Annotated in this window: 50 protein-coding genes and 1 riboswitch (2 of these 51 running past the window's edge); of the genes, 27 read left to right on the top strand and 23 right to left on the bottom strand. The window is 69.0% G+C overall.

The window, feature by feature from the left end; translation table 11 throughout:
• The 5 genes from fba to QZ709_RS04115 all read left to right on the top strand — a co-directional run.
• Window positions 1-529, top strand: partial view of a class II fructose-bisphosphate aldolase gene (gene fba, locus QZ709_RS04135; RefSeq protein WP_294636071.1) — the final stretch only. The gene continues 536 nt to the left of window position 1, outside the view; 529 of the gene's 1,065 nt are visible here — the last part of the coding sequence; its start codon lies off the left edge, out of view; the stop codon is at window positions 527-529.
• A gap of 179 nt (window positions 530-708) precedes the next feature.
• Window positions 709-1,530 (top strand): alpha/beta hydrolase, encoded by an 822-nt coding sequence (locus QZ709_RS04130; protein ID WP_294636070.1) that lies wholly within the window; start codon window positions 709-711, stop codon window positions 1,528-1,530.
• Window positions 1,527-3,503, top strand: a complete 1,977-nt coding sequence (locus tag QZ709_RS04125; RefSeq protein ID WP_294636069.1) for a hybrid sensor histidine kinase/response regulator — start codon at window positions 1,527-1,529, stop codon at window positions 3,501-3,503. Before QZ709_RS04130 ends, QZ709_RS04125 begins: the two co-directional genes overlap by 4 nt.
• Window positions 3,504-3,628: 125 nt before the next feature.
• Window positions 3,629-4,528, top strand: a complete 900-nt coding sequence (locus QZ709_RS04120; RefSeq protein ID WP_294636068.1) for a phosphoribosylaminoimidazolesuccinocarboxamide synthase — start codon at window positions 3,629-3,631, stop codon at window positions 4,526-4,528.
• Window positions 4,529-4,656: 128 nt separating this feature from the next.
• Window positions 4,657-5,436, top strand: coding sequence for a hypothetical protein (locus QZ709_RS04115; protein ID WP_294636067.1), 780 nt, complete (start codon window positions 4,657-4,659; stop codon window positions 5,434-5,436).
• On the opposite strand, the gene yihA is transcribed toward QZ709_RS04115, so the two are convergent.
• Entirely contained in the window at window positions 5,340-6,110 is a 771-nt protein-coding gene (gene yihA, locus QZ709_RS04110; RefSeq protein ID WP_294636089.1) for a ribosome biogenesis GTP-binding protein YihA/YsxC, read from the bottom strand. The genes QZ709_RS04115 and yihA overlap by 97 nt on opposite strands.
• Window positions 6,111-6,367: 257 nt before the next feature.
• Between yihA and QZ709_RS04105 the strand changes: the two genes are divergently transcribed.
• The 4 genes from QZ709_RS04105 to QZ709_RS04090 all read left to right on the top strand — a co-directional run bounded on the left by QZ709_RS04105 (window position 6,368) and on the right by QZ709_RS04090 (window position 11,423).
• Window positions 6,368-6,994 (top strand): c-type cytochrome, encoded by a 627-nt coding sequence (locus QZ709_RS04105; protein WP_294636066.1) that lies wholly within the window; start codon window positions 6,368-6,370, stop codon window positions 6,992-6,994.
• Window positions 6,995-7,127: 133 nt separating this feature from the next.
• Complete coding sequence (locus QZ709_RS04100) at window positions 7,128-9,446, top strand: cytochrome c biogenesis protein ResB (RefSeq protein WP_294636065.1); 2,319 nt, start codon at window positions 7,128-7,130, stop codon at window positions 9,444-9,446.
• Between the two features lie 17 nt (window positions 9,447-9,463).
• Window positions 9,464-10,822: a c-type cytochrome biogenesis protein CcsB gene (gene ccsB, locus QZ709_RS04095; RefSeq protein ID WP_294636064.1), complete on the top strand. Its 1,359-nt coding sequence runs from the start codon at window positions 9,464-9,466 to the stop codon at window positions 10,820-10,822.
• A gap of 181 nt (window positions 10,823-11,003) precedes the next feature.
• On the top strand, window positions 11,004-11,423 hold the full coding sequence (locus QZ709_RS04090) for a hypothetical protein (RefSeq protein ID WP_294636063.1): 420 nt from the start codon (window positions 11,004-11,006) through the stop codon (window positions 11,421-11,423).
• Window positions 11,424-11,448: 25 nt separating this feature from the next.
• On the opposite strand, the gene QZ709_RS04085 is transcribed toward QZ709_RS04090, so the two are convergent.
• From QZ709_RS04085 to QZ709_RS04015, 15 genes are all read right to left on the bottom strand, one after another.
• The gene (locus QZ709_RS04085) at window positions 11,449-12,297 is read right to left on the bottom strand and encodes a carbon-nitrogen hydrolase family protein (protein ID WP_294636062.1); all 849 of its coding nucleotides are present in this window, start codon (window positions 12,295-12,297) and stop codon (window positions 11,449-11,451) included.
• A 106-nt stretch (window positions 12,298-12,403) separates the two neighbouring features.
• A complete protein-coding gene (locus tag QZ709_RS04080) occupies window positions 12,404-13,186 on the bottom strand; it encodes a hypothetical protein (RefSeq protein ID WP_294636061.1) in 783 nt (260 codons plus the stop codon).
• 2 nt (window positions 13,187-13,188) lie between these two features.
• Window positions 13,189-17,427: a PilC/PilY family type IV pilus protein gene (locus QZ709_RS04075; RefSeq protein WP_294636060.1), complete on the bottom strand. Its 4,239-nt coding sequence runs from the start codon at window positions 17,425-17,427 to the stop codon at window positions 13,189-13,191.
• A 20-nt stretch (window positions 17,428-17,447) separates the two neighbouring features.
• A complete protein-coding gene (locus QZ709_RS04070) occupies window positions 17,448-18,098 on the bottom strand; it encodes a pilus assembly protein PilX (protein WP_294636059.1) in 651 nt (216 codons plus the stop codon).
• A 14-nt stretch (window positions 18,099-18,112) separates the two neighbouring features.
• Window positions 18,113-19,297, bottom strand: a complete 1,185-nt coding sequence (locus QZ709_RS04065) for a PilW family protein (RefSeq protein WP_294636058.1) — start codon at window positions 19,295-19,297, stop codon at window positions 18,113-18,115.
• 2 nt (window positions 19,298-19,299) lie between these two features.
• A complete protein-coding gene (locus tag QZ709_RS04060) occupies window positions 19,300-19,725 on the bottom strand; it encodes a prepilin-type N-terminal cleavage/methylation domain-containing protein (RefSeq protein ID WP_294636057.1) in 426 nt (141 codons plus the stop codon).
• Window positions 19,722-20,381, bottom strand: a complete 660-nt coding sequence (locus tag QZ709_RS04055; RefSeq protein ID WP_294636056.1) for a GspH/FimT family pseudopilin — start codon at window positions 20,379-20,381, stop codon at window positions 19,722-19,724. Before QZ709_RS04055 ends, QZ709_RS04060 begins: the two co-directional genes overlap by 4 nt.
• Window positions 20,382-20,393: 12 nt before the next feature.
• Window positions 20,394-20,876: a type IV pilin protein gene (locus QZ709_RS04050; RefSeq protein ID WP_294636055.1), complete on the bottom strand. Its 483-nt coding sequence runs from the start codon at window positions 20,874-20,876 to the stop codon at window positions 20,394-20,396.
• Between the two features lie 224 nt (window positions 20,877-21,100).
• A complete protein-coding gene (locus QZ709_RS04045; RefSeq protein ID WP_294636054.1) occupies window positions 21,101-21,970 on the bottom strand; it encodes a sulfurtransferase in 870 nt (289 codons plus the stop codon).
• 51 nt (window positions 21,971-22,021) lie between these two features.
• A complete protein-coding gene (locus QZ709_RS04040) occupies window positions 22,022-25,711 on the bottom strand; it encodes a PilC/PilY family type IV pilus protein (RefSeq protein ID WP_294636053.1) in 3,690 nt (1,229 codons plus the stop codon).
• An 11-nt stretch (window positions 25,712-25,722) separates the two neighbouring features.
• Window positions 25,723-26,373: a pilus assembly protein PilX gene (locus tag QZ709_RS04035; protein ID WP_294636052.1), complete on the bottom strand. Its 651-nt coding sequence runs from the start codon at window positions 26,371-26,373 to the stop codon at window positions 25,723-25,725.
• Window positions 26,361-27,482, bottom strand: coding sequence for a PilW family protein (locus QZ709_RS04030; protein WP_294636051.1), 1,122 nt, complete (start codon window positions 27,480-27,482; stop codon window positions 26,361-26,363). Before QZ709_RS04030 ends, QZ709_RS04035 begins: the two co-directional genes overlap by 13 nt.
• On the bottom strand, window positions 27,479-27,895 hold the full coding sequence (locus QZ709_RS04025; RefSeq protein ID WP_294636050.1) for a prepilin-type N-terminal cleavage/methylation domain-containing protein: 417 nt from the start codon (window positions 27,893-27,895) through the stop codon (window positions 27,479-27,481). Before QZ709_RS04025 ends, QZ709_RS04030 begins: the two co-directional genes overlap by 4 nt.
• The gene (locus QZ709_RS04020) at window positions 27,892-28,557 is read right to left on the bottom strand and encodes a GspH/FimT family pseudopilin (protein WP_294636049.1); all 666 of its coding nucleotides are present in this window, start codon (window positions 28,555-28,557) and stop codon (window positions 27,892-27,894) included. Before QZ709_RS04020 ends, QZ709_RS04025 begins: the two co-directional genes overlap by 4 nt.
• 192 nt (window positions 28,558-28,749) lie before the next feature.
• Window positions 28,750-29,730, bottom strand: a complete 981-nt coding sequence (locus QZ709_RS04015; RefSeq protein ID WP_294636048.1) for a tetratricopeptide repeat protein — start codon at window positions 29,728-29,730, stop codon at window positions 28,750-28,752.
• An 83-nt stretch (window positions 29,731-29,813) separates the two neighbouring features.
• Between QZ709_RS04015 and purE the strand changes: the two genes are divergently transcribed.
• The 4 genes from purE (at window position 29,814) to QZ709_RS03995 (ending at window position 33,825) form a co-directional block, all read left to right on the top strand.
• A complete protein-coding gene (gene purE / locus QZ709_RS04010) occupies window positions 29,814-30,338 on the top strand; it encodes a 5-(carboxyamino)imidazole ribonucleotide mutase (protein ID WP_294636047.1) in 525 nt (174 codons plus the stop codon).
• Window positions 30,335-31,510 carry a 5-(carboxyamino)imidazole ribonucleotide synthase gene (locus QZ709_RS04005; RefSeq protein WP_294636046.1) on the top strand — a complete coding sequence of 392 codons (1,176 nt, stop codon included), beginning with the start codon at window positions 30,335-30,337 and terminating at the stop codon, window positions 31,508-31,510. Before purE ends, QZ709_RS04005 begins: the two co-directional genes overlap by 4 nt.
• Before the next feature lie 21 nt (window positions 31,511-31,531).
• Window positions 31,532-32,587: an L-threonylcarbamoyladenylate synthase gene (locus QZ709_RS04000; RefSeq protein ID WP_294636045.1), complete on the top strand. Its 1,056-nt coding sequence runs from the start codon at window positions 31,532-31,534 to the stop codon at window positions 32,585-32,587.
• A 98-nt stretch (window positions 32,588-32,685) separates the two neighbouring features.
• Window positions 32,686-33,825: a hypothetical protein gene (locus tag QZ709_RS03995; RefSeq protein ID WP_294636044.1), complete on the top strand. Its 1,140-nt coding sequence runs from the start codon at window positions 32,686-32,688 to the stop codon at window positions 33,823-33,825.
• Window positions 33,826-33,865: 40 nt separating this feature from the next.
• On the opposite strand, the gene QZ709_RS03990 is transcribed toward QZ709_RS03995, so the two are convergent.
• Together QZ709_RS03990 and QZ709_RS03985 are read right to left on the bottom strand one after the other, a co-directional pair.
• The gene (locus QZ709_RS03990; RefSeq protein WP_366937139.1) at window positions 33,866-34,192 is read right to left on the bottom strand and encodes a SemiSWEET transporter; all 327 of its coding nucleotides are present in this window, start codon (window positions 34,190-34,192) and stop codon (window positions 33,866-33,868) included.
• A gap of 78 nt (window positions 34,193-34,270) precedes the next feature.
• Complete coding sequence (locus QZ709_RS03985; protein WP_294636043.1) at window positions 34,271-35,836, bottom strand: D-alanyl-D-alanine carboxypeptidase; 1,566 nt, start codon at window positions 35,834-35,836, stop codon at window positions 34,271-34,273.
• A 40-nt stretch (window positions 35,837-35,876) separates the two neighbouring features.
• On the opposite strand from QZ709_RS03985, the gene tsaB reads away from it, so the two are divergent.
• Genes tsaB through QZ709_RS03970 form a run of 3 tightly spaced genes read left to right on the top strand, consistent with a single transcriptional unit; the run spans window position 35,877 to window position 38,036 of the window.
• Entirely contained in the window at window positions 35,877-36,641 is a 765-nt protein-coding gene (gene tsaB / locus QZ709_RS03980) for a tRNA (adenosine(37)-N6)-threonylcarbamoyltransferase complex dimerization subunit type 1 TsaB (protein ID WP_294636042.1), read from the top strand.
• Between the two features lie 2 nt (window positions 36,642-36,643).
• The gene (rimI, locus tag QZ709_RS03975; protein ID WP_294636041.1) at window positions 36,644-37,180 is read left to right on the top strand and encodes a ribosomal protein S18-alanine N-acetyltransferase; all 537 of its coding nucleotides are present in this window, start codon (window positions 36,644-36,646) and stop codon (window positions 37,178-37,180) included.
• Window positions 37,167-38,036, top strand: coding sequence for a uracil-DNA glycosylase (locus tag QZ709_RS03970; RefSeq protein ID WP_294636040.1), 870 nt, complete (start codon window positions 37,167-37,169; stop codon window positions 38,034-38,036). The genes rimI and QZ709_RS03970 overlap by 14 nt, the downstream gene beginning before the upstream one ends.
• Before the next feature lie 21 nt (window positions 38,037-38,057).
• Here the strand turns inward: QZ709_RS03970 and QZ709_RS03965 are convergent, their stop codons facing one another.
• A complete protein-coding gene (locus QZ709_RS03965) occupies window positions 38,058-39,308 on the bottom strand; it encodes a magnesium transporter CorA family protein (RefSeq protein WP_294636039.1) in 1,251 nt (416 codons plus the stop codon).
• A gap of 20 nt (window positions 39,309-39,328) precedes the next feature.
• Window positions 39,329-40,330 carry a porphobilinogen synthase gene (gene hemB, locus QZ709_RS03960; RefSeq protein WP_294636038.1) on the bottom strand — a complete coding sequence of 334 codons (1,002 nt, stop codon included), beginning with the start codon at window positions 40,328-40,330 and terminating at the stop codon, window positions 39,329-39,331.
• A 325-nt stretch (window positions 40,331-40,655) separates the two neighbouring features.
• Here hemB and QZ709_RS03955 point away from each other — a divergent pair, with 325 nt between their 5' ends.
• The 11 genes from QZ709_RS03955 to QZ709_RS03905 all read left to right on the top strand — a co-directional run bounded on the left by QZ709_RS03955 (window position 40,656) and on the right by QZ709_RS03905 (window position 51,695).
• Window positions 40,656-41,102 carry a CopD family protein gene (locus QZ709_RS03955; protein WP_294636037.1) on the top strand — a complete coding sequence of 149 codons (447 nt, stop codon included), beginning with the start codon at window positions 40,656-40,658 and terminating at the stop codon, window positions 41,100-41,102.
• 29 nt (window positions 41,103-41,131) lie between these two features.
• Window positions 41,132-42,292 carry a VanZ family protein gene (locus QZ709_RS03950; protein WP_294636036.1) on the top strand — a complete coding sequence of 387 codons (1,161 nt, stop codon included), beginning with the start codon at window positions 41,132-41,134 and terminating at the stop codon, window positions 42,290-42,292.
• 10 nt (window positions 42,293-42,302) lie between these two features.
• Window positions 42,303-42,629 (top strand): (2Fe-2S) ferredoxin domain-containing protein, encoded by a 327-nt coding sequence (locus QZ709_RS03945; RefSeq protein WP_294636035.1) that lies wholly within the window; start codon window positions 42,303-42,305, stop codon window positions 42,627-42,629.
• 12 nt (window positions 42,630-42,641) lie between these two features.
• The gene (locus QZ709_RS03940) at window positions 42,642-43,301 is read left to right on the top strand and encodes an alpha/beta fold hydrolase (protein ID WP_294636034.1); all 660 of its coding nucleotides are present in this window, start codon (window positions 42,642-42,644) and stop codon (window positions 43,299-43,301) included.
• Window positions 43,302-43,350: 49 nt separating this feature from the next.
• Complete coding sequence (locus tag QZ709_RS03935) at window positions 43,351-44,592, top strand: D-alanyl-D-alanine carboxypeptidase family protein (RefSeq protein ID WP_294636033.1); 1,242 nt, start codon at window positions 43,351-43,353, stop codon at window positions 44,590-44,592.
• A 58-nt stretch (window positions 44,593-44,650) separates the two neighbouring features.
• Window positions 44,651-44,962 carry a DUF493 family protein gene (locus QZ709_RS03930; protein WP_294636032.1) on the top strand — a complete coding sequence of 104 codons (312 nt, stop codon included), beginning with the start codon at window positions 44,651-44,653 and terminating at the stop codon, window positions 44,960-44,962.
• Window positions 44,963-45,059: 97 nt separating this feature from the next.
• Entirely contained in the window at window positions 45,060-45,383 is a 324-nt protein-coding gene (gene yajC / locus QZ709_RS03925) for a preprotein translocase subunit YajC (protein ID WP_294636031.1), read from the top strand.
• Between the two features lie 54 nt (window positions 45,384-45,437).
• Entirely contained in the window at window positions 45,438-47,300 is a 1,863-nt protein-coding gene (secD, locus tag QZ709_RS03920; RefSeq protein WP_294636030.1) for a protein translocase subunit SecD, read from the top strand.
• A gap of 27 nt (window positions 47,301-47,327) precedes the next feature.
• Window positions 47,328-48,344 (top strand): protein translocase subunit SecF, encoded by a 1,017-nt coding sequence (gene secF, locus QZ709_RS03915; RefSeq protein WP_294636029.1) that lies wholly within the window; start codon window positions 47,328-47,330, stop codon window positions 48,342-48,344.
• A gap of 66 nt (window positions 48,345-48,410) precedes the next feature.
• Window positions 48,411-50,912: a DUF1631 family protein gene (locus QZ709_RS03910; RefSeq protein WP_294636028.1), complete on the top strand. Its 2,502-nt coding sequence runs from the start codon at window positions 48,411-48,413 to the stop codon at window positions 50,910-50,912.
• Between the two features lie 33 nt (window positions 50,913-50,945).
• Window positions 50,946-51,085, top strand: a riboswitch (yybP-ykoY riboswitch).
• Window positions 51,086-51,128: 43 nt separating this feature from the next.
• Window positions 51,129-51,695 (top strand): TMEM165/GDT1 family protein, encoded by a 567-nt coding sequence (locus tag QZ709_RS03905; protein ID WP_294636027.1) that lies wholly within the window; start codon window positions 51,129-51,131, stop codon window positions 51,693-51,695.
• 15 nt (window positions 51,696-51,710) lie between these two features.
• Here the strand turns inward: QZ709_RS03905 and QZ709_RS03900 are convergent, their stop codons facing one another.
• The 3 genes from QZ709_RS03900 to fmt form a co-directional block, all read right to left on the bottom strand.
• Window positions 51,711-55,019 carry an EAL domain-containing protein gene (locus QZ709_RS03900; protein ID WP_294636026.1) on the bottom strand — a complete coding sequence of 1,103 codons (3,309 nt, stop codon included), beginning with the start codon at window positions 55,017-55,019 and terminating at the stop codon, window positions 51,711-51,713.
• A 120-nt stretch (window positions 55,020-55,139) separates the two neighbouring features.
• A complete protein-coding gene (gene htpX, locus QZ709_RS03895) occupies window positions 55,140-55,991 on the bottom strand; it encodes a zinc metalloprotease HtpX (RefSeq protein ID WP_294636025.1) in 852 nt (283 codons plus the stop codon).
• Between the two features lie 84 nt (window positions 55,992-56,075).
• Window positions 56,076-56,526: the final stretch of a methionyl-tRNA formyltransferase gene (fmt, locus tag QZ709_RS03890; RefSeq protein WP_294636087.1), read on the bottom strand. 506 nt of this gene lie beyond the right edge of the window; only the last 451 of its 957 coding nucleotides appear in the window; its start codon lies off the right edge, out of view; its stop codon occupies window positions 56,076-56,078.

Raw genomic sequence — 56,526 nt, 5'->3', positions numbered from 1 at the left:
CACCTTCGTGAAGGCCACCCAGCTGGATGCCCTGGCCATCGCCATCGGCACCAGCCATGGCGCCTACAAGTTCTCGCGCAAGCCCACGGGCGACATCCTGGCCATCAGCCGCGTGAAGGAAATCCATGCCCGCATCCCCAACACCCACCTGGTGATGCACGGTTCCTCGTCGGTGCCCCAAGAGCTGCTGGCCATCATCAACCAGTACGGCGGCAAGATGAAGGAAACGTACGGCGTCCCGGTCGAGGAGATCCAGGAAGCGATCAAGTTCGGCGTGCGCAAGATCAACATCGACACCGACATCCGCCTGGCGATGACCGGTGCCGTGCGCAAGTTCATGGCCGAGAACCCGGACAAGTTCGACGCCCGCGAATGGCTCAAGCCGGCCCGCGAAGCCGCCAAGGCCGTGTGCAAGCAGCGTTACCTCGAATTCGGATGTGAAGGCCAGGCCGGCAAGATCAAGCCGATCGGTCTGAGTGAGATCGCTTCGATGTACGCCACGGGCAAGCTCGCCCAGATCGTGGCCTGATCGCGACCATCCCCCCTGTGTGAGCCCGGTCATGAACCGGGCCGCATCAGCCGACATGGCCCTGCGCCATGTCGGCTTTTTTGCGTCTGGGGTTTGGAGGCCGCCTGTGCTAAAACGGTGCACAGCGTCGGGCGTGCACATGCGCGGCACCGGCGCCCCATAAAACAAGGAGAGGTGCCATGAACCTCGACGTCCGGTCGCGCAACCATGTGACCCAGCTGGGCCGTGGTGAGCGCGTGCTCGTGCTCGGCCACGGGTTTGGTTGCGACCAGCGCATGTGGCGTTTCGTGGCGGCCGATCTGGCGCGCGAGCACCGCATCGTGCTGTTCGACTACGTGGGCAGCGGCCATTCCGACCTGCGGGCCTGGACGCCTCAGCGCTATGGCACGCTGCATGGCTACAAGCAGGATCTGCTGGACGTGCTCGACGCACTGGGGCACGAGCAGGTGGTCTTCATCGGCCACTCCATCAGCGGTTCGATCGGCGCCCTGGCCAGCATCGAGCGGCCGGAGCTGTTCGAGCGCCTGATCCTGGTGGGACCGAGCCCGCGCTTCATCAACGACGGCGACTACGTCGGGGGCTTCGAGCGCCAGGATGTGATGGACCTGCTCGACCTGATGGACCGCAACATGGTGGGCTGGGCCGAGATGCTGGCGCCGCTGGTGGTCAAGACCGCCACGCGGCCCGAGCGCGTGGCCGAGATGCGCGAAAGCCTGTGCGCGGGCGACCCGGCCATCGTGCGGCGTTTCGCCGAGGTCGTGTTCCTGTCCGACATTCGCGCCGAGTTGCCGCGTGTGCCGGCATCGGTGCTGATCATGCAGTGTGCGGACGACGCCGTGGCCCCCTTGGGTGTCGGGGATTACCTGCTGCGGCACCTCCCCCGTAGCAGGCTGGTGCGCATGGCGGCCACTGGGCATTGCCCGCATCTCAGTCACCCCGAGGAGACCCTTCTGCACATCTGTGCGGAGTTGGAACGGCCCGTGGTGGCCGCCGCGGCATGACCGACCTCGGACAGTCCGATGCGGCCTGGGCCGACGCCTTGCCGGGTGGTCTGCTTCGCGTGGATCCGGATGGCGTGATCCTGAACGCGAACGCCACACTCGCTCGCTGGACGGGGCGCGATGTGCTCTCCTTGCAAGGACAGATGGTCAGCGCCTTGTTTCCGCAGGCTGCGCGCCTGATGTGGCACACCTATGTGCTGCCTTTGCTGGCAACCCGTGGCGAGGTGGAAGAGGTCTCGATGCTGCTGCAGCGTGAGCACGGGGGCACGGTGGACGTGCTGCTGAGCGCCCGGCGGCAGCCGGATGGCAGCACGCTGGCGCTGCTGGCTCGCATCAAGGAACGCCGGCGACTGGAGTACCAGCTGCTGGCGATCAAGCGGGTGGCCGAGGAGGCGCCCGGCATGCTGTTTCAGCTGCGTGAATCGCCCGATGGTCGCTTGGCCTTCACCTACATGACGGAAGGGGTCCGCACCTTGTTTGGCGTGACATCGGCACAGGTTCTGGCCGATGCCGAAACATGGTGGGCGGTGCTGCACCCGGCGGACAGAGGGCTGTTGCGCGAAGCGATCCGACAGTCTGCGGCCACGCTGCGGCCCTTGCGCATGGAGTATCGGGTTCTGCTCGACGGACGCGAGCAATGGCGCGAAACCCATGCGTCACCGCTGGCGGAACTGGACGGCGCCGTGCTGTGGCACGGGTATGCGCAAGACATCACCGGGCGGAGGGAAACCGAGCAGCACCGCCACGAGCGCGAGGCCGCCGAGCGCGCCAGCCAGGCCAAGAGTGCCTTTCTGGCGCGCATGAGCCACGAACTGCGCACCCCGCTCAACGGCATCCTCGGCTTTGCGCGGCTGCTGCGCACCCAGGGTGCGCCGCTGGATCCCGATCAGCGGCGCAAGCTGGGCTACATCGAGGCGGCGGGCGACAGCCTGCTGCACCTGGTCAACGAGGTGCTGGAGCTTTCCCGCATCGAGGCTGGCCACACCAGCATCCATGTCCAGCCCACGCAGATCGATCCGGTGCTGCGACGGGCCATCCGGCTGGTCGAGCCCCTGGCCGAGTCGCGCCACGTGGCCCTGCAGCCGCCGGCTCAGCAGGGCTGGAGGGCGATGGCCGATGCAGGGCGGCTGCTGCAGGTGCTGCTCAACCTGCTGTCGAATGCGATCAAGTACGGGCCCGTCGGGGGCCAGGTGACGTTGTCGGTACAGGCTCAGGGCGAGATGGTCAACGTGAGCGTGCAGGATCAGGGGCCGGGCCTGTCGGACGCACAGCAGCGACAGCTCTTCCAGCCCTTCAACCGGTTGGGCGCCGAGCAGTCCGGCGTGGAGGGTGTGGGGCTGGGACTGGTCATCACCCGGGGGCTGGTTGAGCTGATGGGCGGGACGCTGTCCCTGAAGTCCGCGCCCGGGCAGGGCGCCTGTTTCACGGTGTCCCTGCAGGCGGTGCAGGGTGAGACTCCCGGAGAGGTTGCGCCGCACGAGCCCTGGGCATCGACGGGGGCCGGGGCGTTGGACGAGCTTCCCACGGGCGGGCCACAGCCCGAGCCCTCAGCCGAGCTGACCGCCCAGCCGGTGCACGACATCCTGTACGTCGAGGACAACCGGGTGAACGCCATCCTGATGACCTCTGTTTTCGAGGACCAGCCTGCGTTTCGTCTGACGGTGGCCGAAACCGGGCAGGAGGCCCTGGACCTTGCGGCCCGGATGCAGCCCAGTGTGCTGATGCTGGACATGCACCTGCCGGACATGGATGGGCTGGCGCTGCTCGCCGCGCTGCGTCGGCAGGCCCACCTGCGCCACGTGCCCGCGGTGGTCGTGTCGGCCGATGCCATGCCGGCGGACATCGAGCGCGCGATGGACGCCGGGTTCAGCGCCTACTGGACCAAGCCGCTGGACATTGCGCGGTTGATGTCCGAGTTGAAGGGGTTGGTGGTGGGGGCTCGGGACACGGGCCAGGGCGACCCGCTCGGGTGACGCATGACCGCCGATGCGCGCGTGCCGGTGGGCGTGACGGACAACAGGCGGCACAATGTCGGTTTGATGTCCGGGCCCGTCGCGCATGGCCGTCCGGATGTGCTTTTCTCTGCCGCCCACAGCCCATGACTTCTGCCCTCCATACCTCTGCCATCACCTCGTTGCCGCTGCTGGCCCGCGGCAAGGTTCGCGACAATTACGCCGTTGGTGACGACCGCATCCTGATGGTGGCCTCCGACCGCATCAGCGCGTTCGACGTGATCATGGGCGAGCCGATCCCCGGCAAGGGCGCGCTGCTGACCAAGATGGCGCTGTTCTGGTTCGACCTGCTGAAGGACGTGGCCCCCAACCACTTGACCGGGGAAGACCCGCTGAGCGTCGTGACGCCCGAGGAGCGCCCGCAGGTCGAGGGCCGCGCCATGCTGGTCAAGAAGCTCAAGCCCCTGCCGGTGGAGGCCGTCGTGCGGGGCTACCTGGCCGGCAGCGGCTGGAAGGAATACCAGGACAACGGCGAGGTGTGCGGCGTGAAGCTGCCCGCCGGCCTGAAGAACGCGAGCAAGCTGCCTGAGCCCATCTTCACCCCCGCCACCAAGGCCGAAGTGGGCGAGCACGACGAGAACATCTCGTTCGAGAAGATGAGCGAGATCATCGGCGCCGAGATGGCCGAGAAGGTGCGCGCGCTGGCGCTGAAGCTCTACAAGACCGCGGCCGATTACGCGCTGACCAAGGGCATCATCATTGCCGACACCAAGTTCGAATTCGGCCTGGACGAGCACGGCACGCTGACCGTGATGGACGAGGTGCTGACGCCCGATTCCTCGCGCTTCTGGCCCGCGGAAGGCTACGTCGAAGGCCGCAACCCGCCCAGCTACGACAAGCAGTTCCTGCGCGACTGGCTGGAGCAGGCCACGGTGAACGGCCAGCCCTGGGACAAGACCGCGCCGTCGCCCGCGCTGCCGCAGGAGGTCATCGAGAAGACTGCGGCCAAGTACGAGGAAGCGCTCACGCGGCTGACGGGCGCCTGAGCGGCCCGTGACCAGCCCCCCCTGGTGTCCGCTCAGGGGGTGGCGCACGGCGCGCCGCTGTGCGATAACTTGGGTGCGGCGAGTGGTTGAAGCGTCGAATCGTTCACGCAGTTCAACCGGAGCTCCCCATGCGCACCACGTTGACGTGTTCTGCGGCGCTTGCGCTGTGCCTTGCACTGGCTTGGCCGGTGCCCCACGCACGCGCGGCCGAGAAGCGGATCGACTCGACGATCGACCTCCGTGTCGCCGTCGAGGGCCGCGAGACCGGCCTGTTCATCGTGGCCGACCCGACCCCGACCTTGCTCCTCGACGAGGTGCTCACGGACGGAACGCGGCACGCCCGGTTTCGTCTGGGCATCGGATGTGGGCAGTGGCAGCTTGACGACGATGTCGCCTGGACCTTCGGGGAGATGCTGGCCGGGGTGCCCTGGGCGCTGCCTCGCGTGGACACCTACCTGTCGCCACAGGGGGCGAGCCGACTGACGTTCTACTGGAGCTTTCCCGGCAGTTGCCACGGCGGTTGCGGGATCACGCACGAACTGTCTTTCCGGCTCGACAGCCCGACATCCAGCCTGTTCGCGTGGGCGGGCGACGCGCCCACCGTGCCCGACCTCAACACGGCCCGGTTCAGCTGGGGACAGGGCCACAGCCTGTGGAGCATGAGGTGGCTGTACGGCCCGGAGGCGGACAGGCGGGTCACCCACTTCACGGTGGTACCGGAGCCGGACGCCGGGCTCTTGCTGGCGGGTGCCATGCTGGCCTCGGTGGGGACGTTCCGTCGCGGGCGCGCTTCGGCGCGCCTGACAAGGGCTCAGCGTCCCCGGGGCGGCTTGGCCGGCTCGCCGCTCAGTGCCTGGAGTTCGGCCAGTTCAGCCGCCCTCGCGGCGGCGAGTTCCGCCTCGCGCTGAGCCACATCGGCCGGCGCCGCCCAGCTGCGCAAGGCGAGGGCCGCGTCGTCCAGGCCGATGCGGGCCAGCGACGAGAACAGCGCGATGCCCACGTCCGATTCCTCGGTGGCGACTTCGGCCAGCACGGCCTGGGCGCTGCGCAGCGATTCCGCCTGCTCCTTGCGGTTGAGCTTGTCGGCCTTGGTAAGCAAGACCAGCAGCTTGACCTCGCCGGTGCGCACGCGCGGCGCGACGAAATCCAGCAGTTGCTGGTCCAGCTCGGTGAAGCCGTGCCGGGAGTCGACCATCTGCACGACGGCGGCCAGGTTGCGGCGCTGCGCCAGGTACTGCGCCATCACCTCCTGCCACCGCAGCTTGGCGGTGCGGTCGACGGCGGCATACCCATAGCCCGGCAGGTCGGCCCAGACCTGGTCCGGCGCGGCCTTGGGCCCGACCTGGAACAGGTTGATATGCTGGGTGCGGCCCGGCGTTTTGGACGCGAAGGCCAGCTGGCGCTGCTGTGCCAGGGTGTTGACCGCGGTCGACTTGCCGGCGTTGGACCGGCCGACGAAGGCGACCTCGGGCAGCTCGGAGGCGGGCAGCTGATCCAGCTTCGCTGCTGTGGTGAAGAAACGCGCCGAGTGAGTCCACGCCAGGGCGTCACGGGCCTCCGGAGACCACTCGGCTGCCTCCACCTTGCGGGGCGCGTGACGGGCGCGTCCGGGCGACGGCGTCACCGGGCGCGGGGGCTTCACACTGGACTTTGATCGGTTTGGCTTGGGTTGGCTCATGGGTCATTGTAAAATCCCTGGGTTTATCTGCATCAAAGTGACGCCGATTAGGCGGCCTTGACAGGCCGGTGGCGGTTTCGGCCGTCGTGGAAGCGGGCTCGGGCCCACTACACTTGTCGTCTCCCTGCAGCCCCATCAAAGCAACAAACAGCCCCTACGCCATGAAGCGCTTTTCGAACCTGATCGCCCTTGCCTCGGTGGCCCTGTCCCTGTCTGGTCTGGCCCATGGCGCCGAGACCAAAGCCGCCAAGCCGGACCTGGCTGCAGGTGAGTCCAAGGCCACGACCGTGTGCGCAGCCTGCCACGCCATCGATGGGTCGCGTGGCCTGGCCGCCAACCCGATCCTGCAGGGCCAGCACCCTGAGTACCTGGTCAAGCAGTTGATGGAGTTCAAGGAAGGCAAGCGCAAGAACGCCGTGATGAACGGCATGGCTGCGGCCCTGACGCCGGAAGACATGCGCAACGTCGCTGCGTTCTACGGCAGCAAGAAGATGCCGGTGGGCACGGCCAAGAACCAGGCACTGGTGGCCATGGGCGAAAAGATCTACCGTGGTGGCATCGCCAAGAAGGGCGTTCCGGCCTGTGCAGGCTGCCACAGCCCGAACGGCGCAGGCATCCCGGTGCAGTACCCGCGCCTGGGTGGTCAGCACGCCGACTACGTCAAGGCCCAGCTGACGGCCTTCCGTCAGGGCGAGCGCACCAACAACGCCCAGATGATCAGCATCTCGGCCAACCTGAGCGACAAGGAAATCGAGGCCCTGGCCGACTACGTGGCCGGCCTGCGCTGACCGCCGGTGAGCCGGTTCCGTCGGCACCCCGGGAACGCACCCGGGGGCTGACACAACAAGGCGGGAGACCCCGGATGGGGCGCCCGCCTTTTTTTGTTGCACCTGCGGCCGTCGGTCCGCGCGGTTCCATGACATGAGTGCCCTCCAGACCCCTGTGCCTTCCGCCCCGCCCGTCCGTCCGCCACATGTGTCCCGGCGGCGCGAGGCGCTGGAGCTGCTGGCCTCGATGCGCTTTGCCATCGCCCTGCTGACGGTGATCTGCATTGCCTCGGCCATCGGCACGGTGGTCAAGCAGGGCGAGCCGTTGGTCAACTATGTCGATCAGTTCGGTCCCTTCTGGGCGGACGTCTTCGGCACGCTGGGGCTGTACCGCGTCTACAGCTCGGCCTGGTTTCTGGTGATCCTGGCCTTTCTGGTCATCTCCACCAGCCTGTGCATTGCCCGCAACACGCCCAAGATCCTGGCGGACTGGCGCACCCACAAGGAGCATGTGCGCGCCAGCGCCCTGAAGGCCTTTCATCACCGCGCGGAAGGCCGCTTGGCCCGCCCGCTGGCCGAGGCCCAGCAGCATGTGGCCGGCCTGCTGGCCAGCCAGGGCTGGTCGGTGAAGACGCAGACCCGCAGCGAAGGCGCCGAGCAAGGCGTGATGTTCGGCGCGCGTCTGGGGGCAGCGAACAAGTTCGGCTACATCGCAGCCCATGCGGCCATCGTGCTGGTGTGCCTGGGTGGCCTGTTCGATGGTGACCTGATCATCAAGGTGCAGGCCTGGGCCAACCAGCTGCAGCCCTTCCAGGGGCGCATCGAGTCGGACCGCGGGCGCCTGAGCGTCGACAACCCGGCCTACCGGGCTCAGCTCTTCGTGCCCGAGGGGCAGCGCAGCGGGGCCGCCGTGGTCAACATGGAAGACGGCATGCTGGTGCAGCCGCTGCCGTTCGACATCGAGCTCAAGCGCTTCAAGGTCGAGTACTACGACACCGGCATGCCCAAGCGCTTTGCCAGCGACATCGTCATCCACGACGACCGCACGAAGACGAGCAAGCCTTTCACGGTGGAGGTGAACCATCCGGTCGTGTACGACGGGGTGACGATCTTCCAGTCGAGCTTCGAGGACGGTGGCTCGCGGGTGCGGCTCAAGGCCCGCGGGCTGGGGGCAGGCGCCGAGCCCGAGCGTCAGCTCGAGGCGCGTGTCAATGGCGACACCTTCACGGTGCCGCAGGCATGGTGGGTCAGCCAGGGCGGGGCCACCGGTGCCGGCGATGTGAAGCTCGAGGTGACCGAGCTGCGCGTGATCAACGTAGAAGACCTGAGCAGTGCGCGGCGTGGCGCGAGCGCGGCTGCCGCGTCGGCACCCGAGGCGGGCGCGACGGACGTGCGCGGGGTCAACCTGGGAGAACTGAGCAAGCACCTGGGGTCCGGGGCGCGCTCGCCCAATCCCAAGCAGCTGACCAACATTGGCCCGTCGATCACGTACAAGCTGCGCGATGCCGCGGGGCAGGCGCGCGAGTTCCAGAACTACATGGCCCCGATCACGCTGGACGACCAGCCGGTCTTCCTGCTCGGGGTGCGGGACACACCGGGCGAGCCTTTCCGCTTCCTGCGCGTGCCGGCGGACGACCGCATGGCGATCGACGGCTGGGTCCGGCTGCGTCGGGACCTGAACCGGCCCGCTCAGCGTGAAGAGGCGGCCCGCCGCTTCAGCCGTCTGGCCGCACCGGCCGACCGGAGCGATCTGCAGGCCCAGCTGGCCGAGTCCGCCCGGCGTGCGCTGGAACTGTTCGCCGGGGCCACGACGGCCACCGCCGAGGCCGCGGCCACCACGGGCGCTGCCGCTTCGGGGGCCACCAAGCCGGGCGGCGCTGCCGGGCGCGTCGGGGCAGGCGCGCTGATGGGCACCGACGCGGCGCCCCACGGCGGTCTTCAGGCTCTGGAGGACTTCATCACCGCCGTGGTGCCGGAGGCCGACCGTCAACGCACGGCGGCCACGCTGCTGCGGATCCTCAACGGGGCCTTGTTCGAGCTGGCCAACCTGGGGCGCGAGCAGGCGGGCCTGCCGCCGTTGAAGCCGGAGTCGCCGGCCGCCCAGGCCTTCATGACGCAGGCCGTGCTGTCGCTGACCGATGCGGTGTTCTACCCGGCACCGGTGATTTTCACGCTCGACGGCTTCGATCAGAAGCAGGCCAGCGTGTTCCAGGTCACGCGCACACCGGGTCGCAATGTGGTCTATCTGGGCTGTGTGTTGCTGATCGTCGGGGTCTTTGCCATGCTCTACATCCGCGAGCGCCGCCTGTGGGTGTGGCTGCAGGACGACGGGCAAGGTGGCAGTGCCGTGCGCATGGCGCTGTCCTCGACGCGCCAGACCCTGGACACCGACCGCGAGTTTGACCGTCTGCGCGAGGCCCTGCTGGGGGCATCGCCGGCCCCGCAGCCGGGTGTACCCGAAGCGCGGGCCTGATCCGAGGAGTACGAGAGATGAACACGACAACCTCCACCACCGCCCTGCCCGCGGCCACGGCCGCGCGCCGGCCCCTGGGTGACTGGCTGTTTGCGGCCCTGGTGCTTGCGGTGGCCGGTTGGGCCTGGCAGGCCCATGGCGCAGCGATGGACGGCTACGAGAAAGCGATCCTGGCGGGCGCGGTGCCCAGCCTGATCGCGCTGGCGTGGTTCTGGCGCCCCTTGCGTCTGCTGCTGGCTGGCTGCGGCCTGGCCACCTGGGCTGCCATGGCGCTGTACCTGCGTACGACCGACAACCATGGTGCCGACCTGGCGCAGGCCGACCACGTCTTCCTGCTCAAGTACTTCCTGTCCAGCCAGAGTGCCATCCTGTGGATGAGCGTGCTGTTTTTCCTCAGCACGGTGTTCTACTGGATCGGGGTGGTCAGCAAGGGCGACACGGCCACGCGGCTGGGCTCGCGCTTCGCGTGGGCGGGGGTGTTCATGGCCATCACCGGCACGCTGGTGCGCTGGTTCGAAAGCCACCAGATCGCCCCAGACATCGGCCACATCCCGGTGAGCAACCTCTACGAGGTGTTCGTGCTGTTCGCCTGGCTGACGACGGCGTACTGGCTGTACTACGAGGACCGTTTTGCCAGGATGGGCCAGTCGCTGGGCTCGCTCGGCGCCTTCGTGATGCTGGTGGTCAGTGCCTCGGTGGGCTTTCTGCTGTGGTACGCCGTGGTGCGCGGCGCCCACGAGATCCAGCCGCTGGTACCGGCCCTGCAGAGCTGGTGGATGAAGCTGCACGTGCCCGCGAACTTCGTGGGATACGGCACCTTCGCGCTGGCGGCCATGGTGGCCTTTGCCTACCTGGTGAAGCACCACGCGGGCGAGACCCGCTGGTGGAAGCTGGCCCCGTTGTGGCTGATGGGCGTGGTGCTGTGCTTCGAGCCGGTCGTGTTCCGGGCCAAGCCGGGCAGCGACGGGGGGCTGAGCGCCTACTGGGCGATCTACTTCGGCGTGGCAGCGCTGATCGTGGCGGGCATCGTCGCCTCGCGCCGGTCGATTGCGGCCCGATTGCCCGCCTTCGACGTGCTCGACGACGTCATGTACAAGGCGATCGCGGTGGGCTTTGCCTTCTTCACCATCGCCACCATCCTGGGCGCTTTCTGGGCCGCCGAGGCTTGGGGCGGCTACTGGAGCTGGGACCCGAAGGAAACGTGGGCCCTGATCGTGTGGCTGAACTACGCCGCCTGGCTGCACATGCGGCTGATGAAGGGCCTGCGCGGGTCGTTTGCCGCGTGGTGGGCGCTGGCCGGCCTGCTGGTGACCTCGTTCGCCTTCCTGGGCGTCAACATGTTCCTGTCGGGCCTGCACTCCTACGGGGAGCTCTGACCCGCGCTGGTGCGCGCCCGGGCCGCCCGACCTGGCCCGCCGCTTGCGTGCACCCAGCGCGCGATGGTCCGTTCTCCTTTGGCGTGTTCCACGTCCCTGCCGCCGGCTCGACCGGCGGCTTTTTTTTGGTGCGGGCGGTTCAAGTCGATCGGTGGCCGGTCGATAAAAATGCCATTCCATCATGCCGCTGCGCCCCGTTCCCATGCTCCATGTCCTGCGCGACGCCGAGGGCCGCCTCGTCAGCCTGCACCGTGAACCGGTGTCCGGTGGGGAGGCGCTGCCTCCCGATCACCCGGAGGTGGTGGCCTTTCTGGGGCAGGACCGGGGTCAGCAGCGCTTCGCCGCACTCGACGCCGATCTGGTGCGGGTGTTGGAAGACCTGATCGATGCGCTGATCCGACGCCACGTGATCAACATCACCGACCTGCCGGTGGAGGCGCAGGCCAAGCTGTTCGATCGCAAGCACTTTCGTGAAGGCATGCAGGCGCATGCGCTGTCGCTGTTCGGTGCGCTGGGGGCGGCTGAGGGGGGCGACCCCGCTCAGGCTCCGCCCGCATGGGGTGATCCAGGCTCGCCTTTGCCGGGAGCGCCGCGGACCTGATTCGCCCGCAGGGGGCGGCGCCCGCTCAGCCCTGCATGACGCGGTGCGTCAGTGCGGGCAGTTGGCGGCGCACGTCCTGCGTCCGTTGCCGATCCAGCCGGGCCATCACCACACCGGGCCCTTCGGGCTGTACGGCGAGCACCTCGCCCCACGGACCGATGGCCAGCGAGTGGCCGAAGGTGCGGCGGCCGTTTTCGTGCAGCCCGCCCTGTGCCGGCGCGAGCACGTGGCAGAGGTTTTCGACCGCGCGGGCGCGCAGCAGCAGTTCCCAGTGCGCGCGGCCGGTGGTGTCGGTGAAGGCCGCGGGCAGCACGATGAGGTCAAGGGCGTCCGGCTGGCCGAGGCGCCGGAACAGCTCGGGAAAGCGCAGGTCGTAGCAGACGCCCAGCCCGACGCGCCAGCGTTCGCCGGCCCGGTCGGTAAGCCAGAAGGCCGTGGGCGCCTGGCCCGGCGTCAGCGTGGCGGCTTCGTTGTAGCGGCGTTCGCCATCGTCGAAGCAGAACAGGTGGATCTTGTCGTAGCGGGCGACTCGCTGGCCCTCGGGGTCGTAGACCAGCGTGGTGTTGAAGACGTGACCGGGCTCGGGGCTCAGCAGAGGCAGGGTGCCCGCCACCAGCCACACGCGGTGCTGGCGGGCCGCCTGGGCGAGGGCCGCCTGCAGCGGCGCCGTGGCGGCGTCGGGTGCGGCCGCATCGGCCAGGGGTTCGGCGATGGCGAGCTTGTCGGCATCGCGTTGGCCCATCAGGCAGAAGTACTCCGGCAGGGCGACGAGTTCGGCGCCGGCCTGGGCTGCCTCGGCAATCAGGACCAGGGCCTGGGCAAGGTTGTCGGCCACGCGGGGCGTGGACACCATCTGGAGGGCTGCGACGTGCATGATGCGGGCGGTTGACGTGACCCTGCATCATCGGCGATGGCGGTGCTGCCCGGCAAGGTGGCGCCGTGGGGGCGCCGCTGCATCGGGCGATCCGTCCTGCAGAGGGTCAGTGTGTGCTCGCCACCCGGACGCCGCGGGACTCTGCGCCGTCGGCCGGCAGGGTCTCGAAAATCACCTCGACCACGATGCGGCTGCGCACGGCATGCGGGCCGAGTTGACCCGGGCTGAACCGGGCCTGCAGGAAGGCATCGTTGGCGGCGAGCTCGAACGCGGCTTCCAGCCGGTCGCCCACCGGGGCGGTGCGGCGGACATGGCCGCGCTCGTCGATGTAGAGGGCGAGCTTCATCCGCACCACCGGGCTGTCGGGGTGCACGCCCTCGGGGTAGTCGATCACGACCGGGCGCAGGGCTCGTGGGGCCTGGGTGAGCGCTTCACGCGGCAGCCAGCCGGCCGTCTGCTCGGCGGCTGGCGCACCGGGGGAGGCCTCCCCCGGCGGGAGCGAGGCCATCCGGGGCGCGGCGGAGGCATCTTCTCGGGGGGACGGCCGCGGTGCGTCGACGGGCACGGGCGCGTTGGCGTTCACCGGGGCATCTCTGGGGGCTGCAGCGTCTGCCACATCGGCAACAGGAGCGGTGCTCGACGCATCGGGCGGGCTGGACAGGGCGATGCCGGCAGCAGGCCGTGCGAGCCAGCGGACCTGCATGGCCCGCTGTGGGGCGTCGGCCGCCGCATGCGGCGCGGGAGCCGCCCCGTGTGCCGGCGCCGCCGCCATCCGGCCGTCCGGCTGCCCCGCGCCCGGGCCGCCCGCGCCTGTCAGCAGCAGGGCATGCATCGCCACGGCTGCGGTCAGCGGCCACAGCATGCGGGGCGGGGGCAGGGTGCCGGCCATGCTCAGGGCACCAGTTCGCGCCACGAGGTGCGCCGCGGCGTGTCACCCGGGGTGCCGGCGCGGGTGGCGGGCTTCTCGATGCGCAGCTCGGCGTTGCTCGACGGGATCAGCAGGCGCGAGGTGCCGTCGCTCAGCTGCACCCACGTCAGGCCCATGCCGAGGTTCTTGCCCAGCTTCTGGCCCGCGTTGCTGCTGCTGAGCACGGCCGAGCCGTTGTCGACGTTGAAGTAGTACAGCCAGGATTCGCCGGAGGCCGAGCAGGTGTCGCTCGTCGGGATGGCCGACACTGCAGCCAGCGTGTTGTATTGCAAGGCCATGTCGATGGCGATGCGCTCGTTGGCGTTGGGCAGGTCCACATACCAGCCGGCCTGGGTGCTCCAGTTGACCGAGCGGTCGGTGGCGGTGGCGGTGTTGCCCGACACGGTCAGTGTCTGGGCGACGACGTTGCTGCGACCGCGCAGCACGCCCCAGCCGGTGCTGGTCAGCGGGTCCTTGAAGGCGTAGATGGACTGGCCCAGGCCTTCCGTGGCGTCGTTGAGGTCGCTCTTGCCGAGGTAGCGCCCCGTGCCTGCCAGCACCACGGGGTAGGTCGCGCTGCCATAGCTTACTTCGGCGAGTTCGAGTCGGGCCGTCACGGGCTGGGCGTTGCCGTGCGCGTCCTGCAACTGGGCCAGCAGCGTGGCCTTGGGCGTGAAGGGGACACTGGTGCCGTCGGTGGCGGTCGTGGCCGGGCCGTCCACCTCGAAGCGCCAGACGTTGCCCTGCAGATCCGCCCCATAGAAGCGCAGGGCCGTGTTGTTGGCCACCTCGGGCACCCAGGCATTGATCTTCATCAGGCCACTGGGCGTGGTGGTGTTGCCGGCAGCAGTGGTGCCGGTCAGGTAGGTGGGCACCGCGTGCTGCAGCGCGCCGGTGGCGGCATTGAGCACGAAGAGGTGGCCATTGCCATTGCCCGGGCTGACGTTGTTGAGGCCCGAGGTCAGCACCACGACCCAGGTGCCATCCGCGCGCTTGGTCACCACGGGGGGGCCGTAGCTCAGGCCCAGGTTGTCATGGGTGAACTCCCACATCGCCCGGGGATTGAGCGGGTCGGTGATGTCCAGCGCGTAGTAGCCGCGGCCACCGGCGCCCAGGCCGCCCACCAGGATGGTCTTCCAGCTGGTACCGACCTTGATGTCGGCGACCACGGGGGGCGCGTCGACGTAGAAGCGGTGGCGGGTCGTGTACTCGGTGTCGGCCAGTCGGTAGAGATGGGGGATGACCATCGAGGGCACGAAGGCCCACATCTCGGCGCCGTTGTCGTCGCGGGCGGCCGAGAAGGCGTGCAGCATGCCGTCGTTGGCGGCCACGTAAAGCATGGGCTTGCGGCTGGCCTTCGACTGCTTGAACTCGCCATAGCCGGTGTCGCCGTAGCTGAACACGGGCGGTCCGACGTAGACCGGAGAGCCCCCGACGATGTCCCCGAGCTTGTGCTCACGGGCGCGGAACAGGCCGTAGTCCGGCAAGGCGCCGACTTCGTGCGTCGGGTCGCCGCGGAGGTAGGCCAGCAGGGCGGTGCCGTTGTTGGCCATGTCCAGAGGGCTTTGGGTGAAGCCGGCGGAGTTGGTGGTCTTGAGGCCTGCGCACTGGCCCGGGACGGGGGTCTTGCTGCACAGCCCGGTGAAGGCGGTGGAATGGCCATCTCCGGACAGGCTGCTCCAGGTGAAGTCGCGCAGCGTGTGGGTGGTGACGCCCTCGGTTGTCGAGCGGGCCATGTAATAGATGCTGCGGGTGCGGGCGGCGCTGGCATCGAGCTGGTTCAGCGAATCGAGCACGCTCCACGCCACGGTCTTGGTGATCTCGCCTGTGTCCTTGTCGACGGCAAAGTCATAGGCCTTCACATCGCCCGTCCACGCCACGGTGGCGTACGACGCCAGGTAGATCTGGTCGGCGCCCTGCACCGGCTCGAGCGAGCTGGTGGCGGCCGAGGTGCCGGCGCCGTTGGCCTTCTCGACGTCCTTGAAGACATTGTTGAGCGCGTCGGACAGGGTCTGGGGGTCGTTGGCGCTGAAGTAGCGGCCACGTCCGTTGACGGCCGCGTGCCACAGGTCGTCGACGTTGTTGGCCGAGCCGCCCGAGGTGGTCTCGCTCGGCACCGGCCATACCGCCGGTCCGTTCTTGAGGTTGACGTAGTCGCCGCTGGTCTGGGTGAGGTAGTTCGGGTCGTAAGCCAGCGTGCCCTTGACGCCCAGCCCGATGGTGAACGTCGTCATGTGCTGGTGGGTGGCGTTGTCCCGGTCGGAGACGGTCACGTCGTTGCTGCACACGTCCAGGCCCAGGCTGCCGGTGCAGTTGTTCAGGGCCGAGGTCCGCAGGTCGGTGCGGTAGTAGTACTGCGCCACATCAGACAGGCTGTTGCTCGAGCCACCGGAGGTCGTGGTCACGGCCTCGGGTTCGCTCTCGGTCTGGGTGGGCGTGACCAGATCGGCCTCGGCCGTGCTGTAGAGGTTGGGGCCGTTGGTGCTGAACAGCGATGACGATGAATAGCTCGGCGTGCTGGTGTAGCTGGTGGACGCCACGCAGGAGGTCTTGGTCGAGCCGGACACGGTGCCCCAGCTGCCCATGCTGCTGCTGACGGGCTGGTTCTCCACGCGGCTGCTTTCGGTGCTGCTGGCCACGGACCAGTCTCCGTAGACGTCGCGGGTGACGCGGCCGTTGGTGGTCTCGACCGTGTGCGTGCGGGTCTTGGTGACGTCGGCCACGACGGTGGTGCGGGTGTAGACCGTCTCGGTCTGCTGCTCCGTCCACTGGGTCACCTTCATGGGCTTGCTGGTGCCGCAGGTCCAGGTGTCCCGGACGCCGGTGTAGGCCGTGCGCCGGTAGTTCTTGAGCGTCTGGTAGGTCGACGCAGTCTGCTGCTGCGGCGACTGGCGGGTGATCGTGCTGGTCGAGGTGACGATGATGGCCGCCCCGTCGTACATCGGGCGGACTTCCAGGCCGTCCTGCTGGCCGACCCGTGTGGTGCCGTCCAGTTGCAGCGGGCCGTAGGTCGAGGTTTCGCTGCCGGTGTTCCAGTAGCCGTCGGTGGACAGCACCGCGTAGTTGCGCTGGCAGCTGTACTGGACCGGGTCGTTGCTGCTGGTCTGGCCAGGCGCCTTGCCGGCGTAGTAACGTCCGGCCTTGGCCAGGGCGCCGCGCAGGGGCGTGGTGCCGCCCGTCGGGGCCGTGAACAGCTGGCTGTAGAAACGCACCTTCTGCGCGTCGTCGAAATCGGCAATCGGCAGGAAGCTCGTACCCGTGACGGAGCTGTCACTGATGCGGGTGTAGCCGATGCGCTTCTTGTCGTCGAGGTCGTTGAAGGCCCGGCTGACACCGGTCTTCATTGTCAGCATGCGGGTGCGGTAGTAGCTGTACCAGTTGGCGTAGTTGCCGGCCTCGGCCGAGCTGGCGGGCACCGAAACGCTGGTGAAAACGCCCGATCCGGGGGCGTTGCCGACGCGGCTGCGGCATTCCTTGTAGAAGGTGCTGGAGGTGTCGACGCCGCTGCTGGTGTAGGTCCAGTTCAGTGCGCGCTGGCCCCCGCTGTAGGTGTAGTAGGTGCCACCTGCCGCGTTGACCGTGCTGACCGGGCCGACCGTCCAGCTGCGGTAGGTGCCGGTGGCCGAGGCGAAGTCCAGCGTGAACGTGACATTCGAGCCGCTGACCGCCGTGACGATGCCTGTGACCCAGTGAGCGGGGTTCTCGGTGGCGATGGCCGCGATGCGGTTGCCGACCTTGATGTTGGTGGCGCTGGCGACCGTCAGCAAAGCGGAGGCCGCAGCCACGGTCACGCCGGTGCGGGTGTTGGTGCCCACGGCCGGCATGGTCAGGCTGGTGCTGCTGGTGGTGCCCAGGTCCGTGCCGATCGTCGGCTGAAAGCCGTTCGACCAGGCCGAGCCGATCGCCATGGCGGGAAACACCCGGCCATCGGCCGTTTGCGGGCGCTCGTACGTGATGGCGGGGTTGTAGGCCACGCCGTTGCATTGTGCAGCCTTGTAGCCGTAGGTGTCCGAGGCGCTCATCTCATCGGGCATGAATTCCCACGACATCGAGCCCGAGTCATCGAGGATGAACAGAATGTTGGGCTTGGCGGCCGTCTGCGAGGTGATCAGGGGTTCGCTGGCGATGTCGGTCAGCCCGCCGTGGGCCAGGGGGGCGTGCAGCAGGGCCATCACGGCCGACAGGACGGCGGCGGAGCGCAGGGCGAAGGGGCGGTTCAGCATCGGTCTGCTCCTGAGTCGGGTCAGAAATGCACCAGGGTCTCGGTGTAGCTGACGGTGTTGCGATCGCCCTGGATCCGCACGATCACGCGGTAGTAGGGGCTGGCGGTGCTGCCGAAGCGGGCGTAGTCGGCGTAATCCAGCTTGCCGCGCTTGGTCGAGCCGCCCCCCGTGCCCGTGGTGGGCATGGCGCAGGTCTCCGGGTTGATGGCCCCCTCGCTCTGGCACATGCGGAAGATCACGTACTGAGCCGACCAGTTGGCAGGCAGGCTGGTGGTGGCGGCCTTGGGGGCGTACTTGCAGCCCACGCGGTTCTGGCTGACGTGGGTGCACAGCGGCTCCCAGATGATCAGCTCGCGCGCGGTGTCGTTGGGCAGTTGCTGGCCCGTGATGTCGAGCTTGCCGTTGTCGACCATGGCGTAGTAGCCAGCGGTGCTGGCGCTGACCGTCTTGTCCGAGATGGACACGCGCAGGGCATTGATGGCCTCTTGCGCGACCGTGTCGGCCGTCAGCGTGGCCGATTGCTTGAAGCCGAGGTTGCCCAGCACCAGCGTGCCGGTGCCGACCGAGCGCACCAGCGCCACGCCGGCGAGCGACAGCGCCACCAGGGCCAGCAGCGAGAAGATGAGCGAGACGCCCCGAAGGGCGGGGCGAGGCGTGGGGACGCAGCGCATGGTCGGGGCCTTCCTCAGCTGTTCCACAGCACGTTGCGCAGCGGCACGACCGTGTCGAACACGCGGTAGCGGTAGTGCTGCCACTCGGTGTCCGTGCTGGGCGTGGCGAAGTTCACCTTCAGCGTGTAGCAGCGGTCGCCCGTGACGCCGGCGGTGCAGGTGGCGGTGGGGTTGGCTGCGCTGATCGACAGCGTGTCCGTGCCGCCCAGATTCCATTGCGGCTCGGCCGTGGTCACCGCATCCTTTTCGCGGTTGCTGCTGCGCGCCACCAGGGCCACCCGCACATTGAGCACCCGCGACCATGTCATGAAGTCGGACGGGGTGGTGTCGGTGTACTGGTCGACCACGCCGTTGCCGTCGTTGTCCAGCCCGTACAGGGCCTGCAGGTTGACGATCTGGGCGAACACGACGCGGGGTGGCGAGGTGCCGTTGGCTTCGGCCCCGGCCTCGGCGCCGCTGGTGGCCGACAGCTCGGTGTAGACCAGGTTGTTGCCGATGACGCCATAGACGCGGTTGACCATGCGGCCGAGGTTCACGAGCGTGGCACCCGAGGCATAGCCGCCGCTGGGGAACACGGCGGACTCGGTGTTCCAGCCGGTGCTGCCGGCGGCGTGGGGCACGTTGGTGGCGGTCAGGCTGAAGGTGCTGTCGGGCATCACCTGAAAGAGCGTGCACGGTGCGGAACTGCTCCACGTGGCGGGCACGGCGACGGCCAGATCGCCTTGTGTCAGGCTGAAGGCCGAGCGGACGGTGAACACGCCGGCGGTCTGAGCGTGGGCGGCCGTGAGGACCGAGGGCACGGCCGCACCGGCGCTGTCGCTGCGCAGCACGCGCAGCACGTCCGGTGCCCCCGAGGTGCCTTGGGCGATGACGATGGGGGCCAGGGTGAAGCTGCCGGCTGTGGCGGCAGCGGCGCCCGAGCTGCCCTTGTAGCGGTAGTTCACCGGGCAACCGAGTGCGCCCGGGTTCACGGCCAGGCCATAGCCGGCGTTCTGCAGTTCACGCTGCAGGGTGAACAGGGCCAGCGTGCCGTTGACCTGGGCGTCCGAACCCGAGGTGGCCGAGCGCTTCTGGCCTTCGGCGCGCAACAGCACCTGCGAGACGATGACGGTCGTGAGCATGGCGAGCACCATGCCGACCATGACCTCGACCAGCGTGAAGCCGGCGGTGGCGCGTGGGGATGAGAGTGGGGCGCGCATGCTCACTGGGCCGCGACGATGGTCGTCTGCGTGCTGTAGTTGCGGGTTTCGCCGTTGGCGGTCTTCCAGCGCAGCACGATGGAAACGAGGTTGCCGGACACCGTCACGCTCTGGGTCTGGCCGGCGCTGCCGGGCAGCACTGCGGCCAGCTTGTTGCGCCATTCCTGGCAGGTCGCGTAGGTCGTGGGGCAGCCGTTGTATTCGGCCAGGTTGCGCAAGTCGCCCCACATGCGGGCCTGCAGTTCCGACGCCAGGTAGGCGGCATCGGCGCGGTCGCGCGCTTCGGCCTGGGCCTTGTTCATGCGGCCCTGCAGCCCGATCAGGGCCAGCACGCCGATGGCGAAGATCACGGCGCTGACCAGCACCTCGATCAGCAGGATGCCGCGCTGCATGCGGCGAGTCAGACGGGGAACGGCGGGGCGCGTCATGGCGAGGGCGATCCGGAAGAGCCGCCGGCGGTGGGGACGGTGTAGTCGCAGCGCCGAGCGTCGGTGCCGCTCACGGCAGGGTCACACAGACGGATCTGTCCGCCGGGCGTGACCTCGATGCGCAGGCCACGGTCGTCGGTGCGGCGGCTGCCTGTGGGGTAGGCGATGGCGATCGCGTGCAGGTCTGTCCCGACGCTGGCGGTGGCGATGCGCCCGAAGCCATCGAACGTGACCTGACTGGCACTGGTGCTCAGGTCGGTGCGGGTGCCCGCGACCGTCACCGGGCTGCCGCCGCCCGCGTTGTGCGCCACGACCAGTCGGGGGTCATCGGTGGCCGATGGGGCGCTGCCGCACTTGCCAGCGGGGTCGTCCAGGCTGACCACCCAGGAGGTGCCCGTGGCAGACACGGTGCAGTCGTTGTTCAGGGTCTGCGCGTCGGTCAGGTTGACCAGCCAGAAGGTGACAGGCACGTTGCGGCGCACGGCCTCGGCCCGGGCGCGTTGCAGGCCGCTCTGCATGGACTCGGCCATGTTGCGGATGCGCTGGTTGCGCAGCCAGGCGCTGACGTCCGGCATGACGGCCGCCAACGCGAGACCGAGGATGGTGATGGCCACCACCAACTCGATCAACGTGAAGCCGTGGACAGGGCGCCGCATGGTTTTGTTCACTCAGTCGCAGGACGAGGCCGAGCGGCTCGCCCAGCACGTCAGCGCGACGGTGGTGCCCGCAAAGCGCGTGGTGGCCCTCACGTCGTTGCTGTTGAGCGTGTAGACGAAGGTGGCGCTGCCGCCCGAAGGGGCGACGGCACCGGCCTTGCCCGTGGCCGTGAGGGTGTAGGCCTGGCCTGAGCTCGCCGTGACACACGTCAGGTCGAAGAAGCGCGTGGCGGTGGTCGCGGGCATGGCGACCCCGCACGTGGTGCCGGTGGTTGCGCCGTAGTTCTTGTTGTCCTGGTAGTACTGCTCCATCCGCACGCCAAAGTCGGCGAGCAGGGTGAAGGCCTCCTGCAGCTGACCGCGCCGCACGTAGTCGGTGTAGGCGGGCAGGGCCACGCTGGCCAGGATGGCCACGATGGCCACGGTGATCATGACCTCGATCAGCGTGAAGCCGGAGGTCGTCGATCGACGGATGAAATGAGTGGTGTGCGCCATGCCTGCGTCCCGGGGTTGGGGAAATCATGTCCGGTGGAGGCCGATTGTTGGCGGCCCGGACGGCAGGGCATGGGCGGAAAACCGTGCGAAAGTGCGCGCAATCCCGCGGGCTTACGGTTTGTCACAGGCGGGGTGCGTCGTGGCGCTGGCCGGCGGATGCCGTTCGTCGTGGCAGATCGACCGGCCTTCCGTGTCAGGCCATCGGGCGCATGCGGCGCTGTGGGTCAATCGCCACGGGCCACCGGGCGGGCCGGGTCGGCGCACCACGCGCTCCAGGAGCCGCCGTACAGGCGCATGGCAGGCAGCCCGGCGTGGGCCATGGCCAGTGCGTTGTGGCAGGCGGTCACGCCCGAGCCGCATTGGTGGACGAGGGTGTCCAGCGGCCGTCCGTCCAGCACCGTGTCGAAGGCCGCACGCAGGGCGTCGGGGGGCAGAAAGTGGCCGTCCGGACCCAGGTTGAGCTGGAAGAACCGGTTGAGCGCACCGGGGATGTGGCCGCCGACGGGATCCAGCGTCTCGTTCTCGCCGCGGAAGCGGTCCGGTGCGCGGGCATCGAGCAACTGCAGGCGCGCGGCGTCCCCCAGGGCTGCGGCCACGTCTTCCGTGGTGACCAGCCACGCCGCACGCGGGGCCGCGGTGAAGTCGCCCGGGGGCGGTGGGGGCGGTGCGTCGGCGGTGATGGGCGCGCCGGGCAGCGCCTGCCAGGCGGGCCAGCCCCCGTCGAGCACCTGCACCGCGTCGTGCCCCAGCCAGCGCAGCATCCACCACAGGCGCGCGGCAAACATGCCGCCCTGGGCGTCGTAGGCCACGACCCGGGTGCCCGGCCCCATGCCCCATTGCCGCAGCGTGCGGACCAGGGTGTCGACGGGGGGCAGGGGATGGCGGCCGTTCTGCCCGGTCTTCGTGCCGGACAGGTCGCGGTCCAGGTCGGCGTGCCGGGCGCCGGGAATGTGTCCCTGCGACCAGGCAAGGCGGCCGGCGGCCGGGTCGGCCAGGTTGAAGCGGCAGTCCAGCACGCACAGGGTGGGCGGGCGCTGTCCGACGAGGTCGGCCAGTTCGGCGGCGCTGATCAGCGGGGGCAGGAGGGCGGTCATGGCTGGGCGGTGATCGGTCAACCACCGCATCGTGCCACGGCCGCGCCGGCTTCAGTTCACCAGTTCGCGCCAGGAGACGCGGCGCAGCCCGCCGGTGCTCGCGGGCGGCGAGGTCGGGTGCTGATTCTGGCGCACCGTCTTGCCGTCCGAGGTGCTGGTGATGACGATGGCGCGGCCGCTGGCGTCGTAGACGATGCTGACACCGCTGACCATGGCGTTGCCCTGGAACATGGGGGCGACCTCGGTGTAGCCATCGGCCAGCGTGAAGTAGTAGAGCCAGGACGAGCCTCCTGCCGCGCGGCACGACTCGGCGGCGCTCGGGATGTTGCCGGCCACGACCAGCGTGCTGTAGGCCACCTGCATGCGCGTGTTCACGCGCTCGCCCTCGGGGGTGGCGGTGCTGCTGGGGCGCAGGTCGAACACCCAGCCGGCCTTGGTCGACCAGTCGACCTTGGTGTTGCTGGTGGCCGTGCGCGTGAGGCTCGTGCCGCTGCCGCTGGTCGTCACCGACTTGGCCACCAGGTTGGTGCTGCTGCGCACGTCGCCCCATCCGGTGCTGTCGAGCTTGTCTCGGATGGCGTAGACGCTCTGCAGTGCGGTGTCGCTCACGTCGTTGGCGTGCAGGTAACGGCCGGTGCCCACCATCACCACGGGGTAGGCCGTGCCGTTGTAGGTCACTGAGCCGAGCTCCGGGCGCACCGTGATCGGCTGCGGGGTCGTCGACGAGGTCTGCAGGCGGACCACCGGGGCCACCGTGCCCGCATTGATGTCGAAGCGCCAGACGTTGCCCAGCAGATCGCCCGCGTAGATGCGGCGGGCGGTGTTGTCCCGGTTGGAATCCAGCCAGGCGTTGATCGGCGCGAGCCCTGACGGCGTGGTGGCCGAGCCGGCCGTGGTGGCAATGGGCGAGCCGGTCTTGGCGGCACCGGTGTAGGCGTCGAGCACGTACAGGTAGCCCAGGCCTGTGTTGTTGTAGCCCGAGCCGAAGGCCACGACCCATTCGCCCGCGCTGTTCTTCGTCACCACCGGATTGCCATAGGTGAAGCCCAGGTTGGCGTGCGTGTACTCCCACAGCGGGATGGGGGCGGCGGGGTCGGTCACGTCGAGCGCGTAGTAGGCCTTGCCGCCCTTGTTGAGCCCGCCGATGAGGATGGTCTTCCAGCTGCCGCTGACCTTGATGTCGGCGATCACGGGACTGCCGTCCACGAAGTACTGATGGGTGTAGTTCTTGTCGGCCAGCTTGTAGAGGTTGGCCATCACGGCGTTGGGCACGAAGGCCCACAGCTCCTGCCCAGTGAGCGCATTGAAGGCGTGCAGCATGCCGTCGTTGGCCGGCACGTAGACCACCTTGGTGCGGCTGGCCTGGGCGGTGACGTAGTCGCTGTAGCCGCTGTCGGCGTATTGGAACGGTGGTTTGCCGGCATAGGCCGGCGAGCCGTTGGCGATGTCGCCCAGGGCCGCGTAGCGCAGACGGAACAGCGGGTTGGCGCCGTTGCTGGCTTCGTAGGTGGCATCGCCCCGGATGAAGTTGACCAGATTCTTGCCGTCGTTCGCCAGGGCGCGCTGCGCCGCGCTCAGGCTGGTGCACTGCGACAGCTTGCTGGCGCTGCACGAGGTGCTGAACTTGCCATCGGCGTCCAGGCCGGCGGCCTGCAGCGCGGCATAGGTGAAGGCGGTGCGGGCACGCGTCGTGGGGTGCATGAAGTACACCACCCGCTCGTCGTTGCAGTTCGAGTACAGCGCCCCGCACTGTGGCGAGGTCACCCCCGCAGCCGGCGCCGTGCGCCCGTTGCGGTTGGCCAGCATGTCCAGCTGCGCCTGGGCCGTCCACACCGGCGTGGTGTCGACGATGCCGTCACTGGCGATGCTGAAGGCCTTGAGCTCGCCCGTCCAGCGCCCGCTGATGTAGCTGCCCGCGTAGACGTAGTTGGAGTCGGTGCTGTTGAGCTGGAAGGCGCTGGTGGCGACGGCCGAGCCCGAGCCGGGCGTCTGGATCAGCTCGCCGATCGCGCTTTCCAGTGAGCTGCTGAGTTCGGTGGCGTTCTGCGCGCTGAAGTAGCGGCCCCGGCCGTTCACGGCGGCGTGCCAGAGGTCGTCCACGCGGGTGGCGTTTTCGGCCGGCATGGGGTTGGGCCAGTTCTTGGTGCCGGCGCGGATGGCTGCGAAGTCGCCGGTGGTCAGCGAGGCGTAGTTGGGGTCGTAACGCAGGGTGCCGCCCACGCCCAATCCCAGCGTGTAGGTCACCATGTTCTGCCGGCCCGGCGTGCCGCGGTCGGTGGTGGCCGTGCTGTCGTTGGTGCACAGGCTGGTGCCGCTGCCGCAGTTGCCGAGTTCGGGCGTCCGCAGGTCGGTCAGGTAGAAGTACTGGGCAATGTCGGCCAGCGTGCCAGCCGCGTTCAGGGTGTCCAGCATGGGCCGCCCCTCGGGGCTGCCATCCAGGTTGCCGATGGCCACGCCGCTCAGGTCGGTGGGCACGTCTGCGCCGTTCCAGTAGCCGTCGGTGGCCAGCACCGTGTAGTTGCGCTGGCAGGCCGCGGTCATCGGGTCGGTCTGGCCGCTGACCTTGTTCGCGTAGTACTTGCCCACCTGGGTCAGGCTGGCCCGCAGCGGCGTGCCGCCCGAGTTGTAGTGCTGCTCGTTGTACAGGTGGCGGAACACATTGAACTTCTGCCCCGGCGAGGTCGAGACGATGTCCTCCGTGAACGGGGCGACCTGCAGGAAGAACTGCGGCGTCAGGCTGCCGTACTGGCTGTGACTGATCTTCGTCACCCCCACGCGGTAACTCGACGGGATGTTCAGCAGCGCCCGCCCCGTGGCCGTCTTCATCAGCAGCTTGCGGTTGCGGTAGTACTGGTACCAGTTGGCGTAGTTCTGCTGGGTGGTCGCCGACGACATTGTGTTGATGTCGACCCTCGAGAAGCGGCCATACCAGGGAAAGAGGATGCGGTCCGTGCGGCACTCCTGGGCAAAGTTGGAGCTGGTGTCCAGGGCGCCGGTGGTCGGGTCATACCGCCAGGACAGCTTGGGTTCGGTGCCGTTGTACTGGTAGTAGCTCTGCGTGCCGAGGCTGCCCGCCTGCGGTCTGAAAGCCTGCCAGTTGTTGTGGCTGGCGCCGTCCTTGCCGGTGAAGAAGCTGACGTTGATCGTGTACGTCCACGTGTCCGTGCAGAAGATGAGCAGCACGCACGAGGTCGTCTTGCTGGAGCCGGTGACCGTGCCCAGCATCCAGCGCGTCGTGTCGCTGCTGTCGCGCAGCACGACGGCCTTGGTGCTGTCCAGGGAGAGCGCGTCACCCGGGCTCAACGTCACGGTCTTGGAGCCGGTGGAGAACGTCAGCGAGGTGCTGGGCAGCGTGACCGTGCTGAACGAGGCCGGCTGGGGGGTGTAGCCGTCTTCCCAGGCCGAGGTGTAGATGGCCTGCGGGTAGGGGGTGCCGTTCCATTTGACTGGCGGCGTGTAGGTCTGTGTCGGGTCATAGGCCACGCCGTTGCATTGCGGCGAGGTGTAGCCATACCAGTTTTCGTACCAGATGGCATCCGGCATGTAGAACCAGTCCATGCTGCCTGAATCGTCCAGCACGAACAACAGATTGGGGGCGGCGGAGGCCAGGCCGGCCTGCGTGGCCAGCGGCTCGTCCGCCAGGCTGGTCAAGGCAGCATGGGCGGCCGGCGACACCAGCGCGAGCAGGGTCAGCGCGGCGGTGCACAGCCACCGGCGGGTCAGAGAAAGCAGTGACAACACGGGTGGTCTCCTCAGCGTTGCACGATGGTTTCGACAAAAGACTGTGCCTGGCGCGCGCCCTGTACCCGCACCACGATGCGGTAGTACACGGCGTTGTTCACCTCGGGCCCGCCGGGGCTGCTGTAGTCCAGCGCACCCTTGCTGCCGTCGGTGCTCGAGGCCGCATCCAGCGGGCGGCTGCATTGGGTGCCGGCGGTGTCCGAGCACAGGCGAAGGATCACGTAATGCGCCGTCACGTCGCTCACGGTGGCGACCTTGGGGCGTTGTCCGCAACCGGCGTAGCTGCCGCTGTCGGCATAGCCGCAGTTGTCGCTGTCCCAGTCGATCAGCGTGCGGGTCGTGGCGGACGACTGAAAGCCCGTGGCGTCCAGCGTGGTCGCAGCGCTGGCGTAATAGCCCTGCGCGCTGTTGTCGGCGCTCACGTCGGCAGTGCTCAGCCAGGCGATGGCCTGGCGCGTGGCTTCTTCGGCCGTTGCGGTGGCATCCTGCTTGAAGCCGATGTTGCCGAGGATGACCGTGCCGGTGTCGATCGAGCGCACCAGCGCGAGCGCGGCCAGGCTCATCGACACCAGGGCGATCAACGCGAAGATCAGTGCGCTGCCGCGATCGGCCGACCGCACCGGCGTGCACGGGGAGGTGGTGCGGGCGGTCATCGTGTCCACAGCATGTTCCGCAAGGGGATGACGGTGTCGAACACCTTGTAGCGGTACTGCTGCCAGTCTGTGCCAACCCCGCTCACGTCGATGCGGATGCACTGGCGGCTGGCGTCGGTGCTGCAGGCCACGCTGCCACTGGTGCGCCCATCCACAGGCCATTCGACACCGATGGACGGCGTCACCAGGTCCGACGGGCTGGCCGATCGCTCGAACTGTGCGCTGCGGGCCACCACGGCCACACGCAGGGCCATCACGGTCAGCCAGCCGGCGTTGTCGGTGGGCGTGGCCGCATCGAACTGGTCGATGGTGCCGTTGCCATCGGTGTCCTTGCCGTACAGCGCCTTGAGTTGAACGATCTGAGGGGCCACGGTCTGGGCGGCACTCAGCCCGTTGGCCACTTGCACGTCCGTGGCGACCAGGGCCTTGGTGGCGTCGATGCTGTATGTTCGCGGCAGGCCTGTGCCCAGGTTGATCAGGTGGCTGCCGGCCGGATAGCCCGCGGTGGGGACCAGACCCGACCCGGCGGCGTTCCAGCCATTGGCCGTGGCCAGATGCGGGACCTGGGTGTTGGTCAGCGTGGTGCTGCTGTCGCCGGCGATGGCCATCAGCGTGCACCAGTTGGTGGCCGATGGAGAGGGCGGCACTGCCACCACCAGGTCGCCCGCGGACGAGCCGAACGAGCCGGCCACCACAAAGCGGGCGTCGGCCTGCGCGTGGTTCTCGGTCACCCGCACGGGCACGGCGTGGGTGTTCTTGCTGCTCATCCACAGGGTGAGCTGATCGGGGTTGGCGCCAGAGCCCGGAGTGATGCGCACCGGCACCAGCGGCCAGCTCTGCGCGCCCGGGCTGGCGCCGGTGCCGTACTGCGCCTTCACGGTGCAGCCCATGGCCGCCGGCCGCGCCGTGAGGCCGTAGCCCGCCATTTGCACGTCGCGCTGGAGCGCATACAGAGCCAGTGTGCCGTTGAGTTGGGCATCGCTGCCATCGGCGGTGGTGCGCTTGCGGCCCTCGGTGCTCATCAGCACCTGCGTGATCGCCAGCACCGTCAGCATGCCGATCAGCACCCCGACCATCAGCTCGATCAGGCTGAGCCCGCGCTGCGTCCGCCGCATCATGCCGCCCCCTGGATGACGGTCGCCGTCTCGTACCGGTGGCTGCTGCCGTTGGGCAACTGCCAGGTGATGCTGATGCGAACCCATCCGGGGCGCGTGGTGTCCCGTGTGACCGTGGCCGAGCCGCTGGGCAGGGTCGACTGGAGCTTGGCCAGCCAGTTCGCGCAGGGCGCGTGGGCTGCGCACGCGCTCGTTTCGTACTGCGCCAGGTTGGCGATGTCCACCCACATCAGGCCGCGAAGCTCGCCGGCCAGGTTGACGGCGTCCGCACGGGCCTTGGCCTCGGTCTGCGCCTTCGTCATGCGGGCCTGCAGGCCGACCAGCCCCAGGATGCCGACCGCGAAGATCAGGATGGCGATCAGCACCTCGATCAGCAGAAAGCCGCCCTGGGGTCGGTGTGCGCGGGGCCCGGTCATGAGCAACTCCGCGGATCGCCGGTGGTGGTCACATTCGGTTCACACAGCTTGGCCTGCCCGCCGGAAGACACCACCACGCGCCAGGCCTTGAGCCCACTGGAGCCTGTCACGTCGATCTGGCGGATCGGGGTGGCGTTGACGACCTGGCCGAATCCGTTGAACGTCACCACCGCCGAAGCCGAGCCGGACGGGTCCACCGCCGACACCGTGACGGCGGTGTCGCTGCCGCCGCCCGAAGCCGCCAGGGCGGCCTTGATCTGGTTGGACGAGGCTCCGGGCGCGCACTTCCCCGCTGGCGAGGCGCTGCCGAGGGCGATCACCCAGGTTCGCCCGCTGGCGTTCACCGCGCAGCTGTTGTCCACCGCCCCGGCATTGCTGCCCTGCACCAGCCAGAACGACACCGGCCGGTTGCGCCGCACGGCTTCGGCCCGCGCCTGCTGCAGGCCGGCCACCAGCGAACTGGCGGTGTTGCGCACCCGCTGACTGCCGATCCACGTGCCCAGCGAGGGGGCGACCGAAGCCAGCAACAGGGCAAGGACCGCCACCGTCACCATCAGCTCGATCAACGTGAGGCCGCGCGCCCGCTCGTGGGCCTCTGTCACCGTGTGGACGGTGCAGCGGGCGGGTGCAGCAGAGGTGGCGGGACGGGCAAGCAGGGTCATGGATGAAGCGTCACGGCGTCGCCGCAAAGGGGCGACGGGCCGTTATCCAACTTCAAAGCTGATGAATCATCGGCCGAGAGCTGGATTCTTCATGTGCCATGCAAGGGGCAAAGCCCGGATAACCGTGCAAAACTGCGCGCAGTCTGCGACATCGGGTGCTGCCAGGGACCAGGGTGATCCTGGTGCGGGGACTCAGAACAGGGCCATGCTGAGCTTGCGGCGGTAGGCGTCGATGACCGGATCGGCCGCCTGCACCTCGACCTTGCCCGCGATCTCGAGCTTGGGCTTGCCGTCGGCGCCGGGTGCCCCGGGGGGCGTGGCACGGGCCGGCGTGGGCTTCGGTGCCGGCTTGCTCATCACTTCCAGGATGGCCACATAGGTCTTGCGCGCCAGCTCCTCGTTCCAGGCCTTGTCGCGCATGATGATTTCCAGCAGCTCGTCCATGGCCTGGGTGGGCTGGCCGGCGGCCCAGAAGATCTGGGCGAGCTCGAAGCGCGCGGCAAAGTCGCGCTTGTTGGCCGCAATCGCGGCATCCAGCTCGGACGGCGAGCGCCCGCCACGGGCCGCCTGGGCTGCGGCGATGAAGCGGCTGAACGCCAGCACACGCGGCTCCGGCACCGGTCCGGTGGCCCGTCCACCGATCGGCAGGAAGGCCTCCTTGGCCTCGTCGACCCGGCCTTCGGCCAGCAGCAGCTTGATCAGGTCGAAGCGGGCCTCGTCATTGGACGGGTCCTTGTCCACAGCGTCACGCAGCAGGGCTTCGGCCGAGTCTTCGGCGCCATCGGCCAGCAGGTGCTCGGCCTCGGCGGTCTCTTCCGCCGACTCGACCGCGCCTTCGGACGGCACGTGCTTGTCCAGGAAGCTGCGGATCTGCTCGGGCGGCAGGGCGCCCACGAAGCCATCCACCGGCTGGCCGCCCGCAAACATCACGCAGAACGGGATGGAGCGCACGCCGAACATCTGCGAGAGCTGCCCGGCGATCTCGGGCTGCTCGTCGGCGTTGACCTTGGCCAGCACGAAGCGGCCGGCGTATTCCTGCTCCAGCTTTTCGAGCACCGGGCCCAGCGCCTTGCACGGCCCGCACCATTCGGCCCAGATGTCGAGCAGGACCGGCACCTGCATCGAGGTGGCAATCAGGTCGGATTCGAAGTTTTCGATGGTGATGTCGATCATGGTGTGCAGCAGGCCGCGTGGGGCGCGTCGGATTCAGGTGGGCAGCGCCTAAAATTCGCGCTTTGACGTTTGAGGAGCCAACCGTGTCGGAAACGAAGGGCGCAAGCCAGGTGAAAGTCGGTGTCGTGATGGGGTCCAGCAGCGACTGGGATGTCATGCGCCACGCCGCCGACATTCTGACTGAGTTCGGCATCCCGTTCGAGGCCAAGGTCGTTTCGGCGCATCGCATGCCGGATGACATGTTCCGTTACGCCGAGGCCGCAGCCGACCGCGGCCTGGTCGCCATCATCGCCGGCGCCGGCGGCGCGGCCCACCTCCCGGGCATGCTGGCCGCCAAGACCACCGTGCCGGTGCTGGGCGTGCCCGTGCCGTCGCGCCACCTCCAAGGCGTCGATTCGCTCCATTCCATCGTGCAGATGCCCAAGGGCATCCCCGTGGCCACCTTCGCCATCGGCACCGCCGGCGCGGGCAACGCCGCGCTGTTTGCCGTCGCGATGCTGGCCGGCACCGACCCGGCGCTGCGCGCCAAGCTCGACGCCTTCCGCACCCGCCAGACCGAAGTGGCCCGCGCCATGACGGCCGACCTGACCATGGAACCCAAGGCATGAGCAAGGCCGCTTCCGACGTGATCCTGCCCGGCGCCACCCTGGGCGTGATGGGGGGCGGCCAACTGGGCCGCATGTTCGTGCATGCCGCCCAGGCCATGGGCTACCGCACCGCCGTGCTCGATGCCGATCCGACCAGCCCGGCCGGCCTGGTGTCGCACGCCCACATCCAGACGCCGTATCTGGACGAGAGCGGCCTGGCCGCCCTGGCCCGCGAGGCTGCGGCCATCACCACCGAGTTCGAGAACGTGCCCGCCGCCGCGCTCGACAAGCTGGCCGAGACCCGCCCCGTCGCGCCCGCTGGTGCCGCCGTGGCCGTCTGCCAGGACCGTGCCCGCGAGAAGGCCCACTTCGTCGGCTGCGGGGTCGACTGCGCGCCGCACGCCATCATCGCCACGGCGGAACAGCTCGCCGCCGTGTCGGACGACCTGCTGCCCGGCATCCTGAAAACCGCCCGCCTGGGCTACGACGGCAAGGGCCAGGTGCGCGTCAAGACCCGCGCCGAGCTCGAAGCCGCCTGGGCCGAGCTCCAGCAGGTCGAGTGCGTGCTCGAGAAGATGCTGCCGCTGGCCTACGAGGTCAGCGTCATCGTGGCGCGTGGCCGCGACGGCCAGGTCGTGCACTTCCCGCTGCAGCAGAACCTGCACCGCGATGGCATCCTGGCCGTGACCACGGTGTCCGCGCCGAACGTGACCGAGGCCGTGTCGCAGCAGGCCTACGACGCCGCCCACAAGATCGCCGCCTCGTTGAACTACGTGGGCGTGCTGTGCATCGAATTTTTCGTGCTGCAGGACGGCCGCATCGTCGCCAACGAGATGGCCCCGCGCCCGCACAACTCGGGTCACCACACCATCGACGCGTGCGACGTGTCGCAGTTCGAGCTGCAGGTGCGCGCCATGACCGGCCTGCCGCTGGTGGCGCCGGTGCTGCACAGCCCCTGCCTGATGCTGAACCTGCTGGGCGACCTGTGGTTCCCGGCCGGCGCCACCGCGCAGGTCGAGCCCGACTGGGCGGCCGTCCTGGCGCTGTCCGGCACGCACCTGCACCTGTACGGCAAGACCGAGGCGCGCAAGGGCCGCAAGATGGGCCACCTGACCGTCACCGCCGACACGCCAGACGCCGCCCGTGAGACGGCGCTGAAGGCTGCGGCCATCCTGGGCATCGCGCCCTTCTGATCCCCTCTGACCGACATCACCATGCGCCTGCTGGATCCCGCGACCCAACCCGACGCCATCGAGCAGGCGGCCCGCCGCATCGTGGCCGGTGGCCTGGTGGCCCTGCCCACCGAAACCGTCTATGGCCTGGGGGCCCGCGCCGACGACGCCGAGGCCGTGGCCCGCATCTTCGCTGCCAAGGGCCGGCCCAGCGATCACCCGTTGATCGTCCACGTGCCCAACGGGGCGGCCGCACTTCATTTCGTCTCGGCGTTTCCGCCGGTGGCGCAGCGCCTGTGCGCGGCCTTCTGGCCCGGGCCGCTGACGGTCATCGTGCCGCGCGACCCGGATGTCGCCACCGCTGCGGCCGGCGGGCAAGACACCATCGGCCTGCGCTGCCCGTCGCACCCCGTGGCGCGTCAGCTGCTGGAAGCCTGCGCCAACCTCGATGTGCTGGGGGTGGCCGCACCCAGCGCCAACCGTTTCGGCCGCATCAGCCCGACGCAGGCGGCCCACGTGGTCGACGAGTTCCAGGACGCGGGCGAGGGCCTGGACGAGGTCTGGGTGCTCGACGGCGGGCCGTGCGAGGTGGGCATCGAGTCCACCATCGTCGACTGCTCGCGTGAGCAACCCGTGCTGCTCCGCCCAGGGCGCCTGACCCTGGCCGAAATCGAAGCGGCCGCCGGCCAGCCCGTGCTGTGGTCCCACCCCGAGGCGCCGGACCCGGCCGCGCCCCGGGCGCCGGGCACCCTGGCCTCGCACTATGCGCCACGTGCCCGCCTGCGCCTGATGGACGACACCCAGCTGGATGCCGCCCTCGACGTGCTGGAGCCCGAGTTGCTGGCTGCGGCCCTGCGTGAGCCCGGTCATCCGCCGAAGGTGGCGGTGTACTCCCGCAGCCTGTGGGCGCGCCGCGCGCCGAGCAAGGGCGTGGTGCACCGCTCCATGCCGGGCGACGCGGCCACCGCGGCCCACGACCTTTTTGCCGATCTGCGCGAGCTCGATGCGCTGGGCGTCGACCTCATCTGGGTGGAGGCGCCCCCGGCCGATCCCGCCTGGGATGGCGTGCGCGACCGCCTGACCCGGGCGGCGGCCTGACGGCCGTTGCGGCTCTTTACCTCCTGATGTGCGCCGCCTTTCGGAAGGCGGTTATTCTTGCGCTCTTGTGTCCTGTGCGATCCGAATCTGGAGTCTCCATGTCCCGCCTGCCCGTTTCCCTGACGTCTTTTTCGCTGCGCCGGCCCTTCAAGGCATTGGGCGTGGTGGCTGCTGCATGTGCGGTGGCCGCGGCGGTCTCGGCGTGCGGCGGCGGCTCGCAGGCGTCCAAGTTCCGCCCGACGCGGGTCGTGAGCTTCGGGGATGACAGCAGCTTCCTGACCTCGGCGGGCAAGAAGTACACCGTCAATGCGGTGACCATCGACAGCAACGGCAACGCCCTGGACAGCAGCAACAACGTCACCACCTCCGAGTCGAGCTTCGTCTACGTCTGCGGCAACAACCCGATCTGGGTGCAGAGCGTGGCCGCCGCCTACGGCTTCGACGGCGAACAATGCCCTGTCACGGGTGCAGCCCGTTCGGCCTACTTCCTGGCCAATGACCCGACGACCACGGTGACCGACGCCACCGGCGCCTTCAGTGCGGCCAATGCCGCCATCGCGAAGACGAATGCCGGCATCGCCTCCGTCATCGCCAAGATCAGCCAGAACACCGCCTTGCTCAACAATGGCACGCTGGTGCTGATTCTGGCGGGGCAGGCCGACATCTTCGAAGCCTACGCCCGCTACAAGTTCAACGGCGTCGCGCTCGCCTCGCTAGAAACCGAGCTCAAGAACCTGGGCGCAAGCCTGGCGGACGCCCTGACCACGTACGTCAAACCGAGCGGGGCCCGCATCGCCCTGGTTCGGGTGCCCCGGCTCTCGCTGAGCCCGCTGGTGCAGGGATTCTCGGCCGACGACAAGGCTGCCATTGCCGCCTTGACGGTGGCCCTCAATGATGGCCTGACCAACCGGGCCGAGGTCGACTTCGATGGCCGCCAGCTGACCCTGGTTCGCAGCGATGACCTGACCCAATTGATGTTCGATTCCGGCACCCGGGCCAGTTATGGCATCAGCAACTCCACGGCCCAGGGCTGTGCGGTGCCGGCCGACAGCGTCCGCGCCACGGCAGCCCCGCTGTGCAACACCAGCCATGTGGCGGGCGGCGTCAACACCCGCGGCTCGGTCGACAGCACGGTCTCGTCGGTCTACCTGTGGTCCGACGCGACCCACTTCGCGCCCCAGGCCCACGCCCGGCTGGCGTCGCTGGTGGTCAGCAACGTCAACCGCAACCCGTTCTGATTCGGCGTCGCCGGCCCTGCAGCCCAGCGGCCAGTGAGGTTCAGCGCGAAGGCGGCGTCGGGGCGGCCGGCGCCGGCGCGTGCCGGTAGATCAGCTTCATCCCCAGGATGCTGATGGCGAGACTCAGGGTGATGGCGTTGGCGATGACGATGGGCGTCGAGCCGAGCGCAAGCCCGTACACCAGCCACAAGGCCACGCCGCTCGTGAACGCCGTGTACATGCCCAGCGAAATGCCGCTGACATCCCGGGTCCGGAAGGTCAGCCAGGCCTGAGGCAGGAAGGCGCTGGTGGTCAACACGGCAGCGGCCGAGCCCACCCAGTCGATCAGATGCGGGTCAAGGGCGGCAGAGAAGGCGACGTCTGGCACGGCGGTGGCTTTCGGGATGGCGGGCAGATTCTCCCAGGTTTGCCTTGCTCTGTGCACGATTTTCCCGTGCCCGCCCGCTCAGTTCGCGCTGGCCTGCGCCCAAGTCAGCAGGGCGTCGAAGGCCGGCCGTGCACCGTCGGCCCGAGGGTGGTTCACGATGGCGACCAGAACCAGACGTTCACCGTGCGCGCCGTGCACCAGGCCCGCAATGCCGGCCACGCCGTCGAGCGATCCGGTCTTGAGGTGAGCTGCCCCCTGCGCGCCTTTCAGTCGGCGTGTGGTGCCGTCCACGCCCGCCACGGGCAGCGAGGCCACGAACTCCGGCATCACTGGAGACATCCACACGGACTGCAGCCACCGCCCCAGACAGGCAGCACTGCTGCGCTCCTGGCGCGACAGACCCGAGCCGTTGTCCAGCGTCAGGGCGTCCCCGTCGCACGGGCCGGTGGGCTCGCCGGGGTCGCGCGTGGCCTGGCGCACCCAGTCCCCCACGGCGGCCCGCGCCGTGCTCAGGCGGGCACGCCCGTCGGTGTCGCTGCCCAGAGCCAGGAACAGCTGCCGGGCCATCACGTTGTTGCTGAACTTGTTGATGTCGCGCACCACCTCGCCCAGCGGGGGCGAGGTCCAGGCCTGCCACACAGGCAGGCCCGCGGGCCAGACACCGTCCTTCACGCGCCCCGTGAGAACGCCTCCTGCCTGGCGCCAGCGGCTTGCCAGCAGCCGTGCGCTGTGGTCATCGTTCGCGGGCCACAGCAGCGGCCACTCGCGTTCGCCGCAGGCCGCGGGGTAGGTCCCCTGCAGGCCCACCGACCACGTGGACGGGGCGGTCCCGCCGATGGGGGGCGGCAGGTCGACCGGCCCCCGGGACGGCGCCATGGTCAGGGCCAGCGACTGACGCCAGTCGCCGCAGGGCCCGTCGCGCAGGGGCAGGTTCGCAGCCAGGCTCACGCCCTCCAGCGGCGGGAACAGGTCGGCCTGAGCCCATCCCGGCCGCGCCGCGTCCGGGCGCACGCGTACCGTGACGGCGCGGTGGGCCAGCAACAGGGCATCCGGCCCGGCGTTGTAGGGTTTGAGCACCTGCCCGTCGAACGCGGCTGGGTCGTGGGCGGGCACGTCGAAGGCCTGGCGGTCCATCAGGATGTCGCCCTCGATGGCCGTCAGGCCGGCTGCCCGCCACCGGGTCAGCAGGCCATCCAACCGTTCCACCACCAGCGTCGGGTCACCCTGGCCCCGCAGATACACCGAGCCCCGCAGCCGGCCATCGGGCAGCAAGGTGCCGTCCAGCCCCGTTTCGGTCCGCCATGCCCATGCGGGCCCCAGCTTCTGCAGCGCCGTGCCGGTGGTGAACAGCTTCATCAGCGAGGCGGCCTGGCGCACCGTACGCAACTGGTGGGCCACCCGGGCTGGGCCGCCGCTGGCCGGCCACACCCCGATCGAGACAGCGTCGAGCGGGACGCCCGCCTGAGCCAGCGCCAGCCGAACGGGGTCCGGCAGCGGCGCATCGGGCGAGGCCAGCAGGACGGGCGGCAAGGGCTGCGGCGCGGATTGCGCCCACCCGCAAGCCGGCAGCAGGGCAACAAGGACCACCGCGCCGGTGAGGTGCGGTCGGAATGCTGACAGGAAACGCAGGCGCGAAGCAGGCATGGGGCGATCATAGGCGCGCGCAGTGGCTACACTCCCGGCCATGTCCGTTTCCTCGCCGGTCCTGCTCGCCCTGGACACCGCCACCGATCAGATCCACGCAGCCCTTGTCACCCCTGAGGCCACGAGGGTGCGTCAATTGCCGGGCGGCGCCCAGGCATCGACCGCCTTGCTGCCAGCCCTCCAGGCCCTGCTGGCCGAGGCGCGGCGGCCTTGGCGGGACGTTCAGGCGATCGCCTTCGGGGCTGGTCCCGGCGCCTTCACGGGCCTGCGCACAGCATGCTCGGTGACGCAGGGGCTGGCGCTGGGCCTGGGCTGCCCGGTCATCGTGCTGGACACCCTGAAAGCGGTGGCCGAGGACGCGCGGTTGCGTGATCCGGCGGCTTTTCCGGAGGGGGCGCACCTCTGGGTGCTTCAGGATGCACGCATGGGCGAGTTGTATGTGGCGGCGCTGACGTGGGCTGGCGGCGAGTGGCAGACCGTCACCGCCCCTGCACTGTGGCCCGTCCAGGAGCCGGCACGGCGCTGGGCCGACGGGGGGCCGGAGTCCGGTGTGGCATTGCGCCTGGCCGGCAACGCACTGCGTGCTTGCGCCGAGGCCCTGAGCCCGGTGCTGAACCGCGCTGCAGGCTGTCTGCTGGCCGACGCCGAAGCCTGCCCGTCAGGGGCGGCGCTGGCCGCGCTGGCCACCCGGGCCTGGGTGCGCGGCGATGTCGGCGATGTGGCCCACGCCCTGCCGACCTACGTGCGTGACAAGGTGGCCCAGACCACGGCGGAGCGCACCGCGGTGGCGCGGGGGGAGAGGTGACCGTGACTGCGTCATCGCGTGACGTACCGGCGCCCCGGGCGGGTGGCCGCCATGTCGATCGTCCCCTCACCGATGCCGACATCGGCGCGGTGGTCGCCATGGAGTCTGCCGCCTGTCTTCACCCTCTGCACGCCTGGACGGCGGACAACTACCGGTCCTCGCTGCGTGCGGGCTACTGGGCCCGGGTGCGCTGTGAGGCGGACACGGGACGCGTGATCGCGGTGGTGGTGGCCATGGACGGACACCAGGAGGTCCATCTGCTCAACATCGCGGTGGCGCCCGATCAGCAGGGGCTGGGCATGGCCCGCGAACTGCTGGACACCCTGGCGGCCCGCTGCGTGCAACAGCAGGCCGAGGCCCTCTGGCTGGAAGTGCGACCCAGCAACACCCGCGCTCGGGCCCTGTACGAACGCCTCGGTTTCGAGGCCGTCGGGTTGCGCAAGCACTACTACCCGGCGCCCGAGGGGCGCGAGGACGCCATCGTCATGCGTCTGACCTTGCCCGCCTTGCATGCAGGAGGCGCCGATGCGCTGGAGTGAACGACAGCGCGCCATGCTGCGCGAGATCGGGATCCCGCCGTTCTGGCCCGAAGGGCCAACCACGGAGACGGACCGGCCAGCCCCGCCGGCCACGGAAGGGGCGGCGCCCACGCCCGCGTCGGCTCAGGCCCCGGTGGTGACGCCCGTGCCGGTTCGGCCGGCCGTACCTCCGCCTGCTTCGTCCCCTGCCCAGGGGCGCCCGGCCTCCGCCCGTGCAGCCGGCGGCCTCTCGCGCGCCACCCCGCCGGAAGTGGGGCTGGGCGCGCGCCCAGCCGGCATCGACACCATGGACTGGGCGACGCTGCGCGAAGCCGTGGCGGGCTGTCGGGCCTGCTCATTATGCGAGAGCCGCCGCCAGACCGTATTCGGCGTCGGCAACCCGGCCGCCGACTGGATGATCGTCGGTGAAGCACCGGGCGAACAGGAAGACCGCGAAGGCGAGCCGTTCGTCGGTCGTGCGGGCCAGTTGCTCGACCGCATGCTGCACGCACTCGACCTGACCCGTGCGGAGGCAGCGCCGGCCCGGCAGGTCTTCATTGCCAACGTGCTCAAGTGCCGCCCCCCGGCCAACCGCAATCCACAGCCTCAGGAAGTGAGCCAGTGCGAGCCCTATCTGCTGCGACAGATGGCGCTGGTGCAGCCCAAGGTCATCCTGGCCATGGGCCGCTTTGCCGTGCAGTCGTTGCTCAAGACGAGCGAGCCGATCGGCAAGCTTCGCGGCCGCGTGCACATGGTGCAGGGTGTGCCGGTGGTCGTGACCTACCACCCCGCCTATCTGCTGCGCAACCCGGCCGACAAGGCGCTGGCGTGGGCCGACCTGTGCCTGGCTCGTGAGGTGCGCGCCGCGGCGGGCTGACCCGCTCGGTCTGCCTCTGGCTCAGCTGTCGAGGTAGCGCTGACGGCGGAACAGCCACACCAGAAAGACGGCCACGGCGCCCATCAGGCCCATGGCGATCCAGAAGCCTGCGGCCTCGTGGATCAGGGGCAGCACCTCGAAGTTCATGCCGAAGATGCCCGTGATCAGGTTCAGCGGCAGGAAGATGGCCGTCAGCACGGTGAGCGTGCGCATGATGTCGTTGGTGCGGCTGCCCTGCAGCGAGAAGTGCATCTGCACCGCGCTTTCGGAGGAGCTTTCCAGCCGGCGTACATGGCTGAGCACGCGCTCGATGTGCTCCTGCACGTCTCGCGAGCGCACCCGCAGCACCTCGCGCTCGCGCGCGGCCTGCGGGTCTTGGGGCATCGGCCAGTCCTCCAGTGCGTCCAGCCATTCCTGGATCGCACTGCGCTGGTCCTCGCAAGTGTCTTCCAGCATGTGCAGCGTGTTGCGGGACTCGAGCAGCGCCTGCCAGTTCCGGAACCGGTTGCGGTTGTGCAGCATCTCCTGCTGCAGGTAGCCCAGTTGACGTGTCAGCAGGCGCCGCAGATCCAGGTAGCTGTCGACCATGTGGTTGACGATGCGCAGCATCAGGTCGGCGGGGCTGGGCGGCAGCCGCGACGGTCCCCGGCCTTCGGTGCGGGGCATCCGGACCTCCTGCCCCTCCTCGTTGAGGTCGGGCATGACCGCGTCGGCGCTGAGGTGGGCGTCCTCGTCAGTCAGCGCCAGTCGGGGCTCGGCATGGCCGGCGGCTGGCACCCCCTGGCCGCTGCCCAGGGCCGCTCCACCATCCAGCGGGCCGTTGCTGCCGAGCTGGCTGAGCCGTGTCTCGAAGAAGTCGCGCACCGAGCAGTCGGCCGGATGCACGGTCAGCAACACGCGGTCGAACACCGCAAAGCCCACCGGGCTGGTGTCGATGGCGGCCAGCGCCTTGCGTGCACTCGAGGCCGTGCCGCGCTCGTCGTCCAGGAACAGGTGGGCTGTCCCCTGACCGGCGGCCAGGCGCCGGAACACCAGCAGGTCGTACCACGAGGTGTAGTCGTACTGCGATGGCAGCTGAGGATTCAGCAGGTCCGAGACGTGCAGGTCGACCAGGCTGCCGCCGGCCAGGCGCTGCAACTGCTGCTGGACCTCGGGCAGCTTCACTTCGAACACCCGTCGGGCCGAGGTGACCCACAGGAAGCCGTGGGCCGGCAGCGTGGCTGGCCAGTCAGGCAACTCGGTGAAATGCTCGTTGATCAGGAAAAAGCGCACAGGCCCCCCTTCGGTCCGGATCAACCGCGCAGCTTGGCGGCCGCCTCCAGCGCGAAGTAGGTCAGCACACCGTCTGCACCGGCCCGCTTGAAGGCCAGCAGGCTTTCCATCATCACGGCATCGTGGTCGAGCCAGCCGTTCTGCGCCGCGGCCTTGAGCATGGCGTACTCGCCGCTCACCTGGTAGGCGAAGGTGGGCACCTTGAACGCGTCCTTCACGCGGCGCACGATGTCGAGATACGGCATGCCGGGCTTGACCATGACCATGTCGGCGCCCTCGGCGATGTCCATGGCCACTTCGTGCAGCGCCTCGTCGCTGTTGGCCGGGTCCATCTGGTAGACCTTCTTGTCGGCCTTGCCCAGGTTGGCGGCCGAGCCCACGGCATCGCGGAAGGGGCCATAGAAGGCGCTGGCGTACTTGGCGCTGTAGGCCATGATGCGCGTGTAGATCAGGTTCTGCGCTTCCAGGGCCTGGCGGATCGCGCCGATGCGGCCGTCCATCATGTCGCTGGGCGCGACGATGTCGACGCCGGCTTCGGCCTGGGCCAGGGCCTGCTTGGTCAGCACGGCCACGGTCTCGTCGTTGAGGATGTAGCCCGTCTCGTCCAGCAGGCCGTCCTGACCATGGCTGGTGTACGGGTCCAGCGCCACGTCGGTCATGATGCCCAGTTCGGGGAAGCGCCGCTTCAGTTCGCGCACGGTGCGCGGCACCAGGCCCTCGGGGTTGAAGGCTTCCGCGCCGTCCGAGCTCTTGTGCGACTGGTCGATCACCGGGAACAGGGCCAGCACCGGCACACCCAGCTCGACGCAGCGCTCGGCCGTCGCCCACAGTGCGCTGCGGCCCAGCCGCGCGACACCGGGCATGGACGCCACCGGTTGCGTGCCCTCATCCTGATCCAGCACGAACACGGGATAGATCAGGTCATCGACCGACAACGCGTGTTCGCGCACCAGGCGGCGGCTGAACGCGTCCTTGCGCAGGCGACGAGGGCGGTGCAGGGGGAAGGCGGGGGTGATGGACATCGGTACGTCAGTCAAAAGACCGTGAAAGATTGCAAAGCCGGCAAAAAATCAGCTCGCCTCAGGGGTTTTTCGGACATGCGCAGAAGACATGGCGCTGTGGTCCCCCTATAATGGACCCCGAATGATACGCCGCAAGGTTGTCATTCCCTGCTTTTCCTCCCTGAGCAGGTGCCTTACCGTGATGACAGCGTTAAGGCTTGAAAGCCCCGGCATGCGCCGGGGCTCTTTTTTTTCTGGCGAGCCGTTTCGCTGTGCCTCGCTGACCACACTGCGCCTTCACCCTGATGCTGCACTGTGTGCCTGAGGGCTGTTCATAATCGAAGGCATGAGCAACCCCTACCTCTGGGTCAAGGCCCTGCACATCATCTTCGTGGCCAGCTGGTTTGCCGGCCTGTTCTACCTGCCCAGGCTGTTCGTGAACCTGGCCATGGTGCCGTCCGACAGCCACGCCGAGCGCGAGCGCCTGCTCGTGATGGCCCGCAAGCTCTACCGCTTCGCCACCATCCTGATGATCCCAGCCGTCGTGCTGGGCCTGCTGCTGTGGCTGTACTTCGGTGTGGGCAAGGGGCCGGGTCAGATCTGGTTGCACATCAAGCTCACGCTGGTCGTGCTCACGATCGGCTACCACCACTACTGCAAGCGCCTGCTGCGTGATTTCGAGGCCCTGCACAACCGGCGCAGCCACCGCTGGTTCCGCGTCTTCAACGAGGTGTCGGTGCTGCTGTTTGCCGCCATCGTGATCCTGGTCGTGCTCAAGCCCACGGTGGGCTGACTCCGCACCGGGGCGAATGAGGGGTCGGGATGAGCTCCCACCGCAGCGCGGCCTGGCCTCTGAGCTGGCTCGCCATGGCGTTGATCGTCTATGCCACGCTCTATCCGCTCAGCGGCTGGCAGTGGCCCGAGCGGCAGGCCTTCAGCTGGATGCTGCCCAAGCTGCATCGTGAGTTTTCCGGTGACCTGGCCAGCAACCTGGTGGGCTACCTTCCGCTGGGCGCCATCTTGTGCGTGGCCCATCTGCGCTCGGGCCGCTCGGTGCCCGTGGCGGCGCTGGCGACGGTGCTGACCGGCACCGGGCTGTCCTACACGCTCGAGCTGATCCAGTACACGCTGCCCGGACGTGTACCCTCCGTCACCGACTGGGTGCTCAACACCCTGGGCGTCGCCTGGGGTGCCCTGGCCGCCGTGACGATGCACGCACTCGGCCTCATCGACCTGTGGCACACCGTGCGCGAGCGGTGGTTCATCCCGCAGGCAGGACACGGGCTGGCCCTGCTCTGGGTCTGGCCACTGGGGCTGCTGTTTCCGCCACCGCTGCCTTTGGGCCAGGGCCAGCTGTGGCCGCATCTGCGTGTGCTGCTGGTCGAGTGGACGGCGCACACGCCCCTGCAGCGCTGGCTGCTGCCCGATGACCCGCTCAGCCTGTGGGCGGGAACGGGGGCGCTGCTCGCCGGAAGCTGGCCGGCCCTGCTCGAGTCGCTGACGGTGGCGGCTGGCCTGCTCATGCCGATGTGCGTGGCCTGTGCGATGGCGCGGCCGCGTCGTTTGCGGCTGGTGCTGCTCAGCGGTGCGGTGCTGGTGGGAGTCGGGGTCACGACCCTGGCGTCGGCGCTGAACTTCGCGCCGGTGCACGCGCTGACCTGGCTGACGACGCCGACGGTGGTCGGCCTGATGCTGGGCGCCCTCGGGGCAGTGGCCCTGATGGGGTTGAGCCGGTCGCTGTGCGCCTGGCTGGGCCTGGGGGCCACGCTGGCGCTGGTGGTGATGATCCACCTCGCACCGACCGACCCCTACTACGCCGCCACGCTGGCCGCGTGGGAGCAGGGGCGCTTCATCCGTTTCCACGGCCTGTCGCGGTGGATCGGGCTGCTGTGGCCGTATGCTGCCCTGGTGTGGCTGGTGGCGCGCATCGTGCACCGCGAACCGAGAGCCCACGCGTCGGCCCAGGCCGGCTCCAATGCCTAGAATGCCGGGCATGAGCTATTACCAGCGCCACATCTTTTTCTGCCTGAACCAGCGCATCAACGGGGAGGACTGCTGTGCCGACCACAATGCGAAGGAAGGGTTCGACCACTGCAAGGCCCGCGTCAAGGACGCCGGGCTGGCCGGTCCGGGCCAGGTTCGCGTGAACAAGGCTGGCTGCCTTGATCGTTGCGCCGGCGGTCCCGTGGCCGTGGTCTACCCCGAAGGCACCTGGTACACCTTTGTCGACAAGAGCGACATCGACGAGATCGTCGACCGGCACCTGGCCAAGGGCGAGGTCGTCGAGCGCCTGGTCCTGCCGCCGTCCGTCGGTCGCTGAGGAGGCGCGCCGATGATCGGACGTCCCGCATCGCAGACGATCGAGGGCCCGGCGGGCTTGCTCGAGGTGGTGGTCGAAGAGCCGACCCACGCACCCGTCGGGCTCGTCGTCGTGGCCCACCCGCATCCGCTGATGGGCGGCACCATGGACAACAAGGTTGTGCACACCCTGGTGCGCGCCTTCGTGCTGGAGGGCTGGCGCGCCGTGCGGTTCAACTTCCGTGGCGTCGGACACTCCGAGGGCGCCTGGGATGAAGGACGAGGTGAAAGCGACGACATGCAGGCCGTGATCGCCCACCACCTCGCCGACCCGGCCGTGCAAGGGCGGCCGCTGGCGCTGGCCGGCTTCTCGTTCGGCGGCTTCGTGGCGGCCCGCACCCACGCGCGCCTGGCCGAGGCTGCCGACGCCGATCCCCAGGCCGTGCGACCGGCTGGGCTGGTGCTCGTCAGCCCGGCCACCTCGCGCTTCGATGTGCCAGCCGTGCCGGCCCACACCCTGGTGGTCGAGGGCGAGCAGGACGACGTCGTGCCGCTGACCAGCATCCTGGACTGGGCCCGCCCGCAGGGCCTGCCGGTCACCGTGGTACCGGGTACCGGCCACTTCTTCCACGGGCAGTTGCCGCGTCTGCGCGAGCTGGTGCGCCGGCACCTGCGTGCCGGGGTCACGGGCTGACGTGATGCCTTCCCCGTTCTGTTCTCGCCCGATGCCGCACGCGTCCGTGATGCCGGCCCCTGACGCCAGGAGGTCCACGCACCCGACCCGGCGACAGGTGCTGACGGCCGCAGCCTGCCTGACGCTGCTGGGGTGCGTCGTTCCCGCGCACGCCGCGCCGGCGGGCAACGAGGCCGGGCCGTTCTTCATCGAGCCGCTGGCCGCCATGCCGCAGCCGCCCGAGGTGGCCGCCCGCGCCTTCATCCTGCAGGACCTCGCCAGCCGCCAGACCCTGGCCGCCCGGCAGGCCGACCTCTCGGTGGAGCCAGCCTCGCTGACCAAGCTGATGAGCGCCTGGCTGGTGTTCGAGGCGCTGCGCGACGGCAAGCTCCGGCCGGAACAGACGCTGCCCGTGTCCGAGCTGGCCTGGAAGGCGGGCATGGCCGGGTCCGCGCGCTCGTTCCTGAAAGCCGGCAGCAGCGTGCGGGTCGATGAACTGCTGCGCGGCATGGTGGTGCACAACGCCAACGACGCCACGGTGGCCCTGGCCGAGGGACTGGCCGGATCGGTCGAGGCCTTCGTCGAGCGCATGAACCGGCAGGCCGAGGTCTTCGGGCTGCAGGCCACCCGCTTCCGCAACCCGGAGGGGCTGTCGGCCAGCGGCCACCGCAGCACGGCGCGCGACCTGTCGCTGATCGCCGCCCGCCTGGTGACCGACTTCCCCGACGCCCTCAAGCTGTATGCGCTGCAGCAGGCCACTGTGGCCGGCGTGGCGCAACCCAGCCGCAACCTGCTGCTGTTCCGGGATCCCACGGTGGACGGCCTGCAGACCGGCTACACCGAGGCCGCCGGCTATGGCATGGTGGCCACGGCCCGCCGCACCAGCGGGGGCGTCGAGCGGCGGCTGATTGCCGTGACGCTGGGGGCAGCCTCGCCCGAGGCCCGCGCCAACGAGACCCAGAAGCTTCTCAACTGGGGGTACAGTGCCTTCGATCTGGTGCGGCTGTTCGAGGCCAACCAGGCCGTGGCCACGGCCCAGGTCTGGAAGGGCCGTGACCGCACCGTGCGCCTGGGCCGTCCGGTGCCCATCGCGGTCGTGGTGCCGCGCGGGCAGGGGGCACGGCTGCAGACCAGCGTCGTGCGCCAGGAGCCGCTGATGGCGCCGCTGCGGCGCGGTCAGACGGTCGCCCGCCTGCGCGTCAGCCTCGGGGCGCAGCACTGGCAGGATCTGCCCTTGCTGGCGCTGGACGAGGTGCCGTCCGCCGGCTGGCTCGGTCGGCTCTGGGACGCCATCCGCCTCGGCATCCAGTGAGCCTGACGCCGTCCGGCGCCGCTCGTTTTCTCCGTTTTCCTGCTGAAAGGACGCTGACATGGCCTCCGCCACCCCACCCGATCACACCCCCGTGAACCCGCGCATTCCGCCGGAAGACTCGCTGATCCAGTACCCGTGCCCCTTCCCCATCAAGGTGATGGGTGTGTACGAGGAGGCCTTTGTCGAGGCGATCGTCGCCATCGCCACCGAGCACGACCCCTCCTTCCAGGCGCACACGCTGGAGCGCCGGCCCAGCAGCTCCGGCAAGTACCTCGGCCTGACCGTGATCGTCACGGCCACCAGCCGCACCCAGCTGGACAACCTGTACCGCGCACTGACCGGCCATCCCCTGGTCAAGTACGTGCTCTGAAAGCGGTCGCAAGCCGCCGCATACAATGCCCCGTTCAACGGCCGGTGCGTCAGCCCTCGGGGTGGCGCCTCGGCCCTTTGTCTGAAGGAACCTGACCGTGTTGATTTCCGAAGCCTACGCCCAAGCCGCGGCCCCTGTCGCTGGCGCCACCGGTGGCCTGATGAGCATGCTGCCGCTCGTCCTCATGTTCGTCGTCCTGTACTTCGTCATGATCCGCCCGCAGATGAAGCGCCAGAAGGAGATGAAGGCCATGCTGGAAGCGCTCTCCAAGGGCGACGAGGTCGTCACGCAAGGCGGCGTGATCGGCAAGATCAGCAAGCTGGGCGACACCTTCGTGCACCTGGACGTGGCCAACGGCGTCGAGCTGCAGGTGCAGCGCGTGGCCATCGTGCAAGTGCTGCCCAAGGGCACGATCAAGTAAACGCATCCGCTGCGGCCGGCCGGCCGCAGCTGCTGTCCTGCCGTCGAGGACCTCATGAACCGCTATCCCCTGTGGAAGTACCTGATCATCGCCGCAGCGCTGCTGATCGGCCTGATCTACACCTTGCCGAACTTCTTCGGTGAAGCACCCGCCGTGCAGCTGTCCAGCGGCAAGGCCACCCTCAAGCTCGACAGCAGCGCCGTGGCGCGCGTCGAAGCCGCGCTGCAGCAAGCGGGCCTCAAGGCCGATTTCGTGGAGTTCGACGGCAACTCCGTGCGCGCCCGCTTCGACAGCACCGACACCCAGATCAAGGCGCGCGACGTCATCGCGCGGGCCGTCAACCCCGATCCCGCCGACCCGAGCTACATCGTGGCGCTCAACCTGGTGTCGCGCTCGCCCCAGTGGCTGCGCAGCCTGCACGCCAACCCGATGTTCCTGGGGCTGGACCTGCGCGGCGGTGTCCACTTCCTGATGCAGGTCGACATGAAGGCCGCCATCACGCAGAAGCTCGATGGGCTGACGGTCGACATCCGCACGCTGCTGCGTGACAAGGACGTGCGCCACAGCGGCATCCGGCGCGAGGGCGACAGCCTGATCGTGCGCTTCCGAGACGAGGCCGCCCGCAATGCCGCCCGCCCGGTGCTGACCGACCGCCTGGCCGACCTGGTGTGGCGCGACGCCACCGACACCGGCGGCTCCGGTGACCTCACGCTGGTCGGCACCCTGAACCCGGCGAGCGCCCGCGCCATCCAGGACCAGGCGCTCAAGCAGAACATCACCACGCTGCACAACCGGATCAACGAACTCGGCGTGGCCGAGCCCGTCATCCAGCAGCAGGGCATCGACCGCGTGGTCGTGCAGCTGCCGGGCGTGCAGGACACCGCCAAGGCCAAGGACATCATCGGCCGCACCGCCACGCTGGAAGTGCGCATGGTCGACGACAGCACCGAGGCTCAGGCGGCGCTGGCCGGCGGCCCCGTGCCCTTCGGCACCGAGCGCTATCTGGAGCGCGGCGGCGTGCCGCTGATCGTCAAGCGCCAGGTGGTGCTGACGGGTGACAACCTGACCGACGCCCAGCCCGGCTTCGACGAGAACCACGAGGCCGCCGTGCACCTGACGCTGGACGCCCGTGGCGCGCGCATCTTCAAGGATGTGACCCGTGAGAACGTCGGCAAGCGCATGGCCATCCTGCTGTTCGAAAAGGGCAAGGGCGAGGTCGTGACCGCACCGGTGATCCGCGGCGAGATCGGCGGTGGCCGCGTGCAGATTTCGGGGCGCATGACCTCGGAAGAAGCCGCCGACACCGCGCTGCTGCTGCGCGCCGGCTCGCTGGCCGCACCGATGGAAATCATCGAAGAGCGCACCGTCGGTCCCAGCCTGGGCGCCGAGAACATCGAGATGGGCTTCAAGAGCCTGGTCTACGGCTTTGGCGCCATCGCGGTGTTCATGATGCTGTACTACCAGCTGTTCGGCGTGTTCTCGACGCTGGCGCTGGCCGTCAACCTGCTGCTGCTGGTGGCCGTGCTGTCGATGCTGCAGGCCACGCTGACGCTGCCCGGCATCGCCGCGATCGCCCTGACGCTGGGCATGGCCATCGACTCGAACGTGCTCATCAACGAGCGTGTGCGCGAAGAGTTGCGCAACGGTTCGGCCCCGCAGACGGCCATCCACGCCGGCTACGAGCACGCCTGGGCGACCATCCTCGACTCGAACGTGACCACGCTGATCGCCGGGCTGGCCCTGCTGGCCTTCGGCTCGGGCCCGGTCAAGGGCTTTGCCGTGGTGCACTGCCTGGGCATCCTGACCTCGATGTTCTCGGCCGTCTTCTTCTCGCGAGGCCTGGTCAACCTCTGGTACGGCCGTCAGAAGAAGCTCAAGAGCGTCTCGATTGGCCAGGTGTGGAAGCCGCAGGCCTGATCCACGGAAGACAAGGAACACAACGTCATGGAATTCTTCCGCATCCGGCGCGACATTCCCTTCATGCGCCACGCGTTGATCTTCAACGCGATCTCTTTCCTCACCTTTGCCGCTGCGGTGTTCTTCCTGGTGACCCGGGGCCTGCACTTCTCGATCGAGTTCACGGGTGGTTCGCTCATCGAGGTGCAGTACGCACAGAGCGCCAATCTGGTGAAAGCGCGCGAAGCCGTCGAGTCGCTGGGTTTTGGTGAGGTGCAGGTGCAGAACTTCGGCACGTCGCGTGATGTGCTGATCCGCCTGCCTCTGCGCGGCAGCATGAAGCAGGGCGAGGTCGTGGCCAAGGTGTTCGACGCGCTGTGCCAGGCTGAGGGCGGACAGGTCGCGACGCAGGACGCCGAAAAGGGTCCCGCCCAGGTCTGCCAGGCCGGCAGCGCCCGGCCGGTCACGCTGCAGCGCAGCGAGTTTGTCGGCCCTCAGGTCGGTGACGAACTGGCCCGTGACGGGGCCCTGGCGCTCGCCGTCACGGTGATCGGCATCATGATCTACCTGGCGATCCGCTTCGAGTGGAAGTTCGCCGTGGCCGGCATCATCGCCAACCTGCACGACGTCATCATCATCCTGGGCTTCTTTGCCTTCTTCCAGTGGGAGTTCTCGCTGTCGGTGCTGGCCGCGGTGCTGGCGGTCCTGGGCTACTCGGTCAACGAGTCGGTCGTGATCTTCGACCGGATCCGCGAGGCCTTCCGCAAGCACCGGCGGATGACGACGCGCGAGGTCATCGACCACGCCATCACGTCGACGATGAGCCGCACCATCATCACCCACGGCTCGACCGAGGCCATGGTGCTGGCCATGCTGATCTTCGGCGGCCCGACGCTGCACTATTTCGCACTGGCCCTGACCATCGGCATCCTGTTCGGCATCTACTCGTCTGTCTTCGTGGCGGCGGCCATCGCAATGTGGCTGGGCGTCAAGCGTGAAGACCTCGTGAAGAACACCAAAAAAGACATCGATCCCAACGATCCCAACGCGGGTGCTGTGGTGTAGAGTCCTTTCAAAGGAACCCTCCCCGCCGGGGTCGTCGCGTGATGATCCCGGCGTTGTCACTTCTGCATGTCCGCTGGACCCCCCCGAGCGCTGGCGCTGAGCGCCCGCGTCACCTACATCGACAGCCTCGTCAGGGGCAGTGCCGGCCTTGTGCAGGCCTGCGTGGATGGGGCGAAGCTGCTGGCCACGCTGGCAGCCGAACCGGCGCTGTACCAGCGGCGGCGCGATCTGGTGCTCGATTTTCCGCGGGCGCAGTCGGCGTGGCAGCAGGCACTGGAAGCCCGGTTGCGTGAGGCCGCTCAGGCTCTGCGGCTGGGCCGTCCGGTGGACCAGAAGCCCGCGGTTGCGGGGGGGCTGCCGGCTGTGCTGAGCCTCGTGGACGACAGCCACATCGAGCGCGACATCGTGGGCGTGCGGCTGGGGCAGGCCGTGGCCGACCTGACCGGATCCGAGTACACCGACCTCAGTGCGCGATTGCAGGTCGTGCAGGGCGCAATCGACAATGCGCCCGGCGCGGTCGATGTGCTCAACCCGTCCTGGCTGGGCAAGGTCGTGCTGGAGACCTGGCTGCAATCCGGCCTGGGGCTGGGGCACTGGGCCACGTTGCAGACGGTGCTCAACAACGAGACCGCCCAATGGGTGCAAGAGGCCTATCACCACGCCAATCGGCTGCTGCTCGACCACGGCGTGCGCCCCGAGATCGACCTGCGTCCTTTCATCCGGCGTGCGCCTGACACGGGCGTGCCCGGCCGGGCTCTGCTGAGCCCCTGGGGGGGCGTTGCAGGGGCAGGCGGCCCGGGTGGGGCGGCAGCAGGAGGCGCCGTGGGTTCCGCCGCGGCCGGCACGGGGGGCAGCGCAGGCGGTCTGGGTGGCAACTCGGGGGGCGGTTGGGGTGGTGCACCGTCCAGCGCCACCGGCCGACCGGGTGGAACAGGCGCTTCGGGTGGCACCCCGGGCGGGGGTATGGGCGGCGTCTCGCCGTCTGCCGTCGGCACGCGGGGCAACAGCGGTCTGCAGCCACTGGGGCAGCCCTATGAGGAAACCCAGTTGCTGACGCAGACGCCTGGTCTGCGCACGCCCGGTCAGTCACAGGCGGTCCTGGGCAAGCTCAATCAGGTGGTGGCCCGACAGGTTCCCGGTTTCGCGCCCACGGCCAATCAGGTCACGGCGGCGCAGCCGGTGTTCGTCAGCCCCGGTCTGGGCGAGGCCATGCATGAAGCCGGCCAGATCCTGCGCCGCCAGACCGACGTGGGCGGCTTCGGCAGCGACAACCCCGCGCTGGCGCTGCGGGACCTGGAAGACAGCAAGCGCGCCCTCAAGCAGGCGGCGGCCACGCCGGTCGAGCGCGCCACCATCGAGATCGTCGCCCTGCTGTTCCAGCACATCCTGACGGAGGAGCGCCTGCCGGCCAGCATCCGCGTCTGGTTCGCGCGCCTGCAGATGCCGGTGCTGCGCGTGGCCGTCAGCGAACCCGACTTCTTCGCCACCACCAACCACCCTGCCCGCATGCTGATCGACCGCATGGGCAGTTGCGTCATGGGGTTTGCAGGCGGCGGAGCCAGTCACGACGAGGACGCGCTGCACAAGGAGATCAAGCGCGTCGTGCAGGTGGTCGAGGCCTACCCGGACACGGGGCGGCGGGTGTTCCAGACCGTGCTGGTCGAGTTCCAGAAGTTTCTCGAGACTTACTTCCGTGACGCCAACGAGGCGTCCCGCAAGGGCGTGTCGCTGGCGCAGCAGGTCGAACAGCGCGAGACCTGCGCCATCCAGTACACCATCGAGCTGCGCAAGATGCTCGAGGGCGTGCCGGTGCACGACGGCGTGCGGGATTTTCTGTTCCGGGTCTGGGCCGACGTGCTGGCCCACAGTGCCGTGCAGACCAGCCCGGGCAGCGACGAAACCCGCACGCTCAAGCGTGCGGCGGCCGATCTGATCTGGTCGGCGAGCGCCAAGACCTCGCGCGAAGAGCGGGCCGACGTGCTGCGCCGCTTGCCGCCTCTGCTCAAGATCGTGCGTGACGGCATGGCGCGAGCCGGTCTGCCTGTGGCCAAGCAGGACGAACACGTGCAGCAGCTCAATGCCGCACTGGCCGCTGCGTTCTCGGCGCGATCGGCGTCGATCTCACCGGCGCACCTCAAGGCCGTGACCGACCGGCTGGACGCGCTGGACGAGGTGCTGCCCGATCTGGCCGAGGTCGATCTGGACGAGCAGACACTGCGCGACCTGTCTGGCCACGAGACGGACGAACTGCAGGTGGTGGCCGAGGGCGGCACCATGCCCACGCCGGCCATGCTGGCCTGGGCCCGCGAGCTGCAGATCGGCGCCTGGTTCGAGCTCGATTACCGCCAGCGCCGCGAGCCGGTGCAGCTGGCGTGGCAGGGGTTGCAGAAGCAGCTCGCGCTGTTCGTCACGCCCTCCGGGCGCGGCGTGCTGTTCCAGCTGCGCCGCCTGGCGGCCTTCCTGCAGGCCGGGCTGCTCGTGCCAGTCGAAGAAGAATCCCTCACCACCCGCGCCACCCGCGAGGCGCTCGCCAAGCTCGACGCCGATCCCGAACGGCTGCTCAGCTGACCGTTCCCTCCGCGTTACAATCCAGCCCGTCCCTTGGGGAGTAGCCTCCCGCGGCGATGTGCCGCGGTCCGTGCGTCAACACACTTGGCCAGCAGGCCATGGCGCCCGGGGCATCGCCTGGCAAGACCATGGGCATGGCGTACGCCGGGTGGCCGGGCGGGTGCGTCCATGTCCGTAGGCTCCACGCCGCCCGGCCCCACTCATCCCCGATCCCACATGTTTGATGCTTTCTTCGTGTCGTCCACGGCCGTGGCCCTGGGCGAAATGGGCGACAAGACCCAGCTTCTGGCGCTGATGCTGGCCGCGCGCTACCGCCGCCCGCTGCCGATTGTGGCCGGCATCCTCATTGCCACGGTGCTGAACCACGCGCTGGCTGCGGCGCTCGGTGCCTGGCTCACGCAGTGGCTGGGGCCGCAGGCCCTGCGATGGCTGGTCGGGGGCTCGTTCCTGCTCGTGGCCATCTGGATGCTGATTCCCGACAAGGTCGACGACGACGAGGTGCGGTTGCCGACGGGGCTGGGCGTGCTGGCCGCCACGACGGTGGCGTTCTTCATTGCCGAGATGGGCGACAAGACCCAGGTGGCGACCGTCGTGCTGGCGGCGCGGTATCCCGACGTGTTCATCCAGGTCGTGGCCGGCACGACGGCGGGCATGCTGCTGGCCAATGTGCCGGCCGTCTACCTGGGCGACCGGCTCACGCAGCGCCTGCCCATGGACTGGATCCACCGCGGCTCGGCGCTGCTGTTCCTGGTGCTGGGGGTGCTGACGATCTGGCTGGCCTGAGCGACCCCGCCTGGTTCAGATCGCCAGGCTGGCGTCGGGCGGTGCCAGGGCGGTGTCGCGCTGGGCCGCGGCATGGCGGTGCAAGAGGGCCGCGAACGCGTCCTCGTCCACCGGCCGGCCCAGATGATAGCCCTGCGCCTCGTCGCAGTGGTGGGCGGCCAGGAAGGCCGCCTGTTCCGCCGTTTCCACACCTTCGGCCACGATGCCGACTTCCAGTCGGTGTGCCATGGCGATCAGCGCGGCGGCCAGGCGGCTGTCGCCCGGCGAGGCGGGCACGGCCGACAGGAAGCTGCGGTCGAGCTTGAAGCGGTCGACGGGGAGTTCGCGCAGGTAGGCAAAGCTGGAGTAGCCCACCCCGAAATCGTCGATGGCGATGCCCACGCCAAGCGCCCGCAGCTGGCTGAGCACGGCCGCCGCCCGCAGGGATTCGCGCACCACCACACTTTCGGTGATCTCCAGTTCGAGCGCCGTGGGCGGCAGGCCGGTGCCGGCGAGCGCCGCGCGGACCTCGTCGACGATCTCGGCCCGGTCCAGCTGGACGGCCGACAGGTTGACGGCCACCCGCAAGGGCCAGCCGGTTTCGGTACGCCACTGCTGGGCCAGGGCGCAGGCCCGCTGCAGCACCCAGCGGCCCATCGGGACGATGAGCCCCGTCTCTTCGGCCAGGGGGATGAATTCCGCCGGGGAGACCAGCTTGCCCTGATGGGCCCAGCGTAGCAGCGCCTCGGCCCCGGTGATGGCCCCGGTCCTGCAGCTGAACTGGGGCTGGAAGTGCAGGCGCAGTTCGTTGCGGTCCAGCGCCTTGTAGAGCTCGTTTTCCAACACCAGCGATTCTGCGGAAGGCGACTCCATCTGGTCGCTGTAGACCTGGATGCGGTTGCGGCCGGCGTGCTTGGCCTGGTACATGGCCAGATCGGCGTGACGCATCAGGGTGATGGCATCGCGGCCGTGCTCCGGGTACAGCGCCAGCCCGATGCTGGGGGTGACGCGCAGCTCATGCGGGCCGACCCGGAGCGGTTCGTCGAAGGCAGCCATCAGCTTTTCCGCCACCCGCAGGCCATCGCTGGCCTCGGCAATCTGCGGCAGCAGCACGACGAACTCGTCCCCACCGAGCCGCGCCACGATGTCCGAGGTCCGCATCACGGCCATCAAGCGGCGTGCGGCCTCGATCAGCACGTGGTCGCCGATGTGATGGCCCAGGCCGTCATTGATCTTCTTGAAGCGGTCGAGGTCGAGGAACATCATGGCCATCAGGCCGCCCTCGCGCTCGGCCGTGCTCAACGAGACCTTGAGCTGCTCCTGCAGCATGTTCCGGTTGGGCAATCCTGTCAGGGCATCGTGCAGGGCCATGTGCTGAACCTGCTGCTCGGCCTCGCGGCGTGAGGTCACGTCCTGCGCCATCGCCAGGTAGCCGGTCAGTTGCTCGTGCTCGTTGCGCAACTCGGTCACGGACAGTTCGGCCACCAGCGGGGTGCCGTCGCTGCGGCGCAGGATCCACTCCATCGGCAGACCGGGGCTTTGCCGCGCCAGGTGGCTGAACAGCTCGCCGGACGTCACTGGGCGGTCCATGCGCATGGCCAGCATCCGGGTGCGTTCGGCCACCTGTTCCGGGTCGAAGAAGCGTTCGGCGGTGCTGCGGCCGACCAGCTCCATCGCACTGTGGCCCAGAAGCCGCTCGCCTGCCGGGTTGATGGCCTGGATCACGCCCTGTGTGTTGAGCACGCAGATGGCGTAGGGCGCATGGTGCACGATGACGCGCCGCATCTCATCGATCTCGTTGAGCTGGCGCTGGGCCTCGAGCACGGCGCGCTCGGCCGTCTCCTGCAGACTCAGGTCGCGCACGATGACGATGTAGTGCTTCTGCTGCTTGTAGACCATCGAGCTGACCGACAGCTCGACCGGAAACAGCCCGCCGTCGTCACCGCGCAAGGCCTCGGTGCGGCGCCCCAGCCCGTCGAAGCCGGTGCATTGCTGCTGCAGGAACTGCTCGACCCGGCGACCTCGCTCCTGTTGCCCCGCTTCGGGCAGCAGCAGGCTCAGATGCTGCCCGAGCACGCTGGCGGCGTCGCGCCGGAAGATGCGGCTGGCCGCTTCATTGAGGCTGAGCACGCGGCCGGACGGCGCGACGGTGATGATGCCGTCAACCGTGTGGTCCATGATCGCGCGCAGGCGCTGCTCATTGTCGGTGGCGCGTGCGCTGAGCTCATCGGCGAGCTGCGCAGCCTGCCAGGCGCGCAGCCCCCGGTTGCGCCACGCCCACCACAGCCCCACCGAGCCGGCCACGCCGCCCAGCAGCAAGGCCATCGGATAAGGCTGAACCAGCGGGCGTACGGGGGGGCGGGTGAAGCTGAGCTGCCAGCGGCGGCCGGCCATGTCGGTGTGGTGCTCGATGCGGTCTGCGCGGTCGGCAGGTCGGGCGGGGTCCGGGCCGGTCCAGGCGGTGCCCCCGAAGGTCGCCGTGTCGAACAGCACCGGGGTCACATCGGCCGAGTCATGATCGGGCGTGCCGTCCAGCGGGCCCAGGTCGTCGGCGCGCCAGTGCAGGCGGCGCCAGTCCCGGTTGCCGCCCAGTTGCGTCATCAGCATCCGGGTCAGCAGCACCCCCGTCACCACGCCCTGAAAGTGGGTTCGCCGGCCCTCCAGGGTGTCGGGTTGTCGCCCGCCGCTGTAGAGCGGCAGCCGCACCGCCAAGCCGCTGGTGCCGGCGGGCAGGCCGCGGATCTGCAACGGCGGCGTGGACTGGATCTGGCCGGCGTCGCGGGCGCGCATCACGGCCTGGCGGCGTGCGGCTTCGTCGAGCAGGTCCTGGCCCAGCATGCTGTCGATGCGCCCGGCGGGTTCGACGTAGGTCACCGGGACATACTGGATGCGGGCCGGCTCGGCCGGTCGGATGTGAAAGCCCGTGTAGCTCTGTTCATGCAAGGATCGATCGGCCTGGACCTGGGCTTCGAAGGCATCTCGCTCGCCCTCGGACACCAGCGGGGCGTAATGCACGGCCCACAGCGCTGGATAGGTCTGCTCGGCGTTCAGTGCTTGATAGTGACGGTGGAAAGCATCGCGGCCAGCTTCCCCGTGGGACGCGAACAGCGCCTGAAAGCCCTGCAGCATGGCCAGGTGGTGGGCCATCTGCTCCTCGAAGCGCCGCGTGAGGTCGGTGGCGTCACGCTGAAGGGCGGCGTCGGCCTCGGCCTGAATCCGCTGGGCGGCCCCCCACCACGCGCCCACGCTGAGGGTCACCCCCAGGATCAGGGCCAGCCATGCAGGGCGGGTGTGGCGCGCAGGGGTGTCGTTCACAGGGGCAGGCTTCGGGTCGTCGATGGGCATCCAGCGTCCTTCCGGTGTGGTGACACCCCGGTCACCACATGGCAGAACAGGTTATCGGCAACTGGAAGCCGGACTTGACCTAGTACGACAGTCGGGCGTCATGCCCGGGGTGCAAAGGCGTCAGCGCCCCTCGCGTGCCATGGCCATCAGACGCGCGATGCGCTCTTCGGTGGCCGGGTGGGTCGAGAACAGGCCGCGCAAGCCACCGCCGGACAGCGGGTTCATGATCATCATCTGGGCCGTCTCCGGGTGGGCTTCGGCGGCTTGCAGCGGAATGCCCTGGGCATAACGGTGGATCTTGTCGAGTGCGCTGGCCAGGGCTGCGGGATCGCCGCTGATCTCTGCGCCGCCGCGGTCGGCTTCGAACTCGCGCGCCCGACTGATGGCCATCTGGATCAGGCTGGCGGCCAGCGGCGCGAGGATGGCCACGGCGATGCCGGCAATCGGGTTGGTGGGCCGGCCCTCGGAGTCGCGGCCGCCGAAGAACACGGCGAAGTTGGCCAGCATCGAGATCGCACCGGCCATGGTGGCGCTGATCGTGCTGATGAGGATGTCGCGGTGCTTGACGTGGGCCAGTTCATGCGCCATCACGCCACGCAGCTCGCGCTCGGTCAGCACGTTGATGATGCCCGTGGTGGCGGCCACGGCGGCGTTGTCCGGGTTGCGGCCGGTCGCGAACGCATTGGGGGCCCGCTCGTCGATCAGGTAGACCTTGGGCATCGGCATCTGGGCCCGCTGCGCCAGTTCGCGCACCATGCCGTAGAAGCGCGGTGCCGAGGTCTCGTCGACCTCCCGCGCGTTGTACATCTTCAGCACCATCTTGTCGGAGAACCAGTAGCTGAAGAAGTTCATGCCCAGCGCCACGACCAGGGCCATCATCATGCCGGCGCGGCCCCCGATCATGGCGCCGATGGCCATGAACAGGGCGGTGATGGCCGCCATCAGGATGGCGGTTTTCATCATGTTGAACATCGTGAGGACCCTCCTTGGTCCAGGAAAACCAGCGGGCGACGGGCGCCCCGAAACACCGATTAGATGCGGACGCCCGTGGCCCGTTCAAGTCAATGCGGCCGGCAAAACCGTGCTTTGCAGAAATTCACGCGCGCCAAGCTGTTTGCCGCCCGGTTTCTGCAGGGTGTGCAAGGCCAGGGCCTGCTCGCCGCAGGCCACCACCAGGGTGTCGCCCTGCGCGTGCAGCACCTCGCCGGGCTGGCCGCTGGCGGGCACCACACTGGCCGCCCACACCTTGATGGTGTCGGCCCCCTTCGCCGCGCCGGGCAAGGTGAAGGTGCAGCCCGGGAACGGGTCGAAGGCGCGCACCCGGCGTGCCAGGGCGGCCGCGGGCTGGCGCCAGTCGATGGCGGCCTCGGCCTTGTCGATCTTGTGTGCGTAGGTCACCCCTTCTTCAGGCTGAGGGGTGCGTGGCATCCCGCCGGCTTGTGCCTGGTGCAGCGCGTCGACGATCAGCCGGCCGCCGAGCGCCGCCAGGCGGTCGTGCAGGGCGGCG

Origin of the sequence: uncultured Aquabacterium sp. (assembly GCF_913773725.1) — a bacterium.
Classification (GTDB): domain Bacteria; phylum Pseudomonadota; class Gammaproteobacteria; order Burkholderiales; family Burkholderiaceae_C; genus Aquabacterium.
Note: the sequence above shows the minus strand (reverse complement) of the source record. Positions and strands in the feature narration are given on the sequence as shown.

Bases quoted from the DNA above. Each gene is read 5' to 3' on its own strand.
- QZ709_RS04130 (WP_294636070.1), top strand. From the start codon at position 709: ATGAACCTCGACGTCCGGTCGCGCAACCATGTGACCCAGCTGGGCCGT.
- QZ709_RS04125 (WP_294636069.1), top strand. From the start codon at position 1,527: ATGACCGACCTCGGACAGTCCGATGCGGCCTGGGCCGACGCCTTGCCG.
- QZ709_RS04120 (WP_294636068.1), top strand. From the start codon at position 3,629: ATGACTTCTGCCCTCCATACCTCTGCCATCACCTCGTTGCCGCTGCTG.
- QZ709_RS04115 (WP_294636067.1), top strand. From the start codon at position 4,657: ATGCGCACCACGTTGACGTGTTCTGCGGCGCTTGCGCTGTGCCTTGCA.
- QZ709_RS04105 (WP_294636066.1), top strand. From the start codon at position 6,368: ATGAAGCGCTTTTCGAACCTGATCGCCCTTGCCTCGGTGGCCCTGTCC.
- QZ709_RS04100 (WP_294636065.1), top strand. From the start codon at position 7,128: ATGAGTGCCCTCCAGACCCCTGTGCCTTCCGCCCCGCCCGTCCGTCCG.
- ccsB (WP_294636064.1), top strand. From the start codon at position 9,464: ATGAACACGACAACCTCCACCACCGCCCTGCCCGCGGCCACGGCCGCG.
- QZ709_RS04090 (WP_294636063.1), top strand. From the start codon at position 11,004: ATGCCGCTGCGCCCCGTTCCCATGCTCCATGTCCTGCGCGACGCCGAG.
- QZ709_RS04085 (WP_294636062.1), bottom strand. From the start codon at position 12,297: ATGCACGTCGCAGCCCTCCAGATGGTGTCCACGCCCCGCGTGGCCGAC.
- QZ709_RS04080 (WP_294636061.1), bottom strand. From the start codon at position 13,186: ATGGCCGGCACCCTGCCCCCGCCCCGCATGCTGTGGCCGCTGACCGCA.
- QZ709_RS04075 (WP_294636060.1), bottom strand. From the start codon at position 17,427: ATGCTGAACCGCCCCTTCGCCCTGCGCTCCGCCGCCGTCCTGTCGGCC.
- QZ709_RS04070 (WP_294636059.1), bottom strand. From the start codon at position 18,098: ATGCGCTGCGTCCCCACGCCTCGCCCCGCCCTTCGGGGCGTCTCGCTC.
- QZ709_RS04065 (WP_294636058.1), bottom strand. From the start codon at position 19,297: ATGCGCGCCCCACTCTCATCCCCACGCGCCACCGCCGGCTTCACGCTG.
- QZ709_RS04060 (WP_294636057.1), bottom strand. From the start codon at position 19,725: ATGACGCGCCCCGCCGTTCCCCGTCTGACTCGCCGCATGCAGCGCGGC.
- QZ709_RS04055 (WP_294636056.1), bottom strand. From the start codon at position 20,381: ATGCGGCGCCCTGTCCACGGCTTCACGTTGATCGAGTTGGTGGTGGCC.
- QZ709_RS04050 (WP_294636055.1), bottom strand. From the start codon at position 20,876: ATGGCGCACACCACTCATTTCATCCGTCGATCGACGACCTCCGGCTTC.
- QZ709_RS04045 (WP_294636054.1), bottom strand. From the start codon at position 21,970: ATGACCGCCCTCCTGCCCCCGCTGATCAGCGCCGCCGAACTGGCCGAC.
- QZ709_RS04030 (WP_294636051.1), bottom strand. From the start codon at position 27,482: ATGATGCGGCGGACGCAGCGCGGGCTCAGCCTGATCGAGCTGATGGTC.
- QZ709_RS04025 (WP_294636050.1), bottom strand. From the start codon at position 27,895: ATGACCGGGCCCCGCGCACACCGACCCCAGGGCGGCTTTCTGCTGATC.
- QZ709_RS04020 (WP_294636049.1), bottom strand. From the start codon at position 28,557: ATGACCCTGCTTGCCCGTCCCGCCACCTCTGCTGCACCCGCCCGCTGC.
- QZ709_RS04015 (WP_294636048.1), bottom strand. From the start codon at position 29,730: ATGATCGACATCACCATCGAAAACTTCGAATCCGACCTGATTGCCACC.
- QZ709_RS04005 (WP_294636046.1), top strand. From the start codon at position 30,335: ATGAGCAAGGCCGCTTCCGACGTGATCCTGCCCGGCGCCACCCTGGGC.
- QZ709_RS04000 (WP_294636045.1), top strand. From the start codon at position 31,532: ATGCGCCTGCTGGATCCCGCGACCCAACCCGACGCCATCGAGCAGGCG.
- QZ709_RS03995 (WP_294636044.1), top strand. From the start codon at position 32,686: ATGTCCCGCCTGCCCGTTTCCCTGACGTCTTTTTCGCTGCGCCGGCCC.
- QZ709_RS03985 (WP_294636043.1), bottom strand. From the start codon at position 35,836: ATGCCTGCTTCGCGCCTGCGTTTCCTGTCAGCATTCCGACCGCACCTC.
- tsaB (WP_294636042.1), top strand. From the start codon at position 35,877: ATGTCCGTTTCCTCGCCGGTCCTGCTCGCCCTGGACACCGCCACCGAT.
- QZ709_RS03970 (WP_294636040.1), top strand. From the start codon at position 37,167: ATGCGCTGGAGTGAACGACAGCGCGCCATGCTGCGCGAGATCGGGATC.
- hemB (WP_294636038.1), bottom strand. From the start codon at position 40,330: ATGTCCATCACCCCCGCCTTCCCCCTGCACCGCCCTCGTCGCCTGCGC.
- QZ709_RS03955 (WP_294636037.1), top strand. From the start codon at position 40,656: ATGAGCAACCCCTACCTCTGGGTCAAGGCCCTGCACATCATCTTCGTG.
- QZ709_RS03950 (WP_294636036.1), top strand. From the start codon at position 41,132: ATGAGCTCCCACCGCAGCGCGGCCTGGCCTCTGAGCTGGCTCGCCATG.
- QZ709_RS03945 (WP_294636035.1), top strand. From the start codon at position 42,303: ATGAGCTATTACCAGCGCCACATCTTTTTCTGCCTGAACCAGCGCATC.
- QZ709_RS03940 (WP_294636034.1), top strand. From the start codon at position 42,642: ATGATCGGACGTCCCGCATCGCAGACGATCGAGGGCCCGGCGGGCTTG.
- QZ709_RS03935 (WP_294636033.1), top strand. From the start codon at position 43,351: ATGCCGGCCCCTGACGCCAGGAGGTCCACGCACCCGACCCGGCGACAG.
- QZ709_RS03930 (WP_294636032.1), top strand. From the start codon at position 44,651: ATGGCCTCCGCCACCCCACCCGATCACACCCCCGTGAACCCGCGCATT.
- secD (WP_294636030.1), top strand. From the start codon at position 45,438: ATGAACCGCTATCCCCTGTGGAAGTACCTGATCATCGCCGCAGCGCTG.
- secF (WP_294636029.1), top strand. From the start codon at position 47,328: ATGGAATTCTTCCGCATCCGGCGCGACATTCCCTTCATGCGCCACGCG.
- QZ709_RS03910 (WP_294636028.1), top strand. From the start codon at position 48,411: ATGTCCGCTGGACCCCCCCGAGCGCTGGCGCTGAGCGCCCGCGTCACC.
- QZ709_RS03905 (WP_294636027.1), top strand. From the start codon at position 51,129: ATGTTTGATGCTTTCTTCGTGTCGTCCACGGCCGTGGCCCTGGGCGAA.
- QZ709_RS03900 (WP_294636026.1), bottom strand. From the start codon at position 55,019: ATGCCCATCGACGACCCGAAGCCTGCCCCTGTGAACGACACCCCTGCG.
- htpX (WP_294636025.1), bottom strand. From the start codon at position 55,991: ATGTTCAACATGATGAAAACCGCCATCCTGATGGCGGCCATCACCGCC.